The 55764-nt window shown below is 62.5% G+C and carries 50 protein-coding genes (1 of these 50 only partly in view); 22 read left to right on the top strand and 28 right to left on the bottom strand.

From position 1 onward, the window contains the following. Positions 1 to 640 carry the final stretch of a cytochrome c oxidase accessory protein CcoG gene (gene ccoG / locus ACQ4WN_RS12630; protein ID WP_436551848.1) on the top strand. It extends 743 nt beyond the left edge of the window, so the window shows 640 of its 1383 coding nt (coding positions 744-1383); its start codon lies beyond the left edge, outside the window; it ends in the stop codon at positions 638 to 640. A gap of 146 nt (positions 641 to 786) precedes the next feature. Then, positions 787 to 1311 carry a FixH family protein gene (locus ACQ4WN_RS12625; RefSeq protein ID WP_141171201.1) on the top strand — a complete coding sequence of 175 codons (525 nt, stop codon included), beginning with the start codon at positions 787 to 789 and terminating at the stop codon, positions 1309 to 1311. Positions 1312 to 1314: 3 nt separating this feature from the next. On the opposite strand, the gene fnr is transcribed toward ACQ4WN_RS12625, so the two are convergent. Continuing rightward, positions 1315 to 2073: a fumarate/nitrate reduction transcriptional regulator Fnr gene (fnr, locus tag ACQ4WN_RS12620; protein WP_436551847.1), complete on the bottom strand. Its 759-nt coding sequence runs from the start codon at positions 2071 to 2073 to the stop codon at positions 1315 to 1317. Between the two features lie 239 nt (positions 2074 to 2312). Between fnr and ACQ4WN_RS12615 the strand changes: the two genes are divergently transcribed. Beyond that, positions 2313 to 5387, top strand: a complete 3075-nt coding sequence (locus tag ACQ4WN_RS12615) for a hybrid sensor histidine kinase/response regulator (protein WP_436551846.1) — start codon at positions 2313 to 2315, stop codon at positions 5385 to 5387. 67 nt (positions 5388 to 5454) lie between these two features. Here ACQ4WN_RS12615 and ACQ4WN_RS12610 read toward each other — a convergent pair whose 3' ends face one another. Genes ACQ4WN_RS12610 through modA form a run of 4 tightly spaced genes read right to left on the bottom strand, consistent with a single transcriptional unit; the run spans position 5455 to position 8432 of the window. Further along, on the bottom strand, positions 5455 to 6222 hold the full coding sequence (locus ACQ4WN_RS12610; protein WP_436551903.1) for a TOBE domain-containing protein: 768 nt from the start codon (positions 6220 to 6222) through the stop codon (positions 5455 to 5457). A gap of 25 nt (positions 6223 to 6247) precedes the next feature. Further along, positions 6248 to 6949 (bottom strand): sulfate/molybdate ABC transporter ATP-binding protein, encoded by a 702-nt coding sequence (locus ACQ4WN_RS12605; RefSeq protein WP_436551845.1) that lies wholly within the window; start codon positions 6947 to 6949, stop codon positions 6248 to 6250. Positions 6950 to 6966: 17 nt separating this feature from the next. Next, positions 6967 to 7638, bottom strand: coding sequence for a molybdate ABC transporter permease subunit (gene modB, locus ACQ4WN_RS12600; RefSeq protein ID WP_436551844.1), 672 nt, complete (start codon positions 7636 to 7638; stop codon positions 6967 to 6969). A 17-nt stretch (positions 7639 to 7655) separates the two neighbouring features. Continuing rightward, on the bottom strand, positions 7656 to 8432 hold the full coding sequence (modA, locus tag ACQ4WN_RS12595) for a molybdate ABC transporter substrate-binding protein (RefSeq protein WP_436551843.1): 777 nt from the start codon (positions 8430 to 8432) through the stop codon (positions 7656 to 7658). A gap of 140 nt (positions 8433 to 8572) precedes the next feature. On the opposite strand from modA, the gene ACQ4WN_RS12590 reads away from it, so the two are divergent. Together ACQ4WN_RS12590 and ACQ4WN_RS12585 are read left to right on the top strand one after the other, a co-directional pair. Further along, complete coding sequence (locus ACQ4WN_RS12590; protein WP_436551842.1) at positions 8573 to 9805, top strand: putative DNA modification/repair radical SAM protein; 1233 nt, start codon at positions 8573 to 8575, stop codon at positions 9803 to 9805. Next, positions 9802 to 11277 carry a UdgX family uracil-DNA binding protein gene (locus ACQ4WN_RS12585; RefSeq protein WP_436551841.1) on the top strand — a complete coding sequence of 492 codons (1476 nt, stop codon included), beginning with the start codon at positions 9802 to 9804 and terminating at the stop codon, positions 11275 to 11277. The genes ACQ4WN_RS12590 and ACQ4WN_RS12585 overlap by 4 nt, the downstream gene beginning before the upstream one ends. Here ACQ4WN_RS12585 and ACQ4WN_RS12580 read toward each other — a convergent pair. From ACQ4WN_RS12580 to ACQ4WN_RS12560, 5 genes are all read right to left on the bottom strand, one after another. Beyond that, positions 11229 to 12242, bottom strand: coding sequence for a bile acid:sodium symporter family protein (locus tag ACQ4WN_RS12580; protein WP_436551840.1), 1014 nt, complete (start codon positions 12240 to 12242; stop codon positions 11229 to 11231). The genes ACQ4WN_RS12585 and ACQ4WN_RS12580 overlap by 49 nt on opposite strands. 207 nt (positions 12243 to 12449) lie before the next feature. Beyond that, positions 12450 to 12812: a BON domain-containing protein gene (locus ACQ4WN_RS12575; RefSeq protein ID WP_436551839.1), complete on the bottom strand. Its 363-nt coding sequence runs from the start codon at positions 12810 to 12812 to the stop codon at positions 12450 to 12452. A 267-nt stretch (positions 12813 to 13079) separates the two neighbouring features. Continuing rightward, on the bottom strand, positions 13080 to 14447 hold the full coding sequence (locus ACQ4WN_RS12570; protein ID WP_436551838.1) for a sigma 54-interacting transcriptional regulator: 1368 nt from the start codon (positions 14445 to 14447) through the stop codon (positions 13080 to 13082). Next, the gene (locus tag ACQ4WN_RS12565) at positions 14444 to 14986 is read right to left on the bottom strand and encodes a hypothetical protein (RefSeq protein ID WP_436551837.1); all 543 of its coding nucleotides are present in this window, start codon (positions 14984 to 14986) and stop codon (positions 14444 to 14446) included. The genes ACQ4WN_RS12570 and ACQ4WN_RS12565 overlap by 4 nt, the downstream gene beginning before the upstream one ends. Continuing rightward, positions 14983 to 16395, bottom strand: a complete 1413-nt coding sequence (locus ACQ4WN_RS12560; protein ID WP_436551836.1) for a HAMP domain-containing sensor histidine kinase — start codon at positions 16393 to 16395, stop codon at positions 14983 to 14985. The genes ACQ4WN_RS12565 and ACQ4WN_RS12560 overlap by 4 nt, the downstream gene beginning before the upstream one ends. 297 nt (positions 16396 to 16692) lie before the next feature. Between ACQ4WN_RS12560 and ACQ4WN_RS12555 the strand changes: the two genes are divergently transcribed. Continuing rightward, positions 16693 to 19563, top strand: coding sequence for an insulinase family protein (locus ACQ4WN_RS12555; RefSeq protein WP_436551835.1), 2871 nt, complete (start codon positions 16693 to 16695; stop codon positions 19561 to 19563). Between the two features lie 28 nt (positions 19564 to 19591). On the opposite strand, the gene ACQ4WN_RS12550 is transcribed toward ACQ4WN_RS12555, so the two are convergent. Next, the gene (locus ACQ4WN_RS12550; RefSeq protein WP_436551902.1) at positions 19592 to 19996 is read right to left on the bottom strand and encodes a VOC family protein; all 405 of its coding nucleotides are present in this window, start codon (positions 19994 to 19996) and stop codon (positions 19592 to 19594) included. Positions 19997 to 20300: 304 nt separating this feature from the next. Between ACQ4WN_RS12550 and ACQ4WN_RS12545 the strand changes: the two genes are divergently transcribed. Continuing rightward, positions 20301 to 21053 (top strand): SDR family oxidoreductase, encoded by a 753-nt coding sequence (locus tag ACQ4WN_RS12545; protein ID WP_436551834.1) that lies wholly within the window; start codon positions 20301 to 20303, stop codon positions 21051 to 21053. On the opposite strand, the gene ACQ4WN_RS12540 is transcribed toward ACQ4WN_RS12545, so the two are convergent. Continuing rightward, positions 21050 to 21949, bottom strand: a complete 900-nt coding sequence (locus tag ACQ4WN_RS12540) for a LysR substrate-binding domain-containing protein (RefSeq protein WP_436551833.1) — start codon at positions 21947 to 21949, stop codon at positions 21050 to 21052. The two genes, ACQ4WN_RS12545 and ACQ4WN_RS12540, sit on opposite strands and share 4 nt — an antisense overlap. Positions 21950 to 22061: 112 nt before the next feature. Here ACQ4WN_RS12540 and ACQ4WN_RS12535 point away from each other — a divergent pair, with 112 nt between their 5' ends. Then, complete coding sequence (locus ACQ4WN_RS12535) at positions 22062 to 23333, top strand: MFS transporter (protein WP_436551832.1); 1272 nt, start codon at positions 22062 to 22064, stop codon at positions 23331 to 23333. Here ACQ4WN_RS12535 and ACQ4WN_RS12530 read toward each other — a convergent pair. Further along, on the bottom strand, positions 23330 to 23989 hold the full coding sequence (locus ACQ4WN_RS12530; RefSeq protein WP_436551831.1) for a helix-turn-helix transcriptional regulator: 660 nt from the start codon (positions 23987 to 23989) through the stop codon (positions 23330 to 23332). The two genes, ACQ4WN_RS12535 and ACQ4WN_RS12530, sit on opposite strands and share 4 nt — an antisense overlap. Positions 23990 to 24112: 123 nt before the next feature. Between ACQ4WN_RS12530 and ACQ4WN_RS12525 the strand changes: the two genes are divergently transcribed. The 4 genes from ACQ4WN_RS12525 to ACQ4WN_RS12510 are packed head-to-tail and all read left to right on the top strand — an operon-like array spanning position 24113 to position 30241. Further along, entirely contained in the window at positions 24113 to 24595 is a 483-nt protein-coding gene (locus ACQ4WN_RS12525) for a DUF2165 family protein (RefSeq protein ID WP_436551830.1), read from the top strand. 52 nt (positions 24596 to 24647) lie between these two features. Further along, on the top strand, positions 24648 to 25748 hold the full coding sequence (locus tag ACQ4WN_RS12520; protein ID WP_436551829.1) for an efflux RND transporter periplasmic adaptor subunit: 1101 nt from the start codon (positions 24648 to 24650) through the stop codon (positions 25746 to 25748). Positions 25749 to 25763: 15 nt separating this feature from the next. Further along, positions 25764 to 28856 (top strand): MexW/MexI family multidrug efflux RND transporter permease subunit, encoded by a 3093-nt coding sequence (locus tag ACQ4WN_RS12515; RefSeq protein ID WP_436551828.1) that lies wholly within the window; start codon positions 25764 to 25766, stop codon positions 28854 to 28856. Continuing rightward, positions 28853 to 30241, top strand: a complete 1389-nt coding sequence (locus ACQ4WN_RS12510) for an efflux transporter outer membrane subunit (protein WP_436551827.1) — start codon at positions 28853 to 28855, stop codon at positions 30239 to 30241. The genes ACQ4WN_RS12515 and ACQ4WN_RS12510 overlap by 4 nt, the downstream gene beginning before the upstream one ends. Before the next feature lie 181 nt (positions 30242 to 30422). On the opposite strand, the gene ACQ4WN_RS12505 is transcribed toward ACQ4WN_RS12510, so the two are convergent. Next, positions 30423 to 30821 (bottom strand): DUF4440 domain-containing protein, encoded by a 399-nt coding sequence (locus ACQ4WN_RS12505; protein ID WP_436551826.1) that lies wholly within the window; start codon positions 30819 to 30821, stop codon positions 30423 to 30425. Continuing rightward, positions 30818 to 32239 (bottom strand): MFS transporter, encoded by a 1422-nt coding sequence (locus ACQ4WN_RS12500; RefSeq protein ID WP_436551825.1) that lies wholly within the window; start codon positions 32237 to 32239, stop codon positions 30818 to 30820. The genes ACQ4WN_RS12505 and ACQ4WN_RS12500 overlap by 4 nt, the downstream gene beginning before the upstream one ends. Before the next feature lie 127 nt (positions 32240 to 32366). Between ACQ4WN_RS12500 and ACQ4WN_RS12495 the strand changes: the two genes are divergently transcribed. Beyond that, positions 32367 to 33269 carry a LysR family transcriptional regulator gene (locus ACQ4WN_RS12495; protein WP_436551824.1) on the top strand — a complete coding sequence of 301 codons (903 nt, stop codon included), beginning with the start codon at positions 32367 to 32369 and terminating at the stop codon, positions 33267 to 33269. A gap of 139 nt (positions 33270 to 33408) precedes the next feature. Then, the gene (locus ACQ4WN_RS12490) at positions 33409 to 34239 is read left to right on the top strand and encodes a hypothetical protein (protein WP_436551823.1); all 831 of its coding nucleotides are present in this window, start codon (positions 33409 to 33411) and stop codon (positions 34237 to 34239) included. A 34-nt stretch (positions 34240 to 34273) separates the two neighbouring features. Here ACQ4WN_RS12490 and ACQ4WN_RS12485 read toward each other — a convergent pair whose 3' ends face one another. From ACQ4WN_RS12485 to ACQ4WN_RS12470, 4 genes are all read right to left on the bottom strand, one after another. Continuing rightward, complete coding sequence (locus ACQ4WN_RS12485; RefSeq protein WP_436551822.1) at positions 34274 to 35329, bottom strand: bifunctional nicotinamide-nucleotide adenylyltransferase/Nudix hydroxylase; 1056 nt, start codon at positions 35327 to 35329, stop codon at positions 34274 to 34276. Then, positions 35326 to 37041: an NAD+ synthase gene (locus ACQ4WN_RS12480; protein ID WP_436551821.1), complete on the bottom strand. Its 1716-nt coding sequence runs from the start codon at positions 37039 to 37041 to the stop codon at positions 35326 to 35328. Before ACQ4WN_RS12480 ends, ACQ4WN_RS12485 begins: the two co-directional genes overlap by 4 nt. 95 nt (positions 37042 to 37136) lie before the next feature. Beyond that, the gene (locus tag ACQ4WN_RS12475; protein WP_436551820.1) at positions 37137 to 37448 is read right to left on the bottom strand and encodes a ClbS/DfsB family four-helix bundle protein; all 312 of its coding nucleotides are present in this window, start codon (positions 37446 to 37448) and stop codon (positions 37137 to 37139) included. Positions 37449 to 37526: 78 nt separating this feature from the next. Continuing rightward, positions 37527 to 38171, bottom strand: a complete 645-nt coding sequence (locus ACQ4WN_RS12470; RefSeq protein ID WP_436551819.1) for an ArsR/SmtB family transcription factor — start codon at positions 38169 to 38171, stop codon at positions 37527 to 37529. 63 nt (positions 38172 to 38234) lie between these two features. On the opposite strand from ACQ4WN_RS12470, the gene ACQ4WN_RS12465 reads away from it, so the two are divergent. Then, complete coding sequence (locus tag ACQ4WN_RS12465; RefSeq protein WP_436551818.1) at positions 38235 to 38723, top strand: DUF2938 domain-containing protein; 489 nt, start codon at positions 38235 to 38237, stop codon at positions 38721 to 38723. On the opposite strand, the gene ACQ4WN_RS12460 is transcribed toward ACQ4WN_RS12465, so the two are convergent. The 5 genes from ACQ4WN_RS12460 to msuE all read right to left on the bottom strand — a co-directional run bounded on the left by ACQ4WN_RS12460 (position 38720) and on the right by msuE (position 45126). After that, a complete protein-coding gene (locus tag ACQ4WN_RS12460) occupies positions 38720 to 41185 on the bottom strand; it encodes a DUF3772 domain-containing protein (protein WP_436551817.1) in 2466 nt (821 codons plus the stop codon). The genes ACQ4WN_RS12465 and ACQ4WN_RS12460 overlap by 4 nt on opposite strands. Positions 41186 to 41396: 211 nt before the next feature. Next, the gene (locus tag ACQ4WN_RS12455; RefSeq protein ID WP_436551816.1) at positions 41397 to 42122 is read right to left on the bottom strand and encodes a hypothetical protein; all 726 of its coding nucleotides are present in this window, start codon (positions 42120 to 42122) and stop codon (positions 41397 to 41399) included. 318 nt (positions 42123 to 42440) lie between these two features. Beyond that, complete coding sequence (locus tag ACQ4WN_RS12450) at positions 42441 to 43469, bottom strand: methionine synthase (protein ID WP_436551815.1); 1029 nt, start codon at positions 43467 to 43469, stop codon at positions 42441 to 42443. 24 nt (positions 43470 to 43493) lie between these two features. Beyond that, on the bottom strand, positions 43494 to 44474 hold the full coding sequence (locus ACQ4WN_RS12445) for a DUF1852 domain-containing protein (RefSeq protein ID WP_436551901.1): 981 nt from the start codon (positions 44472 to 44474) through the stop codon (positions 43494 to 43496). A gap of 70 nt (positions 44475 to 44544) precedes the next feature. Continuing rightward, on the bottom strand, positions 44545 to 45126 hold the full coding sequence (gene msuE / locus ACQ4WN_RS12440) for an FMN reductase (RefSeq protein ID WP_436551814.1): 582 nt from the start codon (positions 45124 to 45126) through the stop codon (positions 44545 to 44547). Positions 45127 to 45253: 127 nt separating this feature from the next. Between msuE and ACQ4WN_RS12435 the strand changes: the two genes are divergently transcribed. Further along, a complete protein-coding gene (locus tag ACQ4WN_RS12435; protein ID WP_436551813.1) occupies positions 45254 to 46186 on the top strand; it encodes a LysR family transcriptional regulator in 933 nt (310 codons plus the stop codon). A 48-nt stretch (positions 46187 to 46234) separates the two neighbouring features. On the opposite strand, the gene ACQ4WN_RS12430 is transcribed toward ACQ4WN_RS12435, so the two are convergent. Together ACQ4WN_RS12430 and glmS are read right to left on the bottom strand one after the other, a co-directional pair. After that, entirely contained in the window at positions 46235 to 47377 is a 1143-nt protein-coding gene (locus tag ACQ4WN_RS12430; RefSeq protein ID WP_436551812.1) for a serine hydrolase domain-containing protein, read from the bottom strand. Between the two features lie 173 nt (positions 47378 to 47550). After that, on the bottom strand, positions 47551 to 49380 hold the full coding sequence (gene glmS / locus ACQ4WN_RS12425; RefSeq protein ID WP_436476224.1) for a glutamine--fructose-6-phosphate transaminase (isomerizing): 1830 nt from the start codon (positions 49378 to 49380) through the stop codon (positions 47551 to 47553). Between the two features lie 161 nt (positions 49381 to 49541). Between glmS and ACQ4WN_RS12420 the strand changes: the two genes are divergently transcribed. After that, positions 49542 to 50015: an Lrp/AsnC family transcriptional regulator gene (locus ACQ4WN_RS12420; protein ID WP_436551811.1), complete on the top strand. Its 474-nt coding sequence runs from the start codon at positions 49542 to 49544 to the stop codon at positions 50013 to 50015. A gap of 653 nt (positions 50016 to 50668) precedes the next feature. Here ACQ4WN_RS12420 and glmU read toward each other — a convergent pair. Then, a complete protein-coding gene (gene glmU, locus ACQ4WN_RS12415) occupies positions 50669 to 52045 on the bottom strand; it encodes a bifunctional UDP-N-acetylglucosamine diphosphorylase/glucosamine-1-phosphate N-acetyltransferase GlmU (protein ID WP_436551810.1) in 1377 nt (458 codons plus the stop codon). Positions 52046 to 52070: 25 nt separating this feature from the next. Here glmU and ACQ4WN_RS12410 point away from each other — a divergent pair, with 25 nt between their 5' ends. The 5 genes from ACQ4WN_RS12410 to ACQ4WN_RS12390 all read left to right on the top strand — a co-directional run bounded on the left by ACQ4WN_RS12410 (position 52071) and on the right by ACQ4WN_RS12390 (position 55305). Then, positions 52071 to 52976 carry a DUF6279 family lipoprotein gene (locus ACQ4WN_RS12410; protein WP_436551809.1) on the top strand — a complete coding sequence of 302 codons (906 nt, stop codon included), beginning with the start codon at positions 52071 to 52073 and terminating at the stop codon, positions 52974 to 52976. Positions 52977 to 53045: 69 nt separating this feature from the next. Beyond that, positions 53046 to 53705 carry a 16S rRNA (guanine(966)-N(2))-methyltransferase RsmD gene (gene rsmD, locus ACQ4WN_RS12405; RefSeq protein ID WP_436551808.1) on the top strand — a complete coding sequence of 220 codons (660 nt, stop codon included), beginning with the start codon at positions 53046 to 53048 and terminating at the stop codon, positions 53703 to 53705. Positions 53706 to 53817: 112 nt separating this feature from the next. Beyond that, complete coding sequence (coaD, locus tag ACQ4WN_RS12400) at positions 53818 to 54315, top strand: pantetheine-phosphate adenylyltransferase (protein WP_034752633.1); 498 nt, start codon at positions 53818 to 53820, stop codon at positions 54313 to 54315. 14 nt (positions 54316 to 54329) lie between these two features. Then, positions 54330 to 54596: a YfhL family 4Fe-4S dicluster ferredoxin gene (locus ACQ4WN_RS12395; protein ID WP_034752637.1), complete on the top strand. Its 267-nt coding sequence runs from the start codon at positions 54330 to 54332 to the stop codon at positions 54594 to 54596. A 112-nt stretch (positions 54597 to 54708) separates the two neighbouring features. Continuing rightward, a complete protein-coding gene (locus tag ACQ4WN_RS12390; RefSeq protein ID WP_436551807.1) occupies positions 54709 to 55305 on the top strand; it encodes a chalcone isomerase family protein in 597 nt (198 codons plus the stop codon). Positions 55306 to 55369: 64 nt separating this feature from the next. Here ACQ4WN_RS12390 and ACQ4WN_RS12385 read toward each other — a convergent pair whose 3' ends face one another. Then, entirely contained in the window at positions 55370 to 55675 is a 306-nt protein-coding gene (locus ACQ4WN_RS12385; protein WP_436551806.1) for a hypothetical protein, read from the bottom strand. Positions 55676 to 55764: the final 89 nt, after the last annotated feature.

The following is a 55764-nucleotide window of genomic DNA, read 5'->3' as shown; positions in this document are numbered from 1 at the left end:
CGACAAGCTGGGCGACTGCATCGACTGCACCCTGTGCGTGCAGGTGTGTCCGACCGGCATCGATATCCGCAACGGCCTGCAGTATGAATGCATCGGCTGCGCCGCCTGCGTCGACGCCTGCAACAGCGTGATGGACAAGGTCGACCGGCCGCGGGGACTGGTACGCTACAGTACCGACCATGCGATGGAAAACAACTTCAGTTCGAAGCAGATCCGCCAGCGCGCCATGCGCCCGCGCGTGCTGATCTACACCTCCATCCTGGCCCTGATCATCATCGCCGTGTGTACTTCGCTGGCCCTGCGCACGCCCCTGAAAATGGACGTGATCCGCGACCGCGGTTCGATGGGACGCGAAGTGGAAGACGGCATGATTGAAAACGTTTACCGCTTGCAGATCATGAACACCTCGGAGCAAACCCAGCATTTTAAAATCAGCGCTTCCGGCTTGCCGGGCCTGACCTTGCTGACGCGCGAAGAAGTGACCTTGCAGCCGACGGAAACGCTGGGCTGGCCGATCCGCCTGCGCGTGCCGCACGGCGTGGGCGAGAAGGGCTCGAACAAGATTGCGATCGAATTGCACTCGCTGGACGACCCATCGCTGCATGTGCGTGAAAGCGCGGTATTCATCGTGCCGCGGTGATATTGATTCGGGGTCGGACCCTCTGGGTCCGACCCCGGTATTTCGCCGTAGGGGTAGCATCAAACATGCGTTAGCTTTACTTTATTTTCAACCCAGAAGCAAAAGCTGGGGTCAGACCCAAAGGGTCTGACCCCAAGGAGAACAAAATGTCCGACAGTCTCAAGCTGCAAGCACCCGTTGCCCCGTGGTACAAGCATCGCTGGCCTTGGCTGCTGATGATCGGTCCCGGCCTGTCCGTGGTGGTCGGCAGCTGCATGGCGTATATCGCGTTTACGCAGCCCGATGCGCTGGTGGTGGGTGATTATTACAAGCAGGGCAAGGCGATCAATCAGGACTTGCGGCGCGACACGATCGCCAGCGACCTGGCGATGGATACCAGCCTGTCCTATGACGTGGCGTCAGCACGCCTCAGTGGTTCCGTGCACAGCTTCGGCAAGGCTTACCAGGGTCCGCTGCAGCTGCACCTGGCGCATGCGACCCTGCCGGAAAAGGATATCAAACTGCTGGTGCAGCCCGATGCGGCCGGCAACTTCTCGGTAGCGCTGCCGATGCTCGAGCGCAGCCGCTGGCAAGTGCTGGTGGAAAACGACAAACGCGAATGGCGCCTGTCCGGCATCTGGACCTGGCCACTGCAGCGCAGCATCGCGCTGCATGCCGATGAAGAACTGTAAGACTTACTTGCAGACGTCCGTACCGGCCGTAATGGCCTTCAACTTGGCCGGCTGCAGGATCTCGATCTCGCGATTCGACACGCGCAGCCAGCCTTCCTTCTTGAATTTGGACAGCAGGCGGCTGACGCTTTCGATGGTCAGGCCCAGGTAGTTGCCGATTTCCTCGCGCGACATGCGCAGCTGGAAATTGCTGCCCGAATAGCCGCGCGCCTCATAGCGCGAGGCCAGGTTGACGATAAAGGCGGCAAAGCGCTGCGTCGCCTGCATATTGCCCAGCAACAGCATGACGCTTTGCTCGCGCGTGATTTCCTGGCTCATCATGCGGTGGAAATGGCGCAGCAGGGTAGGCATACTGCCCAGCAATTGTTCCAGGCTGGAAAACGGGATTTCACACACTTCGCTATCTTCCAGCGCCACCGCATTACAGTGGTGGCGATCGGCGCTGATGGCGTCCATGCCCAATAGTTCGCCCGCCATCTGGAAACCCGTCACCTGCTCTTCGCCGCCCGGATTGATCTGGTACGTCTTGAAGTGGCCCAGGCGGATCGCGTACAGGTTCTGGAACGAGTCGCCGATGCGGAACAGCGAGGCGCCGCGCACGATCTTACGGCGGCGGCCGATGATCTGGTCCAGTCTGTCCATGTCGCCCACATCGAGGCCCATCGGCAGGCACAATTGATGCATGCTGCAGGTCGAGCATCGCGCACGCAACGCTTCCACGTTCACTGTGGGCAAGGTGGGAGTGAGTAGCGCTTCGGTCATGTTGGTACCTTTTAGAAAATGCAATACCGAGTTTACTGCATACACGGTGGCCGTGTGCCAATTTCACCGCAATTGCGCTGAATAAACGACTTTCTGACTTTAAATATATGGCAACATCGTCAAAAGCCCTTGCGGCGAGCGCAATTTGCGCGGCACCGCTTGCCAAGTTGATGTATTGATAGGAAAATTCCTGACAGCATTATCTGCCGCCTGTGCCGCCCGGTACTGAAAAGGAAATCATGAAGCCTCTCGGCATCAAAGCAAAAGTCGCGCTGGCCACCAGCCTGACCTCGATCGCCATGATCGCGCTGGTCACCATGATCCAGGTGCAGCACATGCGCGCCGACTTCACCCGAGTACTGCTGAGCCAGCAATCTGCCCTGATCACCCGCACCGCAGCCGAGCTCGACGACAAGCTGGGCATGCTGCTGCAAATCGTCACCCTGACGGCCAGGCAGCAGCCGCCGGAATTGATCGCCCAACCCGCCAAGCTGCGCGAATACTATGCGCGCCGCTCGATGCTGGTGCTGTTCGACGACGTGCTGGTGCTCGATGCGCAAGGCGCCATCGTGGCCGACATGCCGCTGGTCACAGGCCGCGCCGGCATCAACGTTGCCGAGCGCGAGTATTTCCAGACCGTCCTGCGCACACGCCAGCCCATGATCACCGAGCCGATGCTGGGCAAAGTGAGCGGCATGCCCATCGTACAGATGGTGGCGCCCGTGCTCACCGCCGATGGCCAGGTGGCCGGCGTGGTGATCGGCGTGCTGCGCCTGTACAAGGACAACCTGCTGGGGCGCCTGCGCTCGGAAAAGATCGGCAAGAGCGGCTATTTCTTCATCCTCACGCGCGGCGCCGTGCCGCGCTACGTGCTGCACCCCGATACCAGCCGTTTGCTGCAGCCGCGCCAGCCGAACGCCAACCTGACGACCACCGAGATGCTGAAGGACGATGGCGAAGGCAGCATGGTCAGCACCAATAGCCGCGGCATCACGGCCGTCAACAGCTTCAAGCGCCTGAAATCGGTGAACTGGCTGCTGGCCGCCTCGCTACCCATCGAGGACGCCTTCGAACCCTTCGATGGCGTGCTGTACCGGCTGGTGCTATGGAGCATCCTCGCGTCGCTGCTGGCCGCAGCCGTGCTGGGCTGGGTCACCGTGCGCCTGCTGTCGCCGCTGGTGCGCCTGCGCGACACCCTGCTGGCCCTGCGCACCAGCGGCAGCCGCTTCACCCCCGTGCCAGTGCAGCAGCGCGACGAGATCGGCGAACTGACGGAAGCGTTCAACGGCCTGATGAGCGAACGCGACCGCCTTCAGCAGGAACTCGAATCGCGCGCGGCGGAACTGGAACTGGAGCGCGACCGGGCCGAGGCGGCCAACCGCGCAAAGAGCGACTTCGTGGCCAACATGAGCCATGAAATCCGCACGCCGCTCAATGCCGTGCTGGGCATGGTGTACTTGCTGGGCAATACCAGGCTCGACACGGAACAGCGCAAGTATCTGACCATGGTGCGCGTGGCGGGCCAGTCACTGCTGGGCATCCTCAACGACGTGCTCGATTATTCGAAGATCGAAGCGCGCCGCATGGAATTGTCGCCCGTCGAGTTCGACCTCGATGAAGTGATGAATACCCTGGCCACGACGATGACCATGAATGCGGGCGAAAAGGAGCTGGAACTGGCCATCGCCGTCGAGCCCGACGTACCGCGGCGCCTGGTGGGCGACGCCCAGCGCCTGCAGCAAATCCTCGTCAACCTGGCCGGCAATGCCATCAAGTTCACCGAGAGCGGCGAAGTGGTGGTGGCCGTCAGCCTGGCCGAACGCCAACAAGGCCGCGCCTGGCTGCGCTTCGAAGTGCGCGACACGGGCATCGGCATGACGGAGTTGCAGCAACAGCAGCTGTTTGCCGCGTTTTCACAGGGTGACCAGAGCATCACGCGGCGCTTCGGCGGCACGGGCCTGGGCCTGGCCATCAGCAAGCAGCTGATCCACATGATGGGCGGCGACATCGCCGTCGCCAGCAGCGAAGGCAAGGGCAGCCGCTTCTGGTTCAGCGTGCCGTTCGACATGCTGGCGCAGCCGGCCGAAACGCGGCGCACGCCCGCCCTGGGCCAGCTGCGCCTGCTGGTGGCCGACGATAACCGCACCACGCGCGAACTGATCGTCAAGCTGATCGAGGCATGGGGCTGGCTGGCCGACGAAGTGGACTCCGGCTTTGCCGCCATCGAACTGTACCGCGAACGCCTGGCGCAGCAGCAACCGTATGACGTGGTGCTGGCCGACTGGCACATGCCCGTCATGGACGGCCTGGCCACGGCCAAGGCCATCCGCCAGGCGGCCACCGGCCAGCGCCAGCCCATCGTGGTGATGGTCAATGCTTTCGCGCGCAACCACCTGGAGGAAATCTCCAGCGCCGCCGAGGCCGATGTCGTGCTGATGAAGCCGATCACGGGATCGAGCCTGTTCGATGCCCTGCACCAGGCGTTGATCGCCAAGAACGATGGCGGCGAGCAGCGCATGCTGCACCAGCCGCTGGGCACGGAACTGGCCGGCGTGCATTTCCTGCTGGTGGAAGATAATCATTTGAACCAGGCCGTGGCGCGCGGCATCCTCGAGCACATGGGCGCCACCCTGGACGTGGTGGGCGACGGCTTGCAGGCCGTGGAACGGCTGCGCACGGAGGCGCTGCGCTACGACATCGTGCTGATGGACATGCAGATGCCCGTCATGGACGGTTTCAGCGCCACCCACATCATCCGCACGGAACTGCGTCTGAGCCTGCCCGTGATCGCCATGACGGCCGGCGTGCTGGCGTCCGAGCGCGAGCGCTGCATGACGGCCGGCATCAGCGATTTCATCGCCAAGCCCGTGGTGGTGGAAGAGATGATGCAAGTCATCCTGCGCCACCTGCCCAAGCGCCCGCAAGTGCAGACGACCGAGCCGGCACCCGTTGCCGATGAGGAAGTATTTTCCATGGCGCCGCTGATGCGCGTGATGGGACGCGATGCGAAAGGCCGCGGCGTGCTGCGGCGCATGGTGGAAGATGCGCTGAACAAGGGCATGACGCCCGTGCGCGACGCCGAAGCAGCGTTGCAAACGGGCCGCCACAGCGACGTGGCGCGCATCTTGCACGGCGTGCGCGGTTCCGTGGGTACCCTGGGCACGAAGCGCCTCATCCGCGCCGCGTTTGCCACCGAGGAAGCCATCGATGCGGGCCGCCTGGACGAGGTGCCGGCGCTGCTGGCGCACACGGCGCATGAACTGGAACTGGCGCTGTCGGCGGCGTCCGATTGGTTGTCGCGGTTGAAGGATTAGGCCTGCAACGTCAAGCTGGGGTCAGACCCGGCGGGTCTGACCCCGGAACTTTGCTCGGCGTCGCCGTTTACGCCGGCACGCCCAGGATCACGCTGGACGCCTTGAACATCGCCGTCACCTTGCTGCCGAGCTCTATGCCCAGGTCGGTGCTGCTCTGGTTGGTGATGATGGCGGCGATCGTGCCGCCGCGCGGCAAGTCCAGCACCACTTCCGTGTTGACGGCACCCGTCTGCACGCGCGTCACCAGCCCGGCCAGCTGGTTGCGCGCGGAAAAACGCGCCCCTTCGCTATCCGCCACGAGGATGATCGACGACGCCTTGATCAGCGCAAACGCTTCCGCGCCCGGCACCAGGCCCAGGCTTGCACTGCTGCCTTGCGTGACGATGGCGACGATGTGCTGGCCACCGGGCAATGCCAGGGTGACTTCATCGTTGACGGCGCCCTGTTTCAGTTCGGCCACCTTGCCCAGGAATTGATTGCGTGCTGTGGTTTTCATGGCCATTCTCCGTATGAGTAAAAGATCGTCGGCGATGCCTTCCGCCTGGCTGCCCAGCTGGCGCAGGTAGCGCGCATGCTCACGCTCGATGATGCGGAAATTGTCGACCAGCTGGCGCCCCCGTTGCGTCAGCCGCGTGCCGCCGCCGCCCTTGCCGCCCGTCAAACGCTCGACCAGCGGCTCGCCGGCCAGGTTGTTCATCGCGTCGATGGCGTCCCAGGCTGCCTTGTAGCTCATCTTCACAAGCTTTGCCGCCTGCGTAATGGAGCCGCACTCGGCAATGGCGCCCAGCAATTCCACGCGGCCGGCGCCGCCCAGGTGCTCTCCGCCCACCGTCATCCATACCGAGCCTTGCAGGCCGAATTTATCCAATGCGTTCACCCAATGCCATGTGTACTTCCCCGTTATCGATCTGTCCGTCGCGCAAGTACAGCACATGCTCGCCCAGGATGCGCGCATCTTCCGGATCATGTGTGATCAGGATCATCGGCACGTCAAGGCGCTGCTGCCACTGGCTCAGTTCCAGACGCATTTTGACACGCAGGACCGGATCGAGGGCGGCAAACGGCTCGTCGAGCAGCAGCGCGTTGGGTTCGGCCACGAGTGCCCTCGCCAGCGCCACCCTTTGGCGCTGGCCACCGGACAACTCGTCGGGAAACTGGTGCGCCAGTTCCTGCAAATGAAACGCGGCTAGCCAATGCTCGACCTTGGCCAGCTTTTCGCGCGCACGCGGATTGAACCAGCCGCGGCTCAGACCAAAGCCCACGTTCTGGCGTACCGTCAAGTGCGGGAACAGCGCGTAATCCTGGAACAGATAGGCCACGTTGCGCTGCTGCGGCGGCAAATTGATGCCGGCGGCGGAATCGAACATGGTGCGCCCGTTCAGGCGGATATGGCCCGCGTCAGGCGTGAAGAGTCCGGCTATGGCTTTCAAGGTCATGCTCTTGCCGGCGCCGGACGGGCCATACATGGCGATGCGCTGGCTGCTCGAGGTGCATTGCACGTGCATGTCGAAACGGCGTTTGCCGGAGCGCAAGGTGGCGCGGATGTCGAGGTCGAGTTGCATGGGCGTCATCATAGCCGTCATTTGTGCGCGATGCGCCCGGGTGCCAGGCGGCCAGCCGACAGCAGCACCACGATGCAGACCAAGGAGATAATCAAGACCAGCGTATTGGCCACGTCGTCCTGGCCCGCCTGTACGGCTTCATACACAGCCACCGACAAGGTCTGCGTCTTGCCGGGAATGCTGCCGGCCACCATCAGGGTGGCGCCAAACTCGCCCAGCGCGCGCACAAAACCCAGCAGCACGCCGGCCAGGATGCCGCGCCAGGCCAGCGGTAACGTCACGCGGAAGAAAATCGCCATTTCCGAGATGCCCAGCACGCGGGCAGCCTGCTCCAGCTGGCCGTCGACGGCCTCGAAGGCGGCGCGCGCCGGCTTGAAAACGAGGGGAAAGGCGACCACCGTGGAGGCGATCACGGCGCCTTGCCAGGTAAAGATGAGGTTGATGCCGAAGTTGTCTTGCAGCCAGATGCCCAGCGTGCCGCGCCGGCCCAGCAGCACCAGCAGGTAATAGCCGAGCACGGTGGGCGGCATCACCATCGGCAGGGTCAACAGGGCGTCGAGCAGCTCGCGCCCGGGAAAACGCGTGCGCGCCAGCAGATAGCCCGTACCGATGCCGAGCAGCAAATTGAGCGCCGTGGCCCAGGCCGCTACTTTGAGCGACAGGGCTAGCGCGGTCCAGGCGATATCCATGCGGGCGCGTGCTTAAGTTATGGCTTCTTGAATCCGTCAGCTTGCTTGAATCCATAGCGGGCGAGGATGGCTTGCGCCGGCGCCGTCTGCAGGTAGCTGACGAAGCGCTTCGCTTCGGCGGCATTGCTGCTGCCCTTGATGGTGGCGATCGGGTACAGCACAGGCGCGTCCAGTGGCACGTCCAGCACGACGTTGACTTTATCCTTCATGATGGCCGCGTCGGTGGCGTAGACAAAGCCCGCATCGACTTCGCCGCGCGCCACGTAGTCGAGCGACTGGCGCACGTTCTGCGTGCCGATGGCTTTAGTCTGCACGGCGTCCCACAGCTTCGCCTTCTTCAGCGCACCTTCGGAGTAACGGCCGACGGGCACGCTGGCCGGATTGGCGATGGCCACACGGGTCACGCCCTTGTGCGTCAGGTCGCTCAAGCTCTTGATGCCCAGCTTGCTATCGTGCGGCACGATCAGCACCAGGCTGTTGCCGACGAAGTCCATGCGGTCGGCTGGCAAGACGAGGCCCTGCTTTTGCGCCGCATCCATGGTTTCCTGGTCGGCCGAAGCAAACACGTCCACGGGCGCGCCCTTGACGATCTGCTGCAGCAGCACGCCCGAAGCGGCGAAGTTCAGGGACACCTTGCTGCCCGGATACTGCGCCTCATAGCTTTGCGCTGCATCCTTGAACGCATTCGTCAGGCTGGCCGCAGCCGACACCACCACTTCGCCGGCAAAGGCGGAGGTGGCGGCGGTAGCGAGCAGAGCGGTGCCAAGCAGGCGGGCGAGCGAGGTGAGACGCATGATCGTATCCTTGTAAGTGAACGGTGAACAAGGACCGTAATATACACCGATATATAGCGTTATGCCATGGCACAAGTCAAGGCAGCATAAGGTCGATTCCCTGCTATACTGTATATAAACACAGTATACCGAGGCACCCCATGGAATTGACGGACAAGCTGGAAATCCTGGCCGACGCGGCCAAGTACGACGCGTCCTGCGCCAGCAGCGGCGCGCCCAAACGCGATTCCATCGGCAAGGATGGCTTTGGCGCCACCTCCGGCATGGGCATCTGCCACAGCTACACGCCGGACGGACGCTGCGTCTCCCTGCTGAAAGTACTGCTGACGAATTACTGCCTGTACGATTGCCAGTACTGCGTCAACCGCCGCAGCTCGAACGTGCCGCGCGCGCGGTTTACGGTGGCCGAGGTGGTCAAGCTGACGAGCGACTTTTACCTGCGCAACTATATCGACGGCCTGTTCCTCAGTTCCGGCATCATCCAGTCGGCCGACTACACGATGGAGCAACTGGTGCAAGTGGCGCGCGAGTTGCGCGAGGTGCACCAGTTCCGCGGCTATATCCATCTGAAAACCATCCCCGACGCCGATCCTGCGCTGGTCGCGCAGGCGGGCCGCTATGCCGACCGGCTCAGCGTCAATATCGAACTGCCGACGCAAGACAGCGTGCAAAAGCTGGCGCCGGAAAAAAGCGTGCATACGATTAAACTGGCAATGGGCGCCATCCGCCGCAAGCTCGATGAGAAAGCGGAAGAGCCGCGCTCGCCGCGCTTCGCGCCGGCCGGGCAAAGCACGCAAATGATCGTCGGCGCCGACGCCAGCGACGACCAGCAAATTCTCTCCACTGCCGAGACCTTGTACGGCAGCTACAAGCTCAAGCGCGTGTACTACTCGGCCTTCAGCCCGATCCCCGACAGCCCGAAAAGCGTGCCGCTGGCGCCGCCGCCGATGCTGCGCGAACACCGGCTGTATCAGGCCGATTTCCTGCTGCGAAGCTATGGTTTCCAGGCCAGCGAACTGCTGCCTGCCACGGGCGGCAATCTGGCGCTCGATATCGATCCCAAGCTGGCCTGGGCGCTGGCGCACCGCGAACATTTTCCGCTGGACTTGAACCGTGCGGCGCAGCATATGATCGCCCGCGTGCCCGGCATCGGCCTGCGCAACGCGCAGCGCATCGTCGACCTGCGCCAGCTGCGGCAAGTGCGCTACGCCGACCTGTCGCGCCTGCGCTGCAGCATGAAGAAAATCGCCCCCTTCATCATCACGGCCGACTACTTTCCCGCGCGCGATACGACCGCCTCCGAACACCTGCGCCGCGCCATGGCGGAAGCGCCGCAGCAGATGAATTTATGGCCGGAACTGCAGGCCGCATGAAAGAAGTCAATGAGCGCGTGGTGCGGCTGGCGCAGTCGTTCGACGAGTGGCGCGCGGCAGCGCGTGAACTGATCGCGCGCGGCGTGCCGCCTGCCGACGTGGCATGGCAATCGCAACCCGGCGATGGCGACCTGTTTTCCTCCACGCCGGAGGCAACGGATAACAGCGCTCCGCTGCTGCGCCTGCCCCGTCCCCTGGTCGAATTGCTGGAAGGCGCCGCCTGTTTCAATGTGCATGACCGCTGGGCATTCTTATATCAAGTGCTCTGGCGCTGGCAGCTGGGCCAGCACGACGTGATGTCGCCTGCCGATACGGATGGCGCGCGCCTGCACGCGATGGCCAAGGCCGTGCGCCGCGAGGAGCACGACATGCATGCGTATGTACGCTTCCGCGAACGCAGCGAGGCCGAGGGCGCCCCCCGCTTCGTCGCCTGGTTCGAACCCACGCACGACGTGCTGCCGCAAGTGGCGCGCCACTTCGCGCGCCGCATGGGATCGACCAGCTGGATGATCGCCACGCCGACGGCCAGCATGCTGTGGGATGGCGCATCCTTGCACGCGGGGCCGGCGCTGCTGCGCGGCGCGGCCGACATCGACGATGCCGGTGAAGCGCTGTGGCTGACCTACTACCGCAGCATCTTCAATCCCGCGCGCGTGAATGCGGATTTGCTGCATAGCCACATCCCTTCACGCTTCTGGAAAAATCTGCCGGAAGGCGCCATCGTGCCCGCCATGCTCAGCGGCGCCGCCAACGGCGAACGGCGCACAGGTCAGACGGCCACTGTCGGCCAGCGCAGCGGCGCCACCATGATCCCGATTGCCGCCGAGCGCGCCCAGCCCGCGCGCGCACTGCCCACCACCTTGGACCAGTGCCGCCGCTGCGAGCTGTGGCAGCACGCCACGCAAGCCGTGCCCGGAGTGGGCCAGCAAACCGCCCGCATCATGCTCGTCGGCGAACAACCGGGCGACCAGGAAGACCTGGCGGGCTTGCCATTCGTTGGCCCGGCTGGCGCGCTGCTGGAGCAGGCCATGCAGGAAGCGGGCATGGCGCGCGACAGCATCTATCTGACCAACGCCGTCAAGCATTTCAAGTGGGAACCACGCGGCAAGCGCCGCCTGCACAAGACACCCGCGCAACGCGAAATCCTCGCCTGCCTTGGCTGGCTGGAAGAAGAGATCGAACGTGTCAAACCGGAGGTGATCGTGGTGCTAGGCGGCACGGCCTTGAAGTCAGTGCTGCAGGATAGTGCGGTGAACATGACAGCGCTGATCGGCACGCAAATCCGGCACGATGGACGCTGGGTGGTCACCGTGTATCACCCGTCGTATGTGCTGCGCGCGCCGGACGAGGCGAGCCGGCGGCAGGCGTATGCGGTGATAGTCGACGGCTTGTACCAGGCGATGCGGCTACTACAAGGCCAGAATCACAGCGTCGACGCTGGCACTTCCTGCCCCTCGTCACGCCGCGCATAGCGCTGCGCAATCACGGCGCAGATCATCAGCTGGATCTGGTGGAACAGCATCAGCGGCAAGATCACCATACCCAGCGAATGCGTGGCAAACAATACTTTGGCCATGGGCACGCCGCTGGCCAGGCTTTTCTTCGAGCCGCAAAAGACGATGGCGATTTCATCTTCCTTGGAAAAACCCAGGCGGCGGCTGATGAACGTCATCAGGCCCAGTACCAGCGCCAGCAGCAAGATGCTGAACAGACCCAGCGCTACCAGGGTTTCCACCGAGATCGTATGCCACAGGCCTTCGCTGACGGCTTCGCTGAAGGCCGTGTAGACCACCAGCAAGATCGAACCCTGGTCGACGAATTTCAGGGTGGCTTTATGGCGATCGACCCAGCGGCCGATCCAGCGGCGCAGGAACTGGCCTGCCAGGAATGGCAGCAGCAGCTGCATGACGATGGAGAGCACCGCATCGACCGATGACTTGCTTTCCGCTCCCTTGGCCACCAGCAAGCCCACGAGGATGGGGGCAAGGAAGATGCCAATGAAGTTCGAGGCCGAGGCGCTGCAGATGGCGGCTGGAACGTTGCCGCGCGCCATGGCCGTCAAGGCGATCGACGACTGCACGGTCGATGGCAGGGCGCACAGGAACAAAATGCCCACATACAGGTCAGGCGTGAGGAAGGTCAGCGCCAGCGGACGCAGGGCTAGGCCCAGCAGTGGAAACAGGATGAAGGTGCTGGCCAGCACCAGCAGGTGCAGCCGCCAGTGCATGACACCGGCCACCACGGCTTCGCGCGACAGCTTGGCGCCATGCAAGAAAAACAGGGCGCCGATGGCGACGGTGGTGATATGGCCGAAGACCACGGCCGTCTGCCCCGTGCAGGGCAGGAACGTGGCCAGCGCCACGGTGACGAGCAGGGCGATGGTGAAATTATCGGGTTTCAGATTGCTCAACAGGGCAGCGGGAGAGAAAGAAGACATGCGGTAGCCTGGTAGCGGCGCAGCCTTGTAACACTGTGCCGGGGATGACAAACAGCGCCGGGAGCGGCGCCAGTGCTGGCTATTCTACCTGTATTGCCCAACTCCTTGCCTGGCAGCATGGGTATCGTTGCCCGGCAAGAACCCTGCGGACAAAAAAATGCCCTGTCCGCAGACAGGGCAACCCGGAGTAAAGTACAGCGCGAGGGATTAACCGGCGGCTTTGACTTTCAGCTCGTTCTTGATTTCTTTCACGCCGCTCACGGAAGCGACGATCTGCACGACGCGGTCACCCGCTTCGGCGCTCGGCACGTCGCCCGACAGGACGACGACACCTTGCTGGGTTGCTACCTTGACTGGCAGGGCAGCGGCTTGCGCATCGGCGCTCAGGGCGGCCTTGGCCGAGGAAGTGATGGTTTCATCAGGTACGGCAGCGGCAGCGTTGGCGGCCAGGACAGTCTTAGCAGGAGCTTGTGCTTTTGGTGCGGAGTCAGCTGCATGCGAAGCGGTAATCGAGGCGCCCGACAGTACGATAGCGGCGACCAGGGTATTGAACAGTTTCGATGTTTGCATGGTAGTTCCTCTCAATGAAGTTAAAAGCTTCTTACTTGGATAAAGCAACACTTTGAAGCGTCACATCTACCCATACAGCAAGCACCGTGCCAGCTTTTAAATCTCCATCAAAATCAAAGACTTACAGTATAAATCGATTTTTCCAGGCCGTTTCCGCCGGATCTGGCCCGAAAATCGGGCCTTTTTGTCGCCTGACAGCGACAGTTTGTGGCAAGACAATCAATATTTCTCAGTAAGCCTTTGATTATCCACATTTTATTTTTGTCGCTAATCAGCGACAGGGTCGCCATCCGTGCGGAACAGGGCCGGCGTCAGCTCATATTTCTGTAATAAGCGGTAGAACTCCGTGCGGTTGCGGTCGGCCAGGCGCGCCGCGTCGGCCACGTTGCCATCCGTCAGGCGCAGCAGTTGAATCAGGTAGTCGCGCTCGAAGCGCTGCTTGGCTTCGTTGTAACTGAGCGCTTCGAGCGACGGCACGCGCAAGGCCCGTTGCACCAGGCTCAGGGGCACCAGCGGCGCCGTGGCCAGCGCGCACACTTGCTCGACCACATTAACCAGCTGGCGCACGTTGCCGGGCCATGGCGCGGCCACCAGAGCCGTCAAGGCATCAGGGGCGAAGCCGTTCAGGGGCTTCTGGTACTTGGCCGCCAGTTTCTGCAGGAAATGGTTCGCCAGCAGGGAAATGTCTTCGCGGCGCTCGGCCAGCGGCGGCAGGGTCAAGGTCACCACGTTCAGGCGGTAATACAAGTCTTCGCGAAATTGCCCTTCCGCCATGGCCACGTCGAGGTCGCGGTGCGTGGCCGACAGAAGGCGCACGTCCACCGGCCGCGTCTGGTCGGCGCCCACGGGGCGCACGGCCCGCTCCTGCAGCACGCGCAGCAGTTTGACTTGCAGCGGCAGCGGCATGTCGCCGATCTCATCTAAAAACAGGGTGCCGCCATCGGCCGCCAGGAACAGGCCTTCACGGTTGCCGACGGCGCCCGTAAACGAGCCTTTTACATGGCCGAACAGTTCCGATTCCAGCAGCTGTTCGGGGATGGCGCCGCAATTGACGGCGATGAACGGCGCCTTGGCGCGGCGGCTGGCGTTGTGCAGGGCGCGCGCCAGCAACTCCTTGCCCGTGCCGCTGGGACCTCGGATCAGGATGCTGGCATCGGACCCGGCCACCAGCTTGGCTTCGGCCAGCAGTTCGGCCATCTGCGAACTACGGCTGATCAGCTCGGCGCGCCAGCTCTCGTCGCCGGACGCGGGCGCCGGCATGACCGTGGACAAGTTAATGGCATACGCCACCTTTTCCATGAGCAACTTGCCGTCGAACGGTTTCGTCAGATACGCAAACGCGCCGCGCGCCGTCGCGTCGACGGCGTCGGGGATAGTGCCGTGGGCTGTGAGCAAAATGACGGGCAGGGCCGCATGCTGGCGGCGGATTTCATCGAACAGGGCCAGACCGTCGCGGCCCGGCAATTGCACATCGGTAATGACCAGGGCCGGCAATTCCACGGCCAGGCGCGCCAGCGCCGCTTCCGCGCTACCCACGGCGGTGACGCGATAGTTGCCTGCTTTCAAGCGGATGGTCAGCAGGCGCAGCAGGTCGGGGTCGTCGTCGACCAATAAGATGTGGGCCTGCTCGCTCATTTTGACGCTCCCGCGGCAGGGCGCACGGACAGGCTGCGCTCGATGTTTTTCAGCGCCTCGAGTTTTTCATTGAGCTGCTCGATGCGACGCTGGGCATCGCGCAGCTGGCCATTGAGCTTGTCGATGCTCTCTTCCTGGCGGCGCAGCTCTGCGTACTGGCCGCTGAGCAATTGCACCAGCGGCGCCAGCAGTTGCGCGTCCTTGCCCGTGGCCATGGCTAGCGGTTCCAGCAAGGCTTGCGCGCGGGCCAGGTCGCCGGCACCGCGCACGGTCGCTTGCAACATGGCGCGGCGTATCGTGTTGTGCGGCGCATGATCGGCCTTCGCCAGGTCCAGCTGCGCCTTCACCAGTTCCGACGGCGTCATCAGGCGCAAGGCGCTTTGATACGCGAGCAGTTCGGTCAGCTGGGGATCGGCCACCACCACCACGCGCGGCGGCGTTTGCACCAGCACGGGCGTCTGGGTGGAAGGCTTGACGGCGCATGCGCCCAACAGCAGCGCGCAGGCGGCCATGCAGGCCAGGGAGGTTCTCGTCATCATATGGGCAGTTCTATCCGAAAATGCGCGCCGGCGGGGCGCGGTAAAAGAGTGACGCTGCCATCATGGGCAGCGATATATTCGCGCACGATGGACAGGCCGATGCCATTGCCGTTGCGCGCGCCGACCACCTGACGCACGCCCTGGTAGAAGGGCTCGAAGATGCGCTCGGCATCCTCGGGCGCCACGCCGGCCCCTTCATCGATGCAATCGATGCGCACACGGCCGCCTTCGCTGGACAGGGTAAACCGCACGGTGCCGCCTTCCGGGCTAAAGCGCACGGCATTCGACAGCAGATTCGCCAGCACCGTCGCCAGCTTGTCGCGGTCGGCCTGCACGATCAGGGATTCGCCCTGCACCTCGACCGTGAGGCGGCGCGCCAGCCATTGCAGGCGCTGCCCGGCCACCACATCTTGCAGCAAGACCAGCAAGTCCACCTTGCTATGCGCCAGATGCTGGGCGTCAAAGGCGGCAGTATTGTAGCGCAGCAAGTCTTCGATCTGGGTTTGCAGCGAGGCCGTGTTTTGCTGCAGGATGCCGGCGATTTCGCGCTGGCCATCGCTAAGCTTGCCGGCCACCTCGTCTTCCAGCAAGGCCACGCCTTCGCGCAATGCCGCCAGTGGCGTCTTCAGTTCGTGCGAGATGTGGCGCAAAAAGCGTTCCTTGTCCGCATCGAGGTCCGCCAGGCGCTGGCGCAGCCAGTCGAGCTGCTGGCCCAGGCGGCGCGTGTCGGCTGGGCCACCGACGACGATGCGCTGGTCATAGCGCTTGTCGCCCAGGCGCTCGATGGCCGTCTCGATGCGACGCAGCGGGCGCGACAATAGAAAGCCGAAGCAGGTGGCCAACACGGCCGCCAGCAGCACCGCGCCGCCCACCAGCACGCCAAGCACGCGGCGCTGGCGTTCCAGCTCGGCCAGCAGGGCGTCGTTGCGACTGCCGATTTCCGTCTTGCTTTCGCGCGCCAGGCTGTCATTGATCTGCGTCATGCGGGCGAACGCGCGGTACACGACGGCGTGGCCATCGCGCTTGCGACGTTTTCCCGCTTGCAACACTTCCCAGGCCGCTTGCGCTTGCACCATCCACTCGTCGGCCAGCTGCGAGGCAAACTCGGGCGTGGCCCGGTTCAGCACTTGCAGCGCCGCCGTGGCTTCATCGCGGGCCGCCGCGTAGCGCTCGCGGAACACGGGATCGTCGAGCACGAGAAACTGGCGCGCGCTGCGCTCCATGGCCAGGGTGCGCTCGGACAAACGCTGCGACTGTTCCGTCAGGGTAATCGCCTGCGCCGCCGTCTCGCGCCCCAGGCGCGCCAGGTGCTCCAGGGTCAGCAGGGCTTGCACGGAGGTGGCCGTCAAAATGCCCGTCGTCAAAATGAAGGCGGCAAATAACAGTTGGCGAAAGGACAGTCTGGACAAGGTAAGCGCCTTCGGTTCAGTCAGCAAGGGGAAAAGGCGCATGGTACGCTAAGCTTTCATTCGGAGACGCCACCCACCCAAGAATGATCAATTTTGCAATAATGTCGCTTTTCCGGCTGCCAGCAAGGCCCCGGCGGCGGCGCACGAATACTCCTAGTACAATAGAGAAAACTTCATACAGGCATCAAAGTGACACCCAGCCCTGGCGGCCAGCCCTGGCATTACGCCACTTTGCCCCCACATATGATGCAGCCCCACCGACTATCCGTTTCACCTACCGAAGAGATCCCATACCGCATGAGCACATTTGAAAAAGTCAGCAGCAACTTCATTCCAGTCTTGCAGGCAACCATCGAGCAATATGTCGAGCCGGCAACGGGCATGCGCCATATCCACATGCATACCGAGCAGGCTGAAATGGTGTTCCTGGTGGCCTTTCCCACTGTGCCGGAAGTGAGCGACGGGCGCGCCCACATCCTCGAACACCTGGCGCTGTGCGGCTCGTCGCGCTACCCGGTGCGCGACCCCTTCTTCTCGATGCTGCGCCGCTCGACGGCCACCTTCATGAATGCGATGACCTATCCGGACCGCACCGTGTACCCGTTCGCCAGCACCGACCGCAAGGATTTCTTCAACCTGCTGGACGTCTACCTCGATGCCGCCTTCTTCCCGAACCTCGATTACCTGAATTTCCGCCAGGAAGGCTGGCGCCACGCATTCGAAGGCGACAAGCTGGTGTACCAGGGCATCGTCTTCAATGAAATGAAGGGCGCTTTCAACAGCCCCATGCGCGCACTCGACAGCGGCATCGCCAGCGCCTTGCTCAAGGGCACGACGTATGAAGTGGAATCGGGCGGCGATCCGCTGAATATTCCCGAGCTGACGCATGCCATGCTGAAAGAATTCCACGCCAGCCACTACCATCCTTCGCAAGCCGTGATCATGACTGCCGGCAATATCGAAGCGTCGGCCGTGCAGGAACAAGTCGCCGAACGCGTGCTGTCCAAGCTCAGTGGTTTCTCCGAACGCCGCTTGCCACAACTGGCACCCGCGTGGACCGCGCCACAGGAAAACATCGTCAAAATTCCTTCGCAGGAAGCGCGCGACGACGAATTCGGCCTGCAATTTGCCTGGCTGATGGGCGAGTCGAGCGACCCTATCGCCTACTACCACGCGCATCTGCTGTCGCACGGTTTGCTGGGTGAGTCGTCGGCGCCCGTCATGCGCGCCATGGAATCGGCCGGCTATGGCCGCCCATCGGACATGAATGGCCGCGACGCGGGCATCCGCCAGATGGTGTTCCACATCGGCATGGAAGGTTTGACCCAGGAACAGATCGCCGATGCGCACCAGCGCATCTGGACGGCCCTGGAAGAAACAGCGGAAGAGGGCATACCCGCCGCCGTGCTGCACGCGGCCTTGCGCGACATCAAATACAGCCAGCGCGAAATCAGCAGCGGCCGCATGCCTTACGGCCTGGGCCGCTTGCTGCACGCCTTGCCGCTGGCCATGTATGGCGGCGATGTGATGGACGCCTTCGACAATGCGGCCATCCTGGAAACCCTGGAACAGCAGATCGAAGACCCGGAATTCTTCAAGCAACTGGTGCGCGAACTGATCGCCAATCCGACCCGTCTGACCACGCACGTGGTACCCGACAGCGCCTACTTCACGGACCGCGCCGCGCAGGAAGACGCCAGGCTGGCGGCCCTGCAAGCGCGCCTGACGGACGCCGAACGCGAACACATCGTGGCTGAATCGGCCGCGCTGGAAGCACATCAGCAGCTGCCTTCGAATTCCGAAGTCTTGCCGCGCATCCGCCCTGGCGACGTCAGCGCCTCGCCGCGTCCGGCCCTGCCGATACCGCCCGCCGTCGATGGCGCCGTGGCGTTTTCCATCGCCTCGAACGGCATCAGCTATGCCAACGTGCTGTACGACGTGTCGAGCTTGCCGGAAGCGTCGTGGCCGTGGTTGCGTTTGTACACGGACCTGGCGCCGGAACTGGGCGTGGGCGACATGTCGTTCGACGACGCCAGCGCCTGGCGTCAGAGCATGGTGCCCTCGTTCCACATCGGCCTGGAAGCCATTCCCCGCCCGCAACAAGCGATGCGCGTGGAACTGTCGTTCTCGGCCAGCGGCTTGCGCGAAGAACACGCGGCGATTGCCGCCGTGCTGTCGGCCTGGATCGCCAAGCCACGCTTCGATGAAGAAGAGCGCCTGGCCTTCCTGATCGAAAGCCTGGTGCAAGACAAATTGAGCAGCCTGGCCGAATCGGGCAACCGCTACGCCATGCTGGCCTCGGCAGCGCCCCTGTCGCCCACGCGCCGTTTCGACGACATCGTCGGCGGCCCGGCCGCGCTGCCGTTCTACCGCCGTTTGCAGCAACTGAGCAAGACTTCGGCAGGCTTGCAGGAAATCGCGCGCGAGCTCGACACCCTGCACGCGCACATCATCGCCCAGGCGCCAACCGTGCTGTGCGCAGGCCTGGAGCACGATGGCATCACCCTGGCACGTTTGCTGGAATTGCCAGCGGCCAGCACGGATACCGCTGTGCCGACAGAGGCAGCAGCACCTACCGCATTGCCGCTGGCTAACACGGCCCTGCATGCGACGAGCCAGATCAACCATTGCTTCGTTTCCTGGGCCGTGCCCGGCGTGCACAATCCGGACGCTGCCGCTCTGGCCGTGGCCGCTGAACTGATGACCAACCAGGTGCTGCATACTGCCCTGCGCGAAAAAGGCGGCGCGTATGGCGGCAGCGCCAGCTATGCGGCTGGCGCCGGCACGTTTACCCTGAGCTCCTACCGCGATCCGCGCCTGGCCGGCACGTTTGCCGACTTCGGCGCGACCCTCGATCAAATCCTCGATGGCGATTTCTCGCAAGAACAGGTGGAAGAAGCCATCATCTGCGTCATCAAGGGTCTGGACAAGCCGCACTCGCCGTACGCGGAAGCGCTGACAGCGTGGAACATGCAGCAGCGTGGCACGACGGAAGCCGTGCGCCAGCAGTTCCGCACCGGCGTATTGACCTGCACCTTGAGCCAGATCAAGGACGTCACGCGCACCTGGCTGAAAAACGGCCAGCAGAGCCGCGCCGCGTTTGCAGGCAACACGACACAAGACCTGGCGGGCCTGGACGTGGTCGATTTATTGGCGCTGGCCAGCTAAGAGCGCCGTACCGGATTCAATACCGCAACTATTGCGGTATTGAATTAGCTTCCATAAACATCAACTCCCATTGATGCCCATCCAAGTCCTGGAAACTGTGGCCATACATGAAGCCGAAATCCATCGGCTCCTTGTAAATGCTGCCGCCCGCCAGGACGGCCTTGGCCACCAGATCATCGACTTCGCCCCGGCTCTCGGCCGACAAACACACGAGCACTTCCGTCGCTACCTTGGTATCGCACAGCTGCTTGGGCGTAAATTGCTTGAATTTGTCGTGCGTCAACAGCATGACGAAAATATCGTCGGCGACGATCATGCAAGTCGCCGTTTCATCCGTGAAATGGGCATTGAAACTGAAGCCCAGTGCCGTGAAAAAGGCCACGGAGCGCTCAAGCGACTGCACGGGCAGATTGACAAAGATTTTGCGCGCCATCATGTCTCCTTGATGTGAGATGAAAGATGCTGCCGGCCGATTCTACACCGGCTTTTCAGCCCTAAGCGCGCGCCACTGGCTGGCGGCCAGTGGAACAATACAGCGCCAGCGATTTCCCCATGGCGCCCGCGCAGTTGCTCATTGCGCGTAGCTAACGATTGTCATTTAATAATTATCATTTTTATAGCGGGTGACAGCACAAATGCGCTAAGCTGTACCTGCAGCGTGGCCGCTGCCTGACGTGGCTCGCCAGCATTGATCGATGTCATCCGCAGCACTCCGCTGCCTCCACAGGGAATTCATCATGAGTCAAACAATTGCAGGGAAAGTCGTCGTCATCACCGGTGCCAGCAGCGGCCTCGGCGAAGCCACCGCGCGCCACCTGGCCGCACTGGGCGCCAGTGTCGTGCTTGGTGCGCGGCGCATGGATTTGCTCAATACCATCGCCGAGGAAATCACGGCCGCCGGCGGCCAGGCCGCCATTGCCGATACCGACGTCACGGTGCCTGCCGACGTCAAGAATCTGATCGACACGGCACTGGCCGTATTCGGCAAGGTCGACGTGCTGATCAACAACGCAGGGCTGATGGCCATCGCGCCGATGAGCGCCTTGAAGGCCGATGAGTGGAACAAGATGATCGATATCAACATCAAAGGCGTGTTGAATGGCATCGCCGCCGTCCTGCCATATTTCCAGGCGCAAAATAGCGGCCACTTCATCAACATCTCGTCGGTGGCAGGACAAAAAGTCTTCAGTCCGGGCGGCACCGTCTACAGCGGCACCAAGTTTGCCGTCAGCGCCATTTCGGAAGGCTTGCGCCATGAACTGGCCGCCAGCGGCGGCACCATCCGCACCACCACCATCCTGCCGGGCGCCATCGACACGGAATTGACGGGCGGCAGCAGCCATGCGGAAAGCGCGGCCGGCTTGAAAGAGTTTTACAAGCAAGCCATCCCCGCCGACGCCGTGGCACGCGCCGTCGCGTATGCGATCGGGCAGCCGGACAACGTGAGCATCAATGAAATCGTGCTGCGTCCCACGGTGCAGCAGTTTTAAGCCGCATCTTGCTGCAGCGCCTCGATGATCAGGCTAGCGAGTCGCTCGACGGGCGGCCTGGACACGCTGGAGGCGCGCAGCAGTTCCAGCGACAACGGGGGCAGGGCGGGCAAGCCCGCCGCCACGTGATCGAGCGCGCACACGGAAGAAGGCAAACCCAGGCTGGTGCGTACCGTTACGCCCAGCCCGGCTGCGGCCGCTGCCCACAACCCTGCCAGGCTGGGACTGGTAAACGCCGTGCGCCAGGCGATGCCGGCCCCATCGAGCGCCTGCGTGGCGCAGCGCTGGAACAGGCAATCGCGGTCGAACGTAATGAGTGGTAACGGTTCGCCCGATTCGGGGCGCCAGGCCAGGCTGGACGAAGCGATCCAGCGCATGGCCGGTTCCGCAATATGCTGGCGCTGCTGCGGCGGATACTCGGCCACGTCGGCGATGCAGGCGCCACCCCACAGCAGCGCCAGGTCCAACTGGCCCTTGGCCAGCCCTTGCATCAAGGCCGTGTTGCGCGCCACATGCGCCTCGATGCGCACTTTCGGGTGCGCGCGGGCAAAACGCCCCAGCACATCGGGCAACAAGGCTTCGCCAAAATCTTCCTGCAAGCCCAGCCTGATCCAGCCTTCCAGTTCCGCGCCGCGCAGGGCGACGGCCGCCTCGTCATTGAGTTCCAGCAAGCGGCGCGCATAGCCGAGCAGGATTTCTCCGGCCGGCGTCAGCGCCAGTCCCCGGCCATCCTTGCGGAACAGGGGCATGCCCGCCTGCTCCTCGAGTTTTTTCAGCTGCGCGCTGACGGCCGAGGTGGAGCGGCCCACCTTGTCGGCCGCGCGGGCAAAGCTGCCCAGCTCAATGCCAGCCACATAGCTGCGCAAGAAGGCGATATCGAAATTCAGCAGGCTCATGGCATCAATGCAATCGTCCGGTTTTATGGGATGGTACATAAAAAATTATCTGATATTCAGAATGATCGTAGCGCGCAACACTGTGAGGGTCAACCACTTTCCTGTCCCTGCCATGACCACCAGCTGCCCTGCCGTTTCCCTTCCTGTCACACCGCCCGCGTTCGGCGATGCCCACCGCTGGAAAGTACTGGCCGTGGGCGTGGCGGCCAACGCCAGCTTTTCCGCCGCCGCCAACGGCATGCCCACGACGGCCATCTGGCTGCGCAGCGGCTATCACCTGAGCAATACAGAACTGGGGCTGGCGCTGGGCGCCATGGGCCTGGGGGTGGCCCTGACCGAATTGCCATGGGGCATGGCCACCGACCGCTGGGGCGACCGTCCCGTACTGCTGACAGGCTTGCTGGGCACCATGCTGGCCTTGCTGGGCCTGCTGCTGTGGATTACGCCACAAGATCGCACCGTGCCGCCCTTATGGGCGCTGGCGGCGGGGCTGGCGCTGGTCGGCGTGCTGGGCGGCAGCGTGAATGGCGCCAGCGGCCGCGCCGTGATGCGATGGTTCGGCCCGGGCGAACGGGGTTTCGCCATGAGCATCCGCCAGACGGCCGTGCCGCTGGGCGGCGGCCTCGGCGCCCTCATCCTGCCCAGCCTGGCATCGCGCTACGGCTTCATGCCCGTGTTTGGCGCCCTGGCCCTCGTATGCGGCCTGTCGGCGTTTTTTACGTGGCGATGGATGCATGAGCCCGATTTCTCTGCCGAGGCCGCCACGGGCCCGCAAAACGCGTCCATGGGCCAGATTGGGGTCAAGCCGCCACCGTCCTTGCAAGGTCCACTCAAAAACCGCAAAGTCTGGCGCATGGTGGCGGCCATCGGCTTGCTGTGCGTGCCCCAGTTTGCCGTGCTCAGCTACGCCACAGTCTTCCTGCACGACCATGGCCACCTGGGCCTGGCCGCCATCACGGCCGTCATGGTGGCCCTGCAGGCGGGCGCCATGGTGATGCGCATCTGGAGCGGACGCTACACGGACCGCCATGCCAACCGGCCCGCCTGGCTGCGCGGCTCGGCCCTGGTGGCGCTGGCCTCGTTCGTGTTGCTGGGATGCATCGCCTGGCTGGACGCACCGGGCTGGCTGCTGAAGGCCGCCGTGGTGGCCGCCGGCATCGCCGTGTCCGCCTGGCATGGCGTGGCCTACACGGAGCTGGCCACGGAAGCGGGCGGCGCCAACGCGGGCACGGCCCTGGGCATGGCGAATACGGCCGTCTACGTGGGGCTGTTCCTCACGCCGATGGCCATCCCGCACCTGCTGGCGGCCAGCAGCTGGCCCGTCGTGTGGTGGCTGGCAGGGCTGGTGGCAGTGTGCACCTGGCCCCTGTTTCCCAAGGCTTAAGGAAGCGGCGAAATACGATAGACGCAGCGCATGGCGTTAGCCAGCAAATGCTGCTCGCGCACGATGGTCGCGCCTGGCCCCACCACTTCCTGGAACAGCTGCAGTTCGGAGCGGCAAAAGCCCTGGCAGGTGCGGGCGGCGGCGCAGATGGGGCAGTGGTCTTCGATCAACAGCCAGTCGCTGCCGTCCGCTTCCACGCGCGCCATATAGCCCTCTTCATCGCGCACGGCCGCCAACTGCTGCAAGCGCGTGGGCAAATCCGGCGCCGAGCACGCCAAGGCATACGCACTGCGGCTTTCCTCTTCGCGCTGGGTGATGAGTTTATCCAGGCCCGCTTCGCCGAACAGCTGGCGCACCGAACCGATCAGCTTGATCGTCAGCTGCGCATGCGTATCGGGAAAGCGCGCATTGCCCGATTCCGTCAAGACCCAGTTCTGGCGCGGCCGCCCGGCCCCCGCCTGCGCTTCCTGGCGCCCCTCGATCAGGCCCGCCGCCACCAGCTTTTGCACTTGCTGGCGCGCCGCCTCGCCCGTCATGTCCAGGGTCTTGGCCAGGGTCGCCGTGGAGACGGGTCCCTTGGTCTTGATGAAATACAAAATGCGCTCCGTCGTTTGCGGCGCCTCGCTATTATCCAAACGTTTACTTGTGTAATTCATTTCACTCAACTATCATGGGGCGAGTTAACCAACTAATTGCTTGCATAATAGGCCGGTAGCTTCCCGCTGTCGAGGAGTTTCCACGTCCGCATGCAGGCAAGACACTTTTTGGACTGGAATCCCATGCAGCTGCAGCACTCCATCTGGCTGTTTCACGCCATTCTCGCCACCGGCCTGGCCATCTGGCTCAGCCTGGCCGCCATCAACAACCTGCATGCCTTCCACGGCGCCGTCTGGGCCATCGGCAACACCATGCGCATGGACCCGCTGCGCCAGGACCCGACCATCCAGACGCCGCTGCTACGCCGCGCGCTCACCTCACTGGCCTTGCACCGGCTATCGCTGGGCGTGGTACTGGCGCTGCAACTGCTGGCCGCCATCACTGCCTGGACGGGCGTGGCGCTGTTCTTTGGCGCGTCACTGGCCGATGCGCTGCCCTGGCTGAACCTGGCCTTGTGCGCCATGGCCGCGTTCCTGCTGCTGATGCACCTGGGCGGCCTGTGGTTCGGCTACTGGATCGCCCAGGAAGGCTTGCAGACGACGCACCTGGTGCTGCTGCTGTGGACCATCGGCCTGTTTTTTCTTTTCAACGCGCAGTGGACCTGATCAGCCTCCGCTGCGGCTCTTCTTCCCTTTGACAGCAGTAAAGGACTTCATCATGAATACGAAACTCGTCGGCGCCTCCGCGCTGGCCCTCGCGCTGGCCATCGCCGGTGCCGCGCTGACCCCGCGCGCAGACTCGCATGCGGCCGATGCCGCCGCCACCCCCGCAACCAAGGTGGCGCTGGTCCCCGTCGTGCTGGGCACGCAGGAGCGTTTTTTTGCGGGCGTGGGCGAACTGGAAGCGGCGCGCCAGGTGCAGGTGGCGGCCGAAACGGGCGGGCGCATCACGCAGATCCGCTTCGAGTCGGGGCAGAGCGTGGCGGCCGGCACCGTGCTGGTGCAGCTCAATGACGCCACAGAACAGGCGGCCCTGCTGCGCCAGCGCGCGCAGCTGAAAAACGCGGAAAGCAGCCATGCCCGCACCGCGCAGATGGTCAGGGAAAAGGCCGCCACGCAGGAGCAATTGGATAGCGCATTGGCCGCACGCGAAGCGGCCCTGGGCGACGTGCGCCAGACGGAAGCGCTGATCGCGCAAAAGACCATCCGCGCGCCATTCGCCGGGCAGCTGGGCATCCGCAAGGTGCACGCGGGCCAGTACCTGAATGCGGCCGATACGGTGGCCAGTTTGATCGATACGAAGTCGCTGCTGGTGAACTTCGCCCTCGATGAACAGAGCAGCGCCAAACTGGCGCCTGGCCAGGCCGTGCAAGTGCGGGTGGACGCCTACCCCGCCGACGTTTTTACAGCCAGGATCAACGCCATCGATCCGCTGATCGCCCGCTCACGCATGGTGCAGGTGCAGGCGACGCTGACCAATCCGCGTGGCGCGCTGAAAGCGGGCATGTACGCCAATGTGCGCGTGGCGCGCGAAGCTGGCCAGCAGTTGACGGTGCCGGAAACGGCTGTGACCTACAGCGCATATGGCGACACGGTCTTCGTCGCGCAGCAGGAAGGCAAGCAGCCGCTCACCGTCAAGCGCGTGGGCGTGACTCTGGGCGAGCGGGCAGAGGGCCGCGTGGAAATCGTCAAGGGCTTGCGCGAAGGACAGCGCGTGGTCGCTTCGGGCCAGCTGAAACTGGCCGACGGCATGGCCGTGCAAGCGGTGGCCAATACCCTGGACGAGGCCAAGCGCGCCGCGCCCAAGGCCGGTTCTTAAAGGAAGGCCGCCAACATGAAATTTACCGATTTATTTGTACGCCGCCCCGTGCTGGCGCTGGTCATCAGCACCCTGATTTTAATGCTGGGCGTGATCGCCATCAAGCAGCTGCCGATACGCCAGTATCCGATGCTCGAATCGTCCACCATCACGGTGCACACCACGTATCCGGGCGCCTCGGCGGAACTGATGCAGGGCTTTGTCACGCAGCCGATTGCGCAAGCCGTGTCGTCGGTGGAAGGCATCGATTACCTGACCTCGTCGTCCGTGCAAGGCAGCAGCACGGTGACCGTGCGCATGGAATTGAACCGCGATTCCACGCAGGCCTTGACGGAAGTCATGGCCAAGGTCAACCAGGTACGCTACAAGCTGCCCGAAGGCGCCTTCGATCCTGTCATCGAGCGCGCGGCCGGCGATTCCTCGGCCGTCGCCTATGTCGGTTTTGCCAGCGAGAGCGTCTCGGCGCCAGCGCTGACGGACTACCTGGCGCGTGTGGTGCAGCCGATGTTCGCCAGCATCGACGGCGTGGCGAAGGTCGACGTGTATGGCGGCCAGCAGCTGGCCATGCGTCTGTGGATAGACCCGGCCAAACTGGCGGCGCGCGGCCTGACGGCGGCCGACGTGGCCGATAGCGTGCGGCGTAACAACTACCAGGCGGCACCGGGCAAAGTGAAGGGCCAATTCGTCGTCTCGAACATCAGTGTCAACACGGATCTGACCAGCGTGGCCGAGTTCCGCGACATGGTCATTCGCAAGGGCGGCGATGATAGCGCCGCCCTCGTGCGTTTGAAAGACGTGGGCACGGTGGAACTGGGCGCGGCCGCGACGGAGACGAGCGGCATCATGGATGGCGTGCCAGCCGTGTACCTGGGCCTGTCGCCCACGCCGGGCGGCAACCCGCTGGTGATCGTCGATGGCATCAAGAAGCTGCTGCCGGAGATCCAGAAAACCCTGCCACCGGGCGTAAAAGTCGAACTGGCGTTCGAGACAGCGCGCTTCATCCAGTCCTCCATCGACGAAGTGGCGCACACCCTGCTCGAAGCGCTTCTCATTGTCGTCATCGTGATCTACCTGTGCATGGGTTCCTTTCGCTCGGTGCTGATTCCCGTCGTGACGATCCCCTTGTCGATGCTGGGCGCGGCGGCGTTGATGCTGGCCTTCGGCTTCAGCATCAATCTGCTCACTTTGCTGGCGATGGTACTGGCCGTGGGCCTGGTGGTCGACGATGCCATCGTGGTGGTGGAAAACGTGCACCGCCATATCGAGGAAGGCAAGACGCCCGTAGCCGCCGCGCTGGTGGGCGCGCGCGAAGTGGCTGGTCCCGTGATCGCCATGACGATCACCCTGGCCGCCGTGTATGCGCCCATCGGCATGATGGGGGGGCTCACCGGCGCGCTGTTCAAGGAATTCGCGCTGACCCTGGCCGGCGCCGTGGTGGTGTCGGGCGTGGTGGCGCTCACCTTGTCGCCCGTGATGAGTTCCTTGCTGCTGCAACCGAAACAGGCGGAGGGGCGCATGGCGCGCGCCGCCGAACACTTCTTCGAAGGCTTGACCACGCGCTATGCGCGCCTGCTGGACCGCTCCCTGCACCACCGCTGGTGGAGCGCCGGCTTCGCCGCGCTGGTGATGGTGAGCTTGCCCTTTTTGTACCTGCTGCCGCAGCGCGAACTGGCGCCGGCGGAAGACCAGGCAAGTGTCTTGACGGCGATCAAGGCGCCGCAGCACGCCAATCTCGATTACGTCGAACGCTTCTCGTACAAGCTCGATGACATCTACAAAAATATCCCCGAAACGGCGTCGCGCTGGATCATCAATGGCGGCGAAGGCCCGGCGTCCAGCATCGGCGGCATCAACCTGACGCCATGGGCCGAGCGCACGCGCAACGCGGCCGTCATCCAGGCCGAATTGCAGCACGCCGTGGGCGACGTCGAAGGCACCAGCATCTTCGCCTTCCAGCTGGCGCCCTTGCCGGGGTCGAGCGGCGGCTTGCCCGTGCAGCTGGTCTTGCGCAGCGCGCAGGATTACGCCACCCTGTTCCGCACCATGGAAGACGTCAAGCAGCGCGCACGCGACAGCGGCCTGTTTGCCGTCGTCGACAGCGACCTCGATTACAACAACCCCGTCGTGAAAGTGCGCGTGGACCGTTCAAAAGTCAATAGCCTGGGCATCCGCATGCAGGACATTGGCGAATCGCTGGCCGTGCTGGTGGGCGAGAATTACCTGAACCGCTTCGGCATGGATGGCCGCGCGTATGACGTCATCGCGCAAAGTCCGCGCGAACAGCGATTGACGGCGCAAGCCCTGACGCAGCAGTACGTGCGCGCCGACGATGGCAGCCTGCTGCCCCTCTCGGCCGTCGTCTCGGTGACGGAACAGATCGAGCCGAACATGCTGACCCAGTTCAACCAGCAAAATGCGGCCACCTTCCAGGGCGTGCCGGCACCCGGCGTGACCCTGGGCGACGCCGTGGCCTTCCTCGACGGCGTGGCCAAGACCCTGCCACCGGGCTTCAGCTACGACTGGCAATCGGATGCGCGCCAGTTCGCCACGGAAGGCAATGCGCTGCTGCTGGCCTTCCTCGCGGCCGTCATCGTGATTTACCTGGTGCTGGCAGCCCAGTACGAAAGCCTGACGGACCCACTGATCATCCTGATCACCGTGCCGCTGTCGATTTGCGGCGCGCTGATTCCGCTGGCGCTGGGCTACGCCACCGTCAACATCTACACGCAGATCGGCCTCGTGACCCTGATCGGCTTGATCAGCAAGCACGGTATTTTGATGGTGGAATTTGCCAACGAATTGCAGCTGCATGAACAGCTGGACCGCATCACGGCCATCCGCAAGGCGGCGCAAATCCGTTTGCGCCCCATCCTGATGACGACAGCCGCGATGGTGGTGGGCCTGGTGCCGCTGCTGTTCGCTTCCGGCGCGGGCGCCAACAGCCGTTTCGGCCTGGGCGTGGTGATCGTGTCGGGCATGTTGATCGGCACATTCTTTACCCTGTTCGTGCTGCCCACCGTGTACACCTTTTTGGCCCGCCGCCATACGGCCGACCATGCCACGCCGCGCGCCCGCGAGTTGTCGCAGGCACTGAAGGAATCCCTATGAAAAATTACCGCTATCTTGTTTCCCTTTTCCCCCTGCTGGTCGGCTGCGCCGTCGGTCCCGCCTACGTCACGCCGGTCACGCCCGACGTCCATCTGGCCAGCCCCCAGCAGACGCAGTTTGCGCCCGCTCAAACAGCGTCCAGCAGCGCCGCCTGGTGGACCTTTTTCGATGACGCGCGCCTGTCGCAGCTGATCGCCAGCGCGCTCGAACACAACCTTGATATCGCGCAGGCGCAGGCGCATCTGCTGGCCGCGCGCGCCCACTTCGATGAGCGCCGCCTCGACGAACTGCCCAACGTCACGGGCCAGGCGGGATGGCAGCGCAGGGTGCAGCAAAACACGGCCGATAGCCGCACCACCAGCGCCAGCACGCGCGTGGGCTTCGATGCGCAATGGGAGATCGACCTGTTCGGCCGCCTGGCGCACATGAGCCGCTCGGCGCAGGCGCGCGCCGAGGCGGCGCAGGCGGACTTGCGCCAGGCGCAGCTGACGATTGCCGCCGAAGTGGCGCGCAATTACTACGAGGCGCTGGGCTATCAGCAAAACCTGGCGCTGACGCTGGCGCAGGTGCACAGCTGGCGCGATACCGTGGCCTTGGTCGACGCGCGCATCCGCGCCGGCAGCGGCTTGCCGGAAGAGCGCCACAATGCGCTGGCCAACCTGGCGCGCAGCGAGGCGGCTATTCCTCCTTTGCAGGCGGGCTTGCGCCAGGCGCAGTACCGGCTCGATGTCTTGAGCGGACAAGCGCCGGGCGCCATCGCGCTGGCGACGACACCGCGCCAGCAGGCGCCGCTGGCGGGCCAGCTGCCGCTCGGCGACGTCAACCAGTTGATCAGGCGCCGTCCCGACGTGGTGCGCGCCGAGCGCCTGCTGGCCGCTTCCAGCGAAGACGTGGGGGCGGCCACGGCCGACCTGTATCCGCGCCTGAGCCTCGGTGGTTTTTTGGGCTTCTTCGCGCTGCGTGGCAGCGGCGTGTTCGACGGCGGCGCGCGCGCCTTCGAGGTGGCGCCGTCCGTCAGCTATCCGGCCTTCCGCCTGGGCAGCGTGAAGACACGTTTGCGCGGTACGCAAGCCGAGGCACAGGGCGCACTGGCGCGCTATGCGCAGGCCCTGTTAATCGCGCAGGAAGACGTGGAAAACGCCGTCACGCAGCTGGCGGAAAACCAGACGCGATTGGCTTCCCTGCTGCAGTCGGCGCGCCACGGCAGCGCGGCCCTCGGCATCGCCAGCACGCGCTATCAAGGCGGTGCCGGCAGCTATCAAGCCGTGCTGGAAAACCAGCGCGCGCTGTACGATATCCGGCGCGAAGCGCTGCTGGCAGAAACGGCATCCTACATCGATGCGATCGCCCTGTACAAGGCGCTGGGATGGGGGCAAACTATGTGATCTTTTTTGCTCGGAAACGCGCGCGATGTTCACACAGGGCAGCTGGCTGCAGATGGTGCGTATCGACGGAAAATTTATTGAGCACGGTATGAGGGCTGAAAAAAGGCGGTGGCCTGAACTGAACCCCAAAAGTTGAACACCAACTTTTGGGTTTTTTTCATGACCAAGTACAACGAGCAGTTCAAGCCACCCACGTCTCGTGCAAATGGCGCCACAGCAGGGCGCCAGCCGGTGTTTTTTCATACACGACAGTCGACAGCCGTTCGGTGCTGTCGCTGCCCGGCAGTGACTGGTATTCACGGTAGGAGACGGAGGCGCCGGCCGCGCTGTCCTGGATTAAAATGAGGTCGGAAAGTCGCATCTGCAAACCCGGACGGCTGCCGCCGGCGGCGCGGAAAAACGTTGTCAAGCCGGCGTGATCGAGCTGCTTGCCGCCTGGCGCCACCATCGTGAAAGCGGGTGAAAAACGCGCCAGCAATTCGGCACAATGGTCCGGCGCCGCCGCCTCGCCAGCAAGCCATGCGCGGATCAACACATGCGTCGATAAAACGTCGTCAAAATAGGGATTCGTTGCATTCATTTTTTGCTTGCTCCATGTTGATGTAAAAGGTCGAGAACGGCGCGGTTATCGATGCGCAGGCACAGCGCCAAAGGCAGCACGCATGAGGCGGCGGCCAGCGCAAAACACCAGTGAAACACCTGCGCCACGCGCGCATGCAGGGCAGGGTCGTCCAGGGTGGCGATGCCATGCGCCGCCAGCAAGCCATTCAGCAGTACGCTGAGCAGCGCCACGCCCAGGCAAAAGCCCAGCTGGCGGTTGATATTCCACACGGCGCTGGCCTGGCTCAATTGCCCGTCCGGCGTGCGCAAAAACGCCGTGCTTTGCGCCGTGCTGCTGCACAAGCCACCGCCAAATCCCATCACGGCATACGCCCAGGCCAGCCAGAATAATTGACCCGCAGAGTCCACCCGCAGCAGCATCAGCATGCCCGCCGCCTGCAGCAGGGCGCCAGCGATAAACAAGGGTTGCGGACCCACGCGGCGATAGCTTTTACCGGTCAGCGAAATGGCCGCAAACGAGGCCAGCGCCCACGGCAGCATCAGCGCGCCGGCCGTCGATGCCGACATGCCCAGCACGCCCTGCAGATACAGCATGGCCAGCAGGCTCATGCCCATGAAGACGCCCGGCACCAGCAAATACATCAACATGGAGATGCGCAGCAGCGGTTCGGCGGCCAGGCGCAAGTTGAGCAGCGGCGTGGATTTGCGCAGCGCGCCACGCACGTAGCCCCATACGCAGACGGCGCCCAGCGCCAGCACGCCAGCGCCGGCGGCCAGCTCGCCCGGCGTGCCCAGCATGGTCAGGCCCAGCAACAGCAGCATGATGGCCGTGCTGCCCGCCAGCAGACCCGCCAGATCGAGACGGGGAACGGCCGCGCGCGGCGGGTCGGGACGCAGCCAGCAGGCGGCCAGCAGCAGCGCCAGCGCGGCAAACGGCACGTTGAGGTAAAAAATCGCCCGCCACGACAGGCTGTCGACGATCACGCCGCCCAGCGCGGGAGACAGGGCGGGCGCCAGCAAGCCCACCAGCATGATGACGGAGGACAGGCCGGGGCGCTCGGCAGGCTGGTATAGCTGGTAAGTCATGCTTTGTCCCAGCGCAATGAGCAAGCCGCCGCCCAGGCCTTGCACGCAGCGCCAGGCAATCAGCGCCTCGATCGACGGTGCCAGGCCGGCGCCGATGCTGGCGCATAAAAAAGTTAGCAACGATGCCATGAACACGCTTTTGCTGCCATAATAGGCAGCCAGCCAGGCGCTGGCCGGGATGACGATGGTCAGGCCGAGGATGTAGCCGGTGCTGATCCAGGCCAGCTGCGCCACCGAGGCGTGCAAGGCCTGGCCGATGTCGGGGTAGGCGACGCTGGTGATGAACATGTTGATCAGGTCGACGAAAAACCCCAGCAAATAAATGGCCGCGACCTTTTTGCGATAGTCCATGGTGCTCCGAATGGCAAACGGCCAGCTTAAGCGCCCATCGCCATTTGCGTAACGGGCCAGCCCCGATTACACTGTCAAAGCTATTTTGACAAACCCCTGAAAATCGCATGTCTACGCACGCTTCATCATGATCAGTCTCGACCGCCTGGGTATTTTCATCGCCATCGTCGACGCCGGTTCACTGACGGCCGCCGCCGCCGTGCTGGGCCAGAGCAAGGCCGTCGTCAGTTTTAATTTGAAACAGCTGGAGGCGGAGCTGGGCGTGTCGCTGCTCACGCGCAGCACGCGCAGTCTGGCGCTCACCGACGTGGGGCGGCGTTTTTACGAGGATTGCCAGCGCGTGCTAAGCGAAGCACACGGCGCCATCGAAACGGCACGCCAGGGCCATCAGGGCTTGCGCGGCACCCTGCGCCTGACCACCACGGTCGAATACGGCAACCGTACGGTGATCCCTGCGCTGATCGCCTTTGCCGCCGCCCACCCGCAGTTACAGATCCAGCACTCCTCGTCGTCCTCGCATGAAGACCTGATTTCGGGCGGTTATGATCTGGCCATCCGCATGGGGTCACTCAACGATTCGAGCTATCGCGCCGCGCTGATCGAGCCGTACGCGATCTGGCCCGTCGCCTCGCCCGCCTACCTGGCCAGCCTGCCCGGCAGGGACATCGCCAGCTTGCCCGACTTGCAGCGCGCGCGCTGGCTGGCGCACAGCCGCCTCGCTTCGCCCCTGCGCTGGGACGTGCAGACGCCGGACGGCCCCGCCGCCTTCACCGCGCAGGACGACGCCGCCATTCATTCCGATTCCGCCTCGGCCTTGCTGGGCTTTGCCCTGGGCGGCTGCGGCGTGGCACTGCTGCCGCATTGGCAAGTGGAAGGGGAAGTGCGCGCGGGACGCCTGCGCCGCCTGCTGCCCGACGTCATCTTCCCGCAGCAGGGCGTGTATGCCGTGTATCCGAACACCCAGCATATTGCGGAAAAGGTGCGCGCCTTTATCGATTTTTTGCGCACGTTTGTGGGCACGCCAGGCTGAGGTTTCACGTGGCGCCACGGGGCCCATATCACGTCGACAATACTTGTTGAATATAACGATTTCCAAGGGGCAAACGAGCGCCCCTTTCGTTTTGCACGGCCTACACTGACAGGACGTTGTTCACCGATTGGAGATCATCATGGCACACACATTGGCAGCAGTTTTCGTCCTGCGCGACATGGCCGAGCGCGCCCGGCACGACTTGATCACGGCTGGCCTGCCCAGCGCCAGCATCCGCCTGCACGACGCGGGCAGTGACGATATTTCCGCCACTGAAAACCTCCGCCGCGACGACAGCGACAGCCTGCTCGACAACATCAGACATTTCTTTACGGACTTGTTCGGCAGCCACGCCGACCGCCACATCTACGCGGAAGCCGTGCGGCGCGGGCATGTCGTGCTGACCCTGGAAGGGGCCAGCGATGCCGATATCGACCGCGCCACCGACATCGTCGAGCGCTATGCGCCGCTCGACATCGATGCGCACGCCGACCACTGGCGCGCGGGCGGCTGGCAAGGCATGCCACAAAACGACAGCCCAATGCGCCAGGGCGCCAGCATGCAGTCAAGCGCGCCATCACAGCAAGGCACGCCCAGCGGCAACCTGGACACGGCGGCAGCGGCGTCGCAGCAATTTGCGGGCGGCATGGCATCGCCGCCGTCCAGCGCGGGCGCCAACGTGCGCCGCTATCCGAGCACCGACAATCTGCCCGGCACCAGCGACGACGACGAGCAGTATTACCGCAACCACTGGAGCAGCCAGTATGCGTCCATCGGCGGGCGCTTCGACGACTACGATCCCGCCTATCGCTATGGCCATTCGATGGCCGGCAGCAACAGCTACCGGGGGCAAAGCTGGGAAGAGGTCGAGCTTGAACTGCGCAGCAACTGGGAACACACGTATCCCCAGTCGGCGTGGGAGGACTTCAAGGCGGCCGTCAGGCATGGCTGGGAACGCGTGACGTCCTGAGTGCCACCGGGCGCTGCGGGCCTCCCTCAGTGCTTCAGCGCCCCTCTTGCGTGAGCTTCAGGAAGTGGTTCAGGATATGAAAGTGGTCTTCGAAGAATTGCTCTTCCATGGCCGGCAACGACGCCACCGGTACCCACTCGGCCAGCGCCGCATCGTCGGCCGCCGTCACGGCCGGCAACTGGCGCGTCTTCAAGTCGAAATAATGCGCATGCGTGATGGTGCGCCCGCGCTGGCTGCGGTCCGGGTGGTCGAACACGGCCACGCCAACCAGCGCCTCGACGAGGGTGGGCGCCAGCACGCCCAGCTGGGTTTCTTCCGCCAGCTCGCGCAGGGCGCCCTGCAGCAGGCGTTCGCGCGGCTCCAGGAAGCCACCGGGCAAGGCCCAGAGGCCCTTGCCCGGATAGCCGCCACGGCGCACGAGTAAAACGTGGCCCCCTGTCTGCACCAGCGCGTCCACAGTGCAAAAGATGGGCGCATACGGCGCCGTGCGCCAGCGCGTCTTGTAGGCCTCGATGGCGCGGTATTCCTGCACCAGCGGCGCGTACCACGGCAACAAGGTCCACGCCTTCAGGTACTGGCCGATGGCCGCCGGCAGCAGCTGCGCCACGGCGCTCAGCGACACATCCACGTCTTCAGCTTCGAACAGCACGTTGCGAATCGCCGTCGCGCCGATGGGCGCGCCCGCATCTATCTCCAGGTTGAGTAAATGCCAGTGCGGGAAGTGGTGCAGATAGTAACTGGTGGCGTCCTTGAAGCAGGCCACCAGGGTCACGCGCTGCGCCGCGGGCAAGACGCCCGCCACGGCGCGCCGCACGGCATCGGCCCACAGGCCATCATCGTAGTAATCGCGCACGGCTACGTAATGCACGCGCGCGCGCTGCGCCTCGGGCAAGGTGGCGGCGATCATGGCGGCCCGCTCCTGCCACGTAAACGGATTCTTCGGGCTGCGCGCATGGAAGGCGGAGCCGAGCACCACCACCACGTTCGAGGCAGTGGCCAGCGCCGTTTGCAGCAAGCCGGCATGGCCATTGTGAAAAGGCTGGAAGCGGCCGATCAGGATGGCCGCGTCGGCGGAATAGGTGAGGGTCATGCGTCGTCTCCGGTGGGGTAGTGAGCGGCGATCGGCAATTGGCGCCCGCTGCCAAAGGCGCGCGAACGCACGCGGATGATGGGCGCCGCCTGGCGCCGTTTGTATTCGTTGCGGGCGACCATGCCGAGGATGCGCGTCACCAGCGCCCGCCCCTCGTCCGTCTCGCGCAGCTGGTCGACCAGGCTCAAAGCTTGCGCGCTTTCCGCCGCCGGCAGGCGCTTGCCCTCGATATGCCACTTCAAAATCTCATCGAGAACGGGGTAGGGCGGCAAGCTGTCCGTGTCGCGCTGGCCCGGCGCCAGTTCCGCCGAAGGGGGCTTGTCCAGCACGGCGACGGGTATCAATTCGCGCCCGGCGCTGGCGTTGATATGGCGCGACAGGGCGAACACCTCGGTTTTATACAGGTCACCGATCAGCCCCAGTCCCCCGTTTGTGTCGCCGTACAGGGTGCAGTAGCCGACCGAGATTTCACTCTTGTTGCCGGTGGTGAGCAGCAGGGCGCCAAACGCATTCGAGTATTCCATCAATATCGTGCCGCGCACCCGCGCCTGCAGATTTTCCAGCGGCAGTCCCTGCAGCTTGCCGTCGAAGGCCCCCGCGTAGCCGGCTTCGTATTGCGCCACGATGTCGCGGATGGCATGCGTGTACAGGGCGATGCCCAGGTTGACGCACAGGGCGACCGAATCGGTGACGGAACCGGCGCTGGAAAAGACGGACGGCATGGTGATGGCCACCACGTTGTCGGCACCGAGCGCCTCGACGGCCAAGGCCAGGGTCAGCGCCGAATCGATACCGCCCGAGCAGCCGACCACCACTTTTTGAAAGCGGCAGCGGCGCGCGTAGTCGCGCAAACCCAGCACGATCTGGCGCCGCGCAAATTCGACGGCGGGAATGCCTTCCGGGTCGGGCACGGGGAAAGGCTGGCCATCGGGGTGCGCGAAACGGCCATCGGCAAAGCGCAGCAATTGAAAATCCTCGATGAAGCGGGCCGCCTCGAATTGCACGCCCAGACTGGGCGAGATGGCGAACGAGGCACCGTCGAAGACGAGTTGATCCTGGCCGCCCACCTGGTTGACGAACAGCAGGGGCAACTTGACGCGCGCGCAGGCGGCGCCAAACACGGCGTGGCGCTGCGCGCGCTTGCCGATGTCGGACGGGCTGGCGTTGATGCTGACCACCAGGTCGGGCCGCGCAGCGTGCAGGGAGTCGAAAGGGTTGACGGCGTAGGCGCGGCCATCGTCGTTCCAGCCATCCTCGCAAATCATGAAGCCCACCTTGCAGCCGGCGATGGGCAAAATGCAGGCACCGGGCGGACCCGGCTCGAAATGGCGGCCCTCGTCGAAGATGCCATACGTCGGCAGCAGCTGCTTGTAGTATTCGGCCACGATGCGTCCGTCGCGTATGGCCAGCAAGGCGTTATACAGGGGCTTGCCGACGCCGGAGTTCGGCCGCGCCGTGCCGATGACGGTGACGAGTTCCGGCCAGCGCGTGGACGCTTGCAGCAGCGTCTCCAGCGCCTGCTGCATGTCGCGCAGGAAGGCGGCATCCTCGAACAGGTCGCCCGGGTAATACGCGCATAGCGACAGCTCGGGACACACCAGCAAGTCCGCGCCATCGCTGCTGGCGCGGCCCATGCGCGCGATGATGGCGGCGAGATTGGCGTCGAAGTCGCCCACGGTAGGATTCATCTGGGCGAGGGCGATGGTCAGCATGGCGATCCTTCATTGGTTACGCTTGAAACCACTATCCTGCCTGAAAACGTTTCTGATGGTACTGATGCAATCGTGCAAGCCTGCCGATCAAGGTGCTACAAGGTCTTGAGCCAGCCCCGCAAGCGCATGCGCGCATTCGCATACGGCGACGAGGTATTCAACTGAATCATGCGTCCCATCGTGTAATGCGTGTACCAAGGCTGGCCATACAGTTGCGGATCGTCAAGGCTGTCGATCAGCGCCAGCAGCTGCTCTTTCGCCTGTTCCAGGCGCTGCAGCAAGTCGTCCATGCCCAGTTCAGCATAGTCCGCATAGAAGCGCTGCGCCAGTGTACCCAGAGCGTTCCACGTGAAACCTTCGGCGGGAAAGGCGATGTCCTCGATGCGTTTGCCGTCGCGCAGATGCACGTGCCAGCTCCTGCGCCAGCTTGGCGTACGTGGTGGTCATCGCCTCGACCAGTTGCTGCTTGCTGTTGGGGATCGCCATCACGCCGCCCTGACGACAGGCAAGCCGGCCGCCTGCCAGTCGTCGTAACCGCTACCGAGACGGCGCGCATGCAAGCCCTGCTGGCGCAGGGTAGCGACGGCCTGCACGGACAGCACGCAATACGGGCCGCGGCAGTAGGCGGCGATTTCTGCGTTCGCCGGCAATTCGCCCAGGCGGCGCTGCAAGTCGTCAAAAGGAATATTGATCGCACCGGGCAAGTGGCCGGCAGCAAATTCCTGCGCGGGCCGCACGTCGAGCACGGTGATGCTGGCTTCCTGCATGCGCCCCAACAGCTCGTCGCCCGTGATCGCTTCCACATGATCGCCCCGGCTCAGCGCCTGCAACTCGCTGCGCTGATGCTGCGCATACAGCTCCAGCGCATCGAGCAACTGCAAGACAGGGCCGCTGCCCAGCCGATACAGCACGCGCTTGCCGTCGCGCCGCGCCTGCACGAAACCGGCACGCCGCAACTGCTGCAAATGCTGGGAGGTATTTGCCACGGACAGGCCCGTCAACTCCACCAGCTGCTCCACCGCATATTCGCCTTGAGCGATTTGCTCGAGCAGGCGCAAGCGCGGTGCGCTGCCTAAAATGTGGGCAAATTCGGCGGGAGCGGTAAGGGTATCGATATCGGCATTTTTCATTGACACGATGCTAGCACCCTTATAACATTCAAGCAATCAATTGAATGTTATAAGGTGACAACCATGCAAATATTCTGGCTCGATGCCCTGGCGATCGGCGTGGGCGCGACGGCGGTGATGGATGTGTGGGCGGTGGCCTTGAAACGCTTCTGGTGCATACCCTCGCTGAACTTTGCGATGGTGGGACGCTGGCTGGGCCATCTGCCACGCGGCACCGTGAGCCACGTCAATATCGCCCAGGCGGCGCCCGTGCGCGATGAAGCGGTCCTTGGCTGGACGGCCCATTACATGATCGGCGTGCTGTTTGCCGCCGTGCTGCTGGCGCTGGTGGGACAGGACTGGGTGCAACAGCCGACGTTCGCGCCGGCCTTGCTGGCGGGCCTCGTGAGCGTGGCCGCGCCGTTCTGTATCTTGCAGCCGGGCATGGGTGCCGGCCTGGCCGCCAGCAAGACGCCGCATCCGACAGCCGCCCGCCTGCGCAGCCTGATGGCCCACACGGCGTTCGGCATCGGCCTGTACCTGGCGGCGTTGCTGTGGTCGACCGTGCGTTAAGACGTCAGCGGCGGCACGGGGGCGGGCGCCGGTGCGGGAACAGCCGCCGAGATGGCCGGCGTCTCCGGCTGCGCTGGCACACTGCTCAGCACCATCGTGCTGGGCTTGGCAATCGCGATATGCGCCTCGTCCAGGCGCTTGAGCAGCTCGAACAGCAGGGCGCTGCGGATGCCCGACGTCAGGCGCGGCGACGAGGCATAGCCGGTGGCGTTGAACAGCAAGAGGCCGTTGTCGATACCGTCGAGCTGCACGCTGGGAGCCGGTGTGTCGAGCACGTCAGGATTATCGACAAAGGTGGACAGGATCAGCGCGCGCGCCGCTTGCGCATCCGTGCCCAGCGGCAGCGGCAGCTTGACCTGCACCAGGCCCAGCGGATTGGCCAGGGTGACGTTGCGCACCGTCTTGGTGATGAATTCCGAGTTCGGCACGATCACCGTCGAGCGGTCGCCCAGTTGAATTTCCGTGGCGCGCACATTGATGCGACGGATGTCGCCTTCCACGCCGCCCAGCGAGACCCAGTCGCCCACTTTCACGGGGCGCTCGGCCAATAAAATCAGGCCGGACACAAAGTTCTGCACCACCGCCTGCAAGCCAAAACCAATACCCACCGACAAGGCCGATGCCACCCACGCGATGCGTTCCAGGCCGATGCCGGCCGCCGACAGGGCCAGCGCCACGGCCAGCACGCCCCCGATATAGCCAAACAGGGTAATGAACGACACTTGCATGCCGGAATCGAGATTGGTGGTCGGCAAATAACTGTTTTGCAGCCAGCGCTTGAACAGGCCCAGCGCAACGAAACCGACCACCAGCACCAGCAGGGCCTGGATCAGCGCGGCAGGACGGATCGCCACTTCGCCGATGGCCAGGCCATCCTGCAGCTTGCCAACCCGCTGGAACAATTCGCCCGGACCTTCGCCAAACGGCGCCAGCAGCAGCATCAGCGCCAGCAGCACGACGATGGCGCGGCCGATGCCCGACAGCAGCACGGCCGCCTGGTCACGCGCCTTGGGCGTGGCCAGCACGGGATGGGCGGCGTCCGGCGGCGGCGGCGTGGAGGCCAGCAACATGCAGATATCATCGACCAGCACCGTCAGCAGATAGGTGCTGCCCACCACCACGATGACCCAGGCGATTTGCTTGGCGATAAAGCTGCCAAACGCCACATACCCGACCAGCAAGCTGATGACGCTCGACGCCAGTGCCAGCCACAGCAGCACCGTGACGCAGCGCAGCCACAGCGGCGTGACCAGGGTGGCGGGATCGGCCTCGCGCAACAGGCGCCAGCAGCGCTCGGCGCGCATCAAGCCATAGGCGATGGTCGTGCTCATCACCAGGGCGACGATGCAATTGACGGCCACGGCCGTCGACAGGCCCGCATTGATGACGATGGTGACCCGTTCCGTGGCCCACACCAGCACCACGATGAAGGCAAACGTCGATGGAAAATGGCGCAAGCGATGCGCCAGCGCGTCGGGCAGGGGCAGCAGGCGCCACGACACGCGCCAGGGCGACAGCAGCGCGTGGCCGAGGCCCGCCGTAAAACCGGCAAAACAGATGATGCCGATCAAACTGCCAAGGAACGTCGAGATTTTTTCAGACAGGCCGCCATCCCAGCGCAAGCCCATGGCCACCAATTCCGCCACCAGCCCGGGCGTGGCCGCCGCCAGCACCAGCACGGCCAGCGCATGCAAGGAGCGGCGCAAGCGGCCATGCGGCACGCGCGTGGCCGTGATCACCAGCAGATAGCGCGAAATCCAGACGCTGGCGCCGATCACGGCCACGATGCCGGCCAGCAAGCCGCCCCAGGCCGACCATGGCGTGGCGCGCGCCGCGTCGGCCAACTCCAGCTCCAGCGCCCGCAGGCGCTGCAGATTCTGCGGCAATTCCGCATGCAGCTGTTTCCAGAAGGAACCGGCCAGGATGGACGCAGTGCGCTCGCCCAGGCGCGCCTGCAACTGTGCGCGGCGCGCCGTCGATACCTGCTCGGACGCCTGCGTCGCTTCCACGGCCAGCAATCGCGCCAGCTTCACCTGCGCATCGAGCGCGCTGCTGGTGCGGTCCAGCTGGCTGCGCTGGGCCGCCACGTCAGGGGCCTCTTTCGTGCCCGCCGCCGGCTTGCCCAGCTCGGCCAGCCGCGCCTGCACGCTGGAGAGCGTGGGCGTGAGCGACTCGGCCACCTTGTCCGCCTCGGCGCTGGCCGCCAGCGCATCGGCGCGCATCTGCGACAGGGTCGCGTCATCGAGATCGGCCTCGCCATCGAGCGCCTTCTGGATCGTGGTGATCTGCTTGCGCAAGCCATCGAGGCGCTGGTCGGCCGTGGTGGCATCGTCGACCGGTTGCGACCAGGCGGGCGGCGCCGATAGCGAGCACGCCAGCAGCAGGGTCAATAGCAGCGGCAATAGCCAGCCACGCCAGGACTGGCGCGCGGAAAAGAAATGGGGGGTACGGAATGAAATCATGCGGTCCTATCGGCCAGGTCAATACGGGTGAAAGCGAGACGGCATCGCGCCAGCTGGCGCAGCGGCTGCAGCGGCCGGCACCGGGGCGATGGGTATTACGGGAGTTGCTGAACTGTACGGCAAACAGCGACAGACTAGCGCACTCCTGCGATAGATGGCGGAAATTTTCGTGCGGCAATAATGACGGCAAGGCGCGCGCACGGCATCGACGCTACGGCAGTTTGATTTGATGCACTTGCTTATCGGAAGCAATAAAACGCGGCTGCCATGGTGGATTGATGATGGTAATGTCCGTTACGCCCAGCTTGGCGAAGTCGTCAGCGGAAAAGGTCCAACCTATCACCTTGCTGTCGTCATCGAAATGGCGTGCCAGTGCGGGCGTCTGGCCCATGGTCGTGATGCGCTGCTGGACACCTATCTGCGCAAAATACTGGCGTTCGGCCTCCCGCTCGGGTGCCAGCCATGTTTGTATTTCCGCCAGCAACTGCTGGCGCATGGCTTGCCGCTCAGCTGCCGGCAGGGCCGCCAGCATGGCTTCCTGCTGCTCATCGACGGCAAACCTGGCGCTACTGAGGCCGCCGTGATAGCCGACCACGGCAAAGTTGCTGACGATCTTGCGCGGTGCGGCGGTAAAAACGTAGTTGGCGCACGAGGAAAAACAATACTCGAGCACCTTGACCGTCAATGCCTGCGCCCGCACCCAGGTGCCCAGGGCCATGCCGGCCTGCGTTGGGCCGCCCTTGCTGCGGATGGCCAGCACGCGCGGTTTTGTTTCCTCGGAGGCAAACAGCGCCAGCGCACGCTGATTCGCCTCGGCCGACATGCTGCCGACATAATTGAGCTCGCCGTTGTCCAGATAAACCTGGGTACTGGTTTCTGCGAGCGCCAGCGGCGCAGACAGTGTGGCAACAAGCAGAGGCGCGAGGCAGGCAGTCATGTGCATGGCAAATGGCGTGAGGAAATGGAATTACAAATCGCAGCAGGTCCGGCGGGTATCAGCTCATTGTAAGATATTTTGTAAATAAAATAAGGTTTTCCATTTCTTCCAGGCCAGCGTTCGCGCCGGCACCGTGTGAGGAATTGTAGAAGAGTGCGGTGACGGCATGCTGGTTCCAGTTTATTCATGAACATAAGATTGGATAACGGAGCGCTTGCCGGTGATGCCGGGGCACTTGGGCAAGACACCGGCATAAAGCGACTGTTTAGAGCACCTTCTACAAGGGAAAACTCAGCTGTCCGGTATCTCAGCAGCCGGCTAGGTCGAGAGTTCTCCTCGGATGATTTCTGCGCCTGCACTGAGCGCATGCAATTTTCCTCTTGCTACCTGACGAGACAAGGGCGCCATGCCACAGTTGGTGCTCGGGTAGAGCTTGTCTGCATCGACAAACCGCAGCGCTTTGCGCAGGGTGTCGGCGACTTCTTCCGGCGTTTCAATGGTATTGGATGCCACGTCGATGGCCCCGACCATCACTTTTTTGCCACGAATGAGTTCAATCAGGTCGATCGGCACACGCGAGTTGTGGCATTCCAGCGAGATGATGTCGATATTCGATTGCTGCAGCTTGGGGAACGATTCCTCATATTGACGCCACTCGGAGCCCAGCGTATTTTTCCAGTCCGTATTGGCTTTGATGCCGTAGCCATAGCAAATGTGCACGGCCGTTTCGCATTTAAGCCCCTCGATCGCCCTTTCCAGGGTGGCGATCCCCCAATCATTGACTTCATCAAAGAAAACATTGAATGCAGGTTCGTCAAACTGGATGATGTCGACGCCGGCCGCCTCCAGTTCCCTGGCTTCCTGATTGAGGATCTTGGCGAATTCCCAGGCCAGTTTTTCGCGGCTCTTGTAGTGGCTGTCATACAGCGTATCAATCATCGTCATCGGGCCTGGCAGGGCCCATTTGATCGGTTGCGTGGTTTGCTGACGTAAAAACCTGGCGTCTTCCACAAAAACCGGCTTCGGGCGGCTGACCGCGCCCACGACTGTCGGCACGCTTGCATCGTAGCGGTCACGAATTCTGACAGTCTCGCGTTTGTCAAAATCAACGCCGCTCAGATGCTCGATAAACGTGGTAACGAAATGCTGGCGGGTCTGCTCGCCATCGCTGACGATATCGATGCCTGCCTGCTGCTGCTCCTGCAGTGACAAACGTAAAGCATCCTGTTTGCCCTCAATCAATTCCTCGTCCTGTAATTTCCACGGCGACCAGAGTTTTTCAGGCTGTGCAAGCCAGGAAGGTTTGGGCAAGCTGCCGGCAGTGGATGTAGGCAATAATTTTTTCATGATCAGTAATGTCGTGTATGTTGATTAAGCAGAGAGCGTGGTCGCAGCCCATTGTTCAAGAAGATGCTTGTATGGCTTGATGAAGTGCTCTTCCGTATATTTGCCCTGCTTGACAGCCAGCTGGCTGCGCTCTTCCCGGTCATAGACAATTTGCGTCAGCGAATAATCCTGATTCTTCAGGCTAGGCTGATAAAGTCTTCCCGCCGCAGAATTGGCGTTATAAATCTCGGGCCGGTAGATCTTTTGGAACGTTTCCATCGTGCTGATGGTGCCGATCAGCTCAAGATTGCTATAGTCGCCCAGCAGGTCGCCGATAAAATAAAACGCCAGAGGTGCGGCACTGTTTGGCGGCATGAAATAGCGCACCTGCATCCCCATTTTCTCGAAATATTCATCCGTCGAGGAGAACTCATTTTGTTGATACTCAACGCCCAGAATGGGGTGCTGGTTTTCAGTGCGCTGATAGGTCTTGCTGCTCGACGCGCTGATGCAGATGACGGGCGCCTTGCTGAAGTGCGCTTTGTAAGTAGCTGATCTGACAAAGTGCTTGAACAGCTTGCCATGAAAATCGCCGAAATTGTCCGGTGTGCCAAAGGTGGATTTATTATTGTTGTGCTCTGGCAGCAGCACGCTGAAGTCGTAATCGCGCACGTAGGATGAGAAGTTATTGCCGGCGATGCCATCGATGCGCTCTCCGGTCTTTTTATCCAGGATATTCGGCTTCAATATCTCGATCAATGGAATATTTCCGCCTTTGGCATCGATATTCAACGCGACGGAAATGATTTCAAGCTCAACTGAGTAGCGATCTGCCTTCGGGTTATCCCAATGCGCCAGGTTGTTGAAGCGGCTGTCGATCATTTTCAGGGTGTTGCGCAAGTTCTCCTGGCGACGCTCTCCCCTGGCCAGATTGGCAAAGTTGGTCGTCAGACGCGTATTGTCCGATGGATGATAGTTTTCATCGAAAACAATGCTCTTGATGCTGAATACAAAATCTTGGCTCATGATGATCTGGTGTCCTGATTGCTGCGAAAAGATGAATGTGTTGATTGCTTGCTGAACGTGGCGATGCGTATCAGGCCGCGACCAGCGCTTCAGCGGCGGCAGATTGCGCATGCCGCGTCAAGCCGACCAACGGCATTGCCCGTTGGACCGCCAGTGTGGCCCGCTGGATCAGGGCCTCGTCCTGCACGCGGTAGTCGAGGAAATCCTTGTCGGTCGCATAGACGCCCAGTGGCAATGTGCGGGCCTGGAAAAAGCTGAACAGCGGCCGCAACTGGTGGTCGATCATCAGGGCATGGCGCTCGCTGCCGCCGGTGGCCGCCAGCAAGACCGGCTTGTCGATCAGGGCGTCCTGGTCAATGAAGTCGAAGAAGTGCTTGAACAGTCCCGTGTAGGAACCGCGAAAGACCGGTGTTGCCACCACCAGGATGTCAGCTTGCTCGACCGCTGCAAGTTCCCGCTCCAGCGTATCGGGCAGGTGGGAGCGCCAAGTCGCGCCGGCGAGCTGGGGGGCGAGCTGGCCCAGTTCGACCAGACGTTGTTCACACAGCACTTCGTCGGCGATCAGGTCCATCAGGTGCTCTGCCAGGGCTGCCGCCTTGGAAGGGCGTTGCAGCCCGCCGGAAACGGCGACTAAACGCAGTGGACGTGTCATGTTTGCTTTCATGTGGAGTGATGCGCGAGGGCGAAGAATGCCAACGACAAGAAGATGGATGATAACGGCGGGAATCGATGAAGTATAATGGTCTTATTTCATACATCCATGAACATAGCTCATCTCAATGCTTGAACGCATCCACCTCAGCATCGTCCAGCAGGTCGAAAAACAAGGGTCGTTGACGGCCGCCGCAGGCGTGCTGCACCTGACCCAGTCGGCCCTGAGCCACAGCATGAAAAAGCTGGAGCAGCAACTGGGCACCGACGTCTGGCTGCGCGAAGGGCGCAACCTGCGCCTGACGCAGGCCGGCCAGTATCTGCTGGCGGTGGCGAACCGGGTGCTGCCGCAACTGGACCTGGCCGAAGAGCGCCTGGGCCAGTTCGCGCAGGGCGAGCGCGGCGCGCTGCGCATCGGCATGGAATGCCACCCTTGCTACCAGTGGCTGCTCAAAGTGGTGTCCCCGTATCTGGCCGCATGGCCCGACGTGGATGTGGACGTCAAGCAAAAGTTCCAGTTTGGCGGGATTGGCGCGCTGTTCGGCTACGAGATCGACCTGCTGGTCACGCCCGACCCGCTGTACAAGCCGGGGCTGACATTCGAACCCGTGTTCGACTACGAGCAGGTGCTCGTCGTGGCCAAGGGCCATGCCCTGGCTACCGCAGCCTATGTGCAGCCCCAGCAACTGACCCAGGAGGTGCTCATCAGCTACCCGGTGGACATCGAGCGCCTGGACATCTATAACCAGTTCCTGCTGCCGGCCGGTGTCACGCCCAAGCGCCACAAAGCCATCGAAACGACCGACATCATGCTGCAGATGGTGGCCAGCGGGCGCGGCGTGGCCGCCCTGCCGCGCTGGCTGGTCGAGGAATACGCGGCCAAGATGGACGTGGTACCGGTGCGGCTGGGCGCGCGCGGCATCGCCAAGCAAATCTTCCTGGGAGCACGCGAGACGGACACCGCCATCGACTACGTGCGCGCCTTCATCGCACTGGCGCGCCAGCCTGCTTTCGCCATGACGCAAGGAAGCGATGCTAAAACCCTTGATGCATCCCGCTAAGCCCAGGCCCGCCAGCAACATCATGCACGCCTATACCCTAGGGCCAGCCTACTTCGCGCTTTCCATGGATTCCACCGTGTCGAAAATATGCGCCAGCGCGCTTTCCATGGCGCCGGCAGTAGCATCGCCGCTCTGGTTGGTGATGATGAAGACCCCAAGCTGATATTGAGGAACGACGTAAGCGTAGCTTTGCGCACGTGGCACGCCGCCATGGTGTACATAATGCGTGCCCAACTGGCGATTAGTACCGATGTTCCAGAAATAGCCAATGCTGAAGTCGTCCTGAAAGCGTGCCAAAGGCTTGTGCGATTCAACGACAGCGGGATGGGCACCCAATTGCAGGCGCAGATACTTCGCCATATCCGGCATAGTCGACTTCAGGTTGCCCGCTGCCCCCCAGGGCAATTGTGGCATCGGTGTCGTTATGACGGGATTGTCGCTGTGGTAACCGGGCGCTAGCCGGCCGGTATCCCTGGCTGTGATTCTCAGCTTGGTATCTTGCATGCCGGCTTCGCGCGCAAGGAATTGCGCGAGCAGGACTTCATAGGGCATTGCGTAAATTGTTTCGAGCGTGTGCGCAATGAGTTCGGTACCGGCGCTGGAATAGGCGTAGTCCTTGCCAAGCGGACCCTTGATGCTGACTGTGTGCAAGTCCTGCCAGAATTGCTGTTGTCCGTAGTTGGCATAAGCGGCATTCAGCTTCGCCGGCGTGGCGTGTGCCGTGAAATCCTTCAATATGGTGTTCACCTGCAATGGCAGCATGCCCGGCATATTGCTGGTGTGCGTGATCAAATGGCGCAAGCGAACTGGCTGGCCCTGCGACTGCAGGTTCGGGTAGGCGGCCGCCAGGTACTTTTGTATGGGATCGTCGAGCGCCGCCTTCCCATCAAGCACAGCGTTCGCCAATAGCAGGCCAGCAAAAGTTTTACTGACTGAGCCGATTTCATACAGCGTTGTATCGTTCGGCGGATTGGCTTTGCCGGTCTCCAGTTCGCCTTGATGCAGAATGAATTCCTTGCCGCGATAAACGACGGCAATCGAGGTCGCATGTAAAAATTTTGACTGCAGCAGGGTGGTCGCAGTCTGGCGCATTGCCGCAGGAATGTCATGCGCAGGTGCTGTGGCTGCGGGCTTGCAAGCTGCCAGCACTAGTGGCATTCCAGTGATGATTGCGGCGAGTTTGTTCATCATGCGCACCGTCCAGGGGGAGAAGCATTCTCGCACAATGGGTTCAGCGGTGACAGAAAAAAGCCACTCGTATGGTTGTTCCAGAGAGTGAACGGCGGTGCTGTATAAAAGAAAACGCCACCCGGAAGTGGCGTTTTCTTTTTATTCTGGGTGGCCCGGGGCAGCACCCGGCCCGCTTACTCCACCGTCACCGACTTCGCCAGATTGCGTGGCTTGTCCACATCCGTACCACGCGCCAGTGCCGTGTGATACGCCAGCAATTGCAGCGCGACCACGTGCAGGATCGGCGACAGGTCGCCGTAGTGCTCGGGCAGGCGGATGACGTGCAAGCCTTCGCCGGAGCTGATGCGCGAATCGACGTCGGCGAAGACGTACAGCTGGCCGCCACGGGCGCGCACTTCCTGCATGTTCGATTTGAGCTTTTCGATCAGGGCGTCGTTCGGCGCGATGGTGACGACCGGCATTTCATTCGTCACCAGAGCCAGCGGGCCGTGTTTCAGCTCGCCGGCCGGATACGCTTCGGCGTGGATATAGGAAATTTCCTTCAGTTTCAAGGCACCTTCCAGGGCGATCGGGTAGTGCATGCCGCGCCCCAGGAAGAGGGCGTTTTCCTTGCGCGCGAATTCTTCGGACCAGGCGATGATCTGCGGCTCCAGCGCCAGCACGGAAGCGATGGCGACGGGCAGGTGGCGCATGGCTTTCAGGTGCGCCGCTTCCTGTTCTTCGCTCAAGCGGCCATTGACTTGCGCCAGGCACAGGGTCAGCAGGAACAGTCCCGCCAGCTGCGTCGTGAACGCCTTGGTGGACGCCACGCCCACTTCCACGCCGGCGCGCGTGATGTAGGCCAGCGCGCATTCGCGCACCATGGCACTGGTGGCCACGTTGCAGATGGTCAGGGTGTGCTGCATGCCCAGGCTGCGCGCATGCTTCAGGGCGGCCAGGGTGTCGGCCGTTTCGCCGCTTTGCGAAATGGTGACGACCAGGGTGTTCGGGTGCGGCACGCTGTCGCGGTAGCGGTATTCGCTGGCCACTTCCACGCTGACGGGCACCTTGGCAATCGCCTCGATCCAGTACTTGGCCGTCATGCCCGCATACGAGCTGGTGCCGCAGGCCAGGATCAGCACGCGGTCGATCTGCTTGAAGATGGCATAAGCATTGTCGCCGAACAGTTCCGGCATGATGCCCGTCACGCCTTCCAGTGTGTCGCCGATGGCGCGCGGCTGTTCGAAGATTTCCTTCTGCATGTAGTGGCGGTATGGGCCCAGCTCGGCCGCACCCGTATGCGCATGCACGGTTTTCACTTCGCGTTCGACGGGCTTGCCATCGACATCGACGATCCAGCAGCGCGACAGTTGCAGGTCGACCACATCGCCTTCTTCCAGGTAGATGATCTGGTCGGTCGTGCCGGCCAGCGCCATGGCGTCGGAGGCGACAAAGTTTTCACCATTGCCCAGGCCGACGATCAGGGGCGAACCCTGGCGCGCGGCGACCACGCGGTGTGGCTCGTCACGGCAGAACACGGCAATCGCATACGCGCCGGCTAGGCGTTTCACGGCCTGCTGCACGGTCTCGAACAGGTCGCCGTTATACATGTGCTCGACCAGGTGGGCGATCACTTCCGTGTCCGTCTGGCTCTGGAAGACGTAACCGAGGGCCGTCAGTTCGGCGCGCAGTTCGTCATGGTTTTCAATGATGCCGTTATGCACCAGCGCCACGCGGGCGTTCTCTTCCGTTGGGGAAAAATGCGGGTGGGCATTGAAGGAAACAGGGGCGCCATGCGTGGCCCAGCGGGTGTGGGCAATGCCCGTAAAACCGCTCAAGCCTTCTTCTGCGATCTGCTTTTCCAGCTCGGCCACGCGCGAAGTGGAGCGCGAACGCTGCAAACGGCCATCGGCATGCAAGGCGATGCCGCAGGAATCGTAGCCGCGGTATTCCAGGCGCTTCAAGCCTTCGACCAGGATGGGAGTGATATTACGTTGCGCTACCGCGCCGACGATGCCGCACATGGAAACCTCTGTTTAAAATTTAATCAATGCAAGCATGCTAATGCAGAGTCAATGAAATATGCTTTCTAAATCTGTATATTTTTGACTAAATATTTCACGACTATTTTGCGGTGAAATATTATTTCATTTAGACTCAGTATATTCTCTAATCCATCAAAATCATGAACCATAGCAACATTACTCTCGACGACATTGATCGTCGCATCCTGAACGCCTTGCAAATTGATGCATCGCAAACCAACAGTGAGCTGGCGCGATCGGTGCACGTCTCGGCGCCCACGTGTTTGCGGCGGGTCAAGCATTTGACGGAAAGCGGTGTGATCGAGCGGCAAGTGGCCATCGTCGCGCCGCAACTGGTGGGCGCGCGCCTGACGGCCGTCGTGGAAATCACGCTCGACGTGCAGGCGGCGGAACGCATGGCGGAATTCGAGCAGCTCGTGGCGGACGAGCCTGCCGTGCTGCAGTGCTATCGCGTCTCGCCCGGACCCGACTTCGTGCTGATGGTACAGGTGGCCGACATGCCCGCGTATCACGCGCTGGCGCACCGCCTGTTTGCCGCGCATGCCAATGTACGCAACGTGAAAAGCTATTTTTCCACGTTTCGCAGCAAATTCGAGACGCGCATCGCTGTGTGAAGCAGGCTGGCAGAAAAGTTATCCCGGCTTATCCTCATTTTTCTGCCTGCTTATGCACAAGTTTATCCACAGCATGAAAATCACCGATTGCCACGGCCGCCATATTCCGCCTCGCATGAAGCTTCGCAACAACGGTACATCGGCCCCCGGGATAAAACTTATACCGGCTTATCCAGCGCTTGCCCCCGCCTTAATCACAGGCTTTTGCACAGCTTTACCCACAAGCAGCTTCCACAAGAAAACAAGGAATGCCCTTACAATACAATGACTTGGAAGTTGTTCATGACTTATCCGCCAATTACGCACAAGTTTATCCACAATCCGGACAGGCAAAAAATAGAGGATGCCTTTTAGTCTGCGCCAGCTGGCCTGCACGTTGGAACAGCAAGCTGAACCCGATAACTTGTCCCGTCTTTTCCACAGGTTTTTTACTGTTTATACGCAGCTTATACCGGGCTTATCCATCACTTGTCCGCATGCTTGTTCACATGCTTATCCACACTCGACAATGCAGAGCAAATACCGGATACGAAGAGTGGCGTAACTTATCCCGGGTTACCAGCCAACGCTGCACAGGATTATCCACAGGCATAAAAAATAACGCCGCCAGCCCGGACAGGCTGACGGCGTCATGCATACCGAATGTGCTGCGCTTACTTCTTGATTTTCACGGGACGCATCCAGCCGTCGATGGTCACTTGCCGCGCGCGCGAAACCGTCAGCTTGCCGGCCGGCGCATCTTTCGACAAGGTCGTGCCGGCACCCAGGGTCGCGCCCTTGCCCACGGTAACGGGAGCGATCAGCTGGCTGTCGCTGCCGATAAAGGCGTCGTCTTCGATAACGGTGCGGAACTTGTTGACGCCATCGTAGTTGCAGGTGATGGTGCCGGCACCGATGTTGACCCTGGAGCCAATGGTGGCGTCGCCAATGTAGGCCAGGTGGTTGGCCTTGCTGTGCGCGGCGACCTGGCTGTTTTTCACTTCGACAAAATTGCCGATATGCACGTCTTCCGCCAGCACGCTGCCGGGACGCAGGCGCGCATACGGGCCGATGATGGAAGCGGCGCCGACGACGGCGTCCTCGATATGGCAAAACGGCTTGATGTGCGCACCGGCTGCCACGCTGGCATTGATGATGACGTTGTTGGCGCCCACGCGCACACCATCGCCCAGTTCTACGCGGCCTTCGAACACGCAGCCGACATCGATAGTGACATCGCGGCCGCAAATGAGTTCGCCGCGCACGTCGATGCGGGCCGGGTCGAGCAAGGTCACGCCACGCTCGAGCAGCGCTTGCGCGATATTGTTCTGGTGGATGCGTTCCAGCTGGGCCAGTTGCACCTTGCTGTTGACGCCCGCCACTTCCCACACGGCGGCGGGGTGGGCCGAGGTGACGGTCACGCCATCGGCGACGGCTTGCGCGACGATATCGGTCAGATAGTATTCCCCTTGCGCATTGTCATTCGACAAGGCCGACAGCCATTGCTTGAGCTGCACGGTGGGCGCGACCATGATGCCGCTGTTGATCTCCTTGATGGCGCGCTCGCTTGGGGAGGCATCCTTTTCCTCGACGATGCGCACGATGGCGCCGTTGTCGCGCACGATGCGGCCCAGGCCAAACGGATCGTCCTGTTCCACGGTCAGGATGGCCAGCTTGTCGTTACCGGCCGCCTGCACCAATTGCTGCAGGGAGGCGGCGCTGGTCAGCGGCACGTCGCCGTACAGGATCAGGGTGGGCACGCTGTCGTCCAGCAAGGATACGGCTTGCTGCACGGCATGCCCCGTGCCCAGCTGCTGCGTTTGCTCGGCAGCATCAATCGCCAGGGCATGGTTCGTCTTGTAGCCGTCAAGCAACTTCAGCACCGCTGCGCCCCCATGCCCGTAAATCACGCATAATCGGGACGGCGCCAGGCCGCGCGCCGTGTCGATGACGTGCGACAACAGCGGCTTGCCAGCCAATGGGTGCAATACCTTGGGCAGTGCCGACTGCATGCGTTTGCCCATACCGGCAGCGAGAATGACAACGTTCATAGACCGTCTTTTATAAGTTAAGAATATGAAAAAGTTTAACACGCAGGCCCCGTCTTCCACGCCCTTTGGGCGTTTTACTTATGCCCTGCTGGCCTTGATGCTCGTCATCGTCGCCGGCTGCAGCGGCTTGCGCCTGGCCTACAACAATGGCGATACCGTGCTGTACTGGTGGTTGAACGCGTATGTTGACCTGGACCGCGACCAGAAAGACTGGGTACGCGATGACATCGACAAGATGTTCGACTGGCACCGCAAGACGCAATTGAAGGACTACGTGGAAATCCTGCGCACGGGCCAGAAGCAGCTGCAAGGCAATATCACGCAGGCGGACCTGATGATGGATTACAGCGAGATCAAGCAGCGTACCCAGGCGCTGCTGCTGAAGGCGGCGCCCGAACTGGGCGACCTGGCGCGCTCGCTCAAGCCCGAGCAAATCGCGCAGATGGAAAAGAAGTTCAAGTCAAACAATGAGGATTACCGCAAGAAATACCTGAGCGGCGACCAGGACAAGCGCCAGAAACTGCGCTACAAGAAAGCCATGGAGCAATTCGAACTGTGGTTCGGCAGCTTCAGCAGCGAGCAAGAGGCCATCATCCGTAAAGCGTCCGACGCGCGTCCGCTGAACAATGACATCTGGCTCGACGAACGCACGCGGCGCCAGCAGAATGTGTTGAACCTGGTCAAGAAAGTGCACCAGGAAAAACTCGGCAAGGAAGCGGCCGCGGGCTTGGTGACGACCCTGATCAAGGACAGTTTCGAGCGCCTGGAACACTCGGAGCGCAAGGCTTTTTTTGACAGCTACGAAGCGAGCACGGCGCAAATGGTCTTGACTGTCATCAAGATCGCCACGCCGGCGCAAAAAGCCCACGCCGTCAAGCGCATGCAGGGCTGGATCGACGACTTCAATTCCCTGGCCACACAGCCCAAATAGACAGGCAGCGCCAGCAAAGGAGGTGGGGCCATATGCTATAGTGGCCGCCACCGAATTGAAGAAATACCCATGCAAAAGAAAATTAAGAAACCCGCCAAAGTCCCCGTCCACCACGCGCCGCCACCGAACCAGGTACGCATCATCGGCGGCCAGTGGAAGCGCTCCGTGCTGCCTGTTTTGCAGGCACTGGGCCTGCGCCCGACACCGGACCGCGTGCGCGAAACCGTATTTAACTGGATCAACCACTTGCGCGATGGCGACTGGGCCAATGCCCAGGTGCTGGACCTGTTCGCCGGCAGCGGCGCACTGGGCTTCGAAGCGGCCAGCCGCGGCGCCGCCGCCGTCACCATGGTCGATACGCACACGCCCGTGATCCGCCAGCTGGAAGAAAACAAGACGAAATTGCGTGCCGATAATGTCCAGCTGCTGCGCGGCGACGCCCTGCTGACGGCGCAAGGACTGGCATCGCGCGGCCAGCGTTTCGACCTGATCTTCCTCGACCCACCGTACCAGCAGGATTTCCTGGCGAAAGTGTTGCCGCTGTGCGCCAACCTGCTCAAGGAAGGCGGCATGGTGTACGCGGAATCGGGCTTGTCGATGGTGTTCGATGAAAACAGCGAACTGGACAAACCGGACTGGATGGCGCCGTGGGAAGTCATCCGCGCCGACAAAGCGGGTACCGTTTATTATCATTTGCTAACTTACAACAAAGTGCCGGCAACTGCCTGAATCTGCCTATAAATGAGGCAAAAAGGCTTCCTGGCCCGAGGCGCAGCACCAAGGTGGTCACCAATTTCAGGCATAATGCGCGTCTATATTGGTGCATCATCAGGGAGCCGCAATGGTTGTAGCCGTTTATCCAGGAACATTCGATCCGCTCACGCGCGGTCATGAAGATTTGGTGCGCCGCGCATCGGGTCTGTTTGACAAGCTGATCGTCGGTGTGGCCGACAGCAAGAACAAGCAACCGTTTTTCTCTCTCGACGAACGCCTGGAAATCGCCAACGAAGTGCTCGGTCACTATCCGAACGTGCAAGTTGAGAGCTTTTCCGGCTTGCTCAAGGATTTCGTGCGCAAGCATGAGGCGAGAGTCATCGTGCGCGGCTTGCGCGCCGTTTCCGACTTCGAATACGAATTCCAGATGGCGGGCATGAACCGCTACCTGCTGCCCGATGTCGAAACCATGTTCCTGACGCCGTCCGACCAGTACCAGTTCATTTCGGGCACCATCGTGCGTGAAATCGCGGCGCTGGGCGGCGACGTCTCCAAGTTTGTCTTCCCCTCGGTGAACCGCTGGCTGCAAAACAAGATTGCCGCCAACGCTGCATCATCGCAATAAGTAAGAGTGAAATCATGGCATTACTGATCACCGACGAATGCATCAATTGCGACATTTGCGAGCCCGAGTGCCCGAATGATGCAATCTACATGGGCGCGGAAATCTACGAAATCGATCCCAACAAGTGCACCGAATGCGTGGGGCACTTTGACGAGCCGCAATGCCAGCAAGTGTGCCCCGTCAGCTGCATCCCCTTCAATCCCGCCTGGCGCGAAAGCCCGGAACAATTGATGGCCAAGTACGAACGCCTGCAGGCAGAGCTGCCTGCGGCCAAAACCTAAGTCTTTCTCCCGCGCCACTTCTGGGCCACTTCTGCGTGGCGCCAGCTTCTGCCAACTGTTCTACACTGTGGGCTGACTTATCCACAGCCCATGGTTTCCACGGAGGTAGAAGATGCAAATACGCACATCCCGCTTGGGCCGCTCCCTGGCTGCCGCCTGCCTGTGCGCCGTCTTGGCACAACCAGCGCTGGCCGTCGAAGTGGGCGGCGTCAAGCTGGACGACACGGTGCAGCTGGCCAGCCGCGAGTTGAAACTCAACGGCGCAGGTGTGCGCTACAAGGTCATCTTCAAGGTCTATACGATCGCACTGTACCTGCCGGAAAAGAAAACCCAGCTGGCCGACATCCTGCTCCTGCCCGGGCCGCGGCGTTTAGAGATCGTCATGTTGCGCGACATCACTTCCGACGAGCTGGGTCACGCCTTCATGCAGGGCTTGAAGCGCAGTTCCGACCAGGCTGACCGCACGCGGCTACTGAGCCAGACGATGCAGTTCGGCGCCATGTTCGCCATGGTTCCCGGCCTGAAAAAGGGCGACATCCTGACCGTGGACTGGCTGCCGGAAGAGGGAACCTTGTGCAAGCTGAACGGCAAGCAGGTGGGCGACACAGTGCCAGACCTGGCCTTTTACAATGCGCTGCTGAAAATCTGGATCGGCGCCCATCCGGCCGACACCTTGTTGCGCGCGCATTTGCTGGGCGACGTGGCCTGAACAAAAACGCGGGCGTAAAAAAAGCCGGCTCACGCCGGCTTGTCATTCTGCAACAGCTTATCGCTCAGGCGCGCGTCGACAGGGCGCGCAATTCGGCGGCATTGCTGGGCGAGACGCCATCCATCTTGCCCAGGGTGCGATGCAAGGCTTGCGCTTCGCGCATCTGCTGGCGCGCCAGGCGCTCTTCGCGGCTCAGCTTGGGGCGCACAACCAGCACCATGGCGCGGGCGATACCTACCAGCAAAGGCTTGAACAGCAGGGCGAATGCGCCCAAGGCCACGATCACCAGCACGAGTTGCAGGGCGTTCAGCAGGGAAATCTCCAGCACGGGTGCGGATACTGCGTACAGGGCGGAGGCGAAGGTAGACATACTGTTCCAGTGCATTATAGAATTTGCCAGTACTATAGTGCAGTGCAACATATAAATCTAATTCCATTTCTTGATACCAATTATATGAA

This window comes from Janthinobacterium pasteuri (assembly GCF_051380775.1).
Taxonomy (GTDB): Bacteria; Pseudomonadota; Gammaproteobacteria; order Burkholderiales; family Burkholderiaceae_D; genus Janthinobacterium.
This window is presented reverse-complemented; position numbering and strand designations above follow the sequence as displayed.

What these genes read in the sequence shown, in the direction of transcription:
- ACQ4WN_RS12625 (WP_141171201.1), top strand. Translation starts at nt 787, where the DNA reads ATGTCCGACAGTCTCAAGCTGCAAGCACCCGTTGCCCCGTGGTACAAG.
- fnr (WP_436551847.1), bottom strand. Translation starts at nt 2,073, where the DNA reads ATGACCGAAGCGCTACTCACTCCCACCTTGCCCACAGTGAACGTGGAA.
- ACQ4WN_RS12615 (WP_436551846.1), top strand. Translation starts at nt 2,313, where the DNA reads ATGAAGCCTCTCGGCATCAAAGCAAAAGTCGCGCTGGCCACCAGCCTG.
- ACQ4WN_RS12610 (WP_436551903.1), bottom strand. Translation starts at nt 6,222, where the DNA reads ATGACGGTGGGCGGAGAGCACCTGGGCGGCGCCGGCCGCGTGGAATTG.
- ACQ4WN_RS12605 (WP_436551845.1), bottom strand. Translation starts at nt 6,949, where the DNA reads ATGCAACTCGACCTCGACATCCGCGCCACCTTGCGCTCCGGCAAACGC.
- modB (WP_436551844.1), bottom strand. Translation starts at nt 7,638, where the DNA reads ATGGATATCGCCTGGACCGCGCTAGCCCTGTCGCTCAAAGTAGCGGCC.
- modA (WP_436551843.1), bottom strand. Translation starts at nt 8,432, where the DNA reads ATGCGTCTCACCTCGCTCGCCCGCCTGCTTGGCACCGCTCTGCTCGCT.
- ACQ4WN_RS12590 (WP_436551842.1), top strand. Translation starts at nt 8,573, where the DNA reads ATGGAATTGACGGACAAGCTGGAAATCCTGGCCGACGCGGCCAAGTAC.
- ACQ4WN_RS12585 (WP_436551841.1), top strand. Translation starts at nt 9,802, where the DNA reads ATGAAAGAAGTCAATGAGCGCGTGGTGCGGCTGGCGCAGTCGTTCGAC.
- ACQ4WN_RS12580 (WP_436551840.1), bottom strand. Translation starts at nt 12,242, where the DNA reads ATGTCTTCTTTCTCTCCCGCTGCCCTGTTGAGCAATCTGAAACCCGAT.
- ACQ4WN_RS12575 (WP_436551839.1), bottom strand. Translation starts at nt 12,812, where the DNA reads ATGCAAACATCGAAACTGTTCAATACCCTGGTCGCCGCTATCGTACTG.
- ACQ4WN_RS12570 (WP_436551838.1), bottom strand. Translation starts at nt 14,447, where the DNA reads ATGAGCGAGCAGGCCCACATCTTATTGGTCGACGACGACCCCGACCTG.
- ACQ4WN_RS12565 (WP_436551837.1), bottom strand. Translation starts at nt 14,986, where the DNA reads ATGATGACGAGAACCTCCCTGGCCTGCATGGCCGCCTGCGCGCTGCTG.
- ACQ4WN_RS12555 (WP_436551835.1), top strand. Translation starts at nt 16,693, where the DNA reads ATGAGCACATTTGAAAAAGTCAGCAGCAACTTCATTCCAGTCTTGCAG.
- ACQ4WN_RS12550 (WP_436551902.1), bottom strand. Translation starts at nt 19,996, where the DNA reads ATGGCGCGCAAAATCTTTGTCAATCTGCCCGTGCAGTCGCTTGAGCGC.
- ACQ4WN_RS12545 (WP_436551834.1), top strand. Translation starts at nt 20,301, where the DNA reads ATGAGTCAAACAATTGCAGGGAAAGTCGTCGTCATCACCGGTGCCAGC.
- ACQ4WN_RS12540 (WP_436551833.1), bottom strand. Translation starts at nt 21,949, where the DNA reads ATGAGCCTGCTGAATTTCGATATCGCCTTCTTGCGCAGCTATGTGGCT.
- ACQ4WN_RS12535 (WP_436551832.1), top strand. Translation starts at nt 22,062, where the DNA reads ATGACCACCAGCTGCCCTGCCGTTTCCCTTCCTGTCACACCGCCCGCG.
- ACQ4WN_RS12530 (WP_436551831.1), bottom strand. Translation starts at nt 23,989, where the DNA reads ATGAATTACACAAGTAAACGTTTGGATAATAGCGAGGCGCCGCAAACG.
- ACQ4WN_RS12525 (WP_436551830.1), top strand. Translation starts at nt 24,113, where the DNA reads ATGCAGCTGCAGCACTCCATCTGGCTGTTTCACGCCATTCTCGCCACC.
- ACQ4WN_RS12520 (WP_436551829.1), top strand. Translation starts at nt 24,648, where the DNA reads ATGAATACGAAACTCGTCGGCGCCTCCGCGCTGGCCCTCGCGCTGGCC.
- ACQ4WN_RS12515 (WP_436551828.1), top strand. Translation starts at nt 25,764, where the DNA reads ATGAAATTTACCGATTTATTTGTACGCCGCCCCGTGCTGGCGCTGGTC.
- ACQ4WN_RS12510 (WP_436551827.1), top strand. Translation starts at nt 28,853, where the DNA reads ATGAAAAATTACCGCTATCTTGTTTCCCTTTTCCCCCTGCTGGTCGGC.
- ACQ4WN_RS12505 (WP_436551826.1), bottom strand. Translation starts at nt 30,821, where the DNA reads ATGAATGCAACGAATCCCTATTTTGACGACGTTTTATCGACGCATGTG.
- ACQ4WN_RS12500 (WP_436551825.1), bottom strand. Translation starts at nt 32,239, where the DNA reads ATGGACTATCGCAAAAAGGTCGCGGCCATTTATTTGCTGGGGTTTTTC.
- ACQ4WN_RS12495 (WP_436551824.1), top strand. Translation starts at nt 32,367, where the DNA reads ATGATCAGTCTCGACCGCCTGGGTATTTTCATCGCCATCGTCGACGCC.
- ACQ4WN_RS12490 (WP_436551823.1), top strand. Translation starts at nt 33,409, where the DNA reads ATGGCACACACATTGGCAGCAGTTTTCGTCCTGCGCGACATGGCCGAG.
- ACQ4WN_RS12485 (WP_436551822.1), bottom strand. Translation starts at nt 35,329, where the DNA reads ATGACCCTCACCTATTCCGCCGACGCGGCCATCCTGATCGGCCGCTTC.
- ACQ4WN_RS12480 (WP_436551821.1), bottom strand. Translation starts at nt 37,041, where the DNA reads ATGCTGACCATCGCCCTCGCCCAGATGAATCCTACCGTGGGCGACTTC.
- ACQ4WN_RS12470 (WP_436551819.1), bottom strand. Translation starts at nt 38,171, where the DNA reads ATGAAAAATGCCGATATCGATACCCTTACCGCTCCCGCCGAATTTGCC.
- ACQ4WN_RS12465 (WP_436551818.1), top strand. Translation starts at nt 38,235, where the DNA reads ATGCAAATATTCTGGCTCGATGCCCTGGCGATCGGCGTGGGCGCGACG.
- ACQ4WN_RS12460 (WP_436551817.1), bottom strand. Translation starts at nt 41,185, where the DNA reads ATGATTTCATTCCGTACCCCCCATTTCTTTTCCGCGCGCCAGTCCTGG.
- ACQ4WN_RS12455 (WP_436551816.1), bottom strand. Translation starts at nt 42,122, where the DNA reads ATGACTGCCTGCCTCGCGCCTCTGCTTGTTGCCACACTGTCTGCGCCG.
- ACQ4WN_RS12450 (WP_436551815.1), bottom strand. Translation starts at nt 43,469, where the DNA reads ATGAAAAAATTATTGCCTACATCCACTGCCGGCAGCTTGCCCAAACCT.
- ACQ4WN_RS12445 (WP_436551901.1), bottom strand. Translation starts at nt 44,474, where the DNA reads ATGAGCCAAGATTTTGTATTCAGCATCAAGAGCATTGTTTTCGATGAA.
- msuE (WP_436551814.1), bottom strand. Translation starts at nt 45,126, where the DNA reads ATGACACGTCCACTGCGTTTAGTCGCCGTTTCCGGCGGGCTGCAACGC.
- ACQ4WN_RS12435 (WP_436551813.1), top strand. Translation starts at nt 45,254, where the DNA reads ATGCTTGAACGCATCCACCTCAGCATCGTCCAGCAGGTCGAAAAACAA.
- ACQ4WN_RS12430 (WP_436551812.1), bottom strand. Translation starts at nt 47,377, where the DNA reads ATGATGAACAAACTCGCCGCAATCATCACTGGAATGCCACTAGTGCTG.
- glmS (WP_436476224.1), bottom strand. Translation starts at nt 49,380, where the DNA reads ATGTGCGGCATCGTCGGCGCGGTAGCGCAACGTAATATCACTCCCATC.
- ACQ4WN_RS12420 (WP_436551811.1), top strand. Translation starts at nt 49,542, where the DNA reads ATGAACCATAGCAACATTACTCTCGACGACATTGATCGTCGCATCCTG.
- glmU (WP_436551810.1), bottom strand. Translation starts at nt 52,045, where the DNA reads ATGAACGTTGTCATTCTCGCTGCCGGTATGGGCAAACGCATGCAGTCG.
- ACQ4WN_RS12410 (WP_436551809.1), top strand. Translation starts at nt 52,071, where the DNA reads ATGAAAAAGTTTAACACGCAGGCCCCGTCTTCCACGCCCTTTGGGCGT.
- rsmD (WP_436551808.1), top strand. Translation starts at nt 53,046, where the DNA reads ATGCAAAAGAAAATTAAGAAACCCGCCAAAGTCCCCGTCCACCACGCG.
- coaD (WP_034752633.1), top strand. Translation starts at nt 53,818, where the DNA reads ATGGTTGTAGCCGTTTATCCAGGAACATTCGATCCGCTCACGCGCGGT.
- ACQ4WN_RS12395 (WP_034752637.1), top strand. Translation starts at nt 54,330, where the DNA reads ATGGCATTACTGATCACCGACGAATGCATCAATTGCGACATTTGCGAG.
- ACQ4WN_RS12390 (WP_436551807.1), top strand. Translation starts at nt 54,709, where the DNA reads ATGCAAATACGCACATCCCGCTTGGGCCGCTCCCTGGCTGCCGCCTGC.
- ACQ4WN_RS12385 (WP_436551806.1), bottom strand. Translation starts at nt 55,675, where the DNA reads ATGTCTACCTTCGCCTCCGCCCTGTACGCAGTATCCGCACCCGTGCTG.